The 57460-nt window shown below is 61.0% G+C and carries 50 protein-coding genes and 7 pseudogenes (1 of these 57 cut by a window edge); 21 read left to right on the forward strand and 36 right to left on the reverse strand.

The genetic code is table 11. From position 1 onward, the window contains the following. Nucleotides 1-104 precede the first annotated feature (104 nt). From fleR to BZ163_RS35695, 18 genes and pseudogenes are all read right to left on the reverse strand, one after another. Nucleotides 105-1492 (reverse strand): annotated as a pseudogene (gene fleR, locus BZ163_RS16035) (sigma-54-dependent response regulator transcription factor FleR). A gap of 5 nt (nt 1493-1497) precedes the next feature. Further along, complete coding sequence (locus tag BZ163_RS16040; RefSeq protein WP_128871726.1) at nt 1498-2721, reverse strand: PAS domain-containing sensor histidine kinase; 1224 nt, start codon at nt 2719-2721, stop codon at nt 1498-1500. Between the two features lie 406 nt (nt 2722-3127). Beyond that, the gene (locus BZ163_RS16045; protein WP_128871727.1) at nt 3128-4603 is read right to left on the reverse strand and encodes a sigma-54 dependent transcriptional regulator; all 1476 of its coding nucleotides are present in this window, start codon (nt 4601-4603) and stop codon (nt 3128-3130) included. A gap of 170 nt (nt 4604-4773) precedes the next feature. Beyond that, on the reverse strand, nt 4774-5070 hold the full coding sequence (gene fliT / locus BZ163_RS16050) for a flagellar protein FliT (RefSeq protein ID WP_128871728.1): 297 nt from the start codon (nt 5068-5070) through the stop codon (nt 4774-4776). 15 nt (nt 5071-5085) lie between these two features. Then, nucleotides 5086-5484 (reverse strand): flagellar export chaperone FliS, encoded by a 399-nt coding sequence (gene fliS / locus BZ163_RS16055; protein WP_128871729.1) that lies wholly within the window; start codon nt 5482-5484, stop codon nt 5086-5088. Between the two features lie 96 nt (nt 5485-5580). Beyond that, nucleotides 5581-6942, reverse strand: coding sequence for a flagellar filament capping protein FliD (fliD, locus tag BZ163_RS16060; protein WP_128871730.1), 1362 nt, complete (start codon nt 6940-6942; stop codon nt 5581-5583). A 153-nt stretch (nt 6943-7095) separates the two neighbouring features. Further along, the gene (locus BZ163_RS16065) at nt 7096-9423 is read right to left on the reverse strand and encodes a flagellin (RefSeq protein WP_128871731.1); all 2328 of its coding nucleotides are present in this window, start codon (nt 9421-9423) and stop codon (nt 7096-7098) included. A 241-nt stretch (nt 9424-9664) separates the two neighbouring features. Further along, on the reverse strand, nt 9665-10591 hold the full coding sequence (locus BZ163_RS16070) for a ketoacyl-ACP synthase III (protein WP_128871732.1): 927 nt from the start codon (nt 10589-10591) through the stop codon (nt 9665-9667). Between the two features lie 455 nt (nt 10592-11046). Further along, complete coding sequence (locus tag BZ163_RS16080) at nt 11047-12648, reverse strand: flagellar hook-associated protein 3 (RefSeq protein ID WP_128871733.1); 1602 nt, start codon at nt 12646-12648, stop codon at nt 11047-11049. Nucleotides 12649-12662: 14 nt separating this feature from the next. Next, complete coding sequence (gene flgK / locus BZ163_RS16085) at nt 12663-14687, reverse strand: flagellar hook-associated protein FlgK (RefSeq protein WP_128871734.1); 2025 nt, start codon at nt 14685-14687, stop codon at nt 12663-12665. A gap of 17 nt (nt 14688-14704) precedes the next feature. Further along, nucleotides 14705-16019 (reverse strand): annotated as a pseudogene (flgJ, locus tag BZ163_RS16090) (flagellar assembly peptidoglycan hydrolase FlgJ). 11 nt (nt 16020-16030) lie between these two features. Continuing rightward, on the reverse strand, nt 16031-17104 hold the full coding sequence (locus BZ163_RS16095; RefSeq protein ID WP_128871780.1) for a flagellar basal body P-ring protein FlgI: 1074 nt from the start codon (nt 17102-17104) through the stop codon (nt 16031-16033). A gap of 42 nt (nt 17105-17146) precedes the next feature. Beyond that, nucleotides 17147-17842: pseudogene (gene flgH, locus BZ163_RS16100) on the reverse strand (flagellar basal body L-ring protein FlgH). 52 nt (nt 17843-17894) lie between these two features. Next, the gene (flgG, locus tag BZ163_RS16105) at nt 17895-18680 is read right to left on the reverse strand and encodes a flagellar basal-body rod protein FlgG (protein ID WP_128871735.1); all 786 of its coding nucleotides are present in this window, start codon (nt 18678-18680) and stop codon (nt 17895-17897) included. Between the two features lie 48 nt (nt 18681-18728). Next, nucleotides 18729-19466, reverse strand: coding sequence for a flagellar basal body rod protein FlgF (locus tag BZ163_RS16110; RefSeq protein ID WP_128871736.1), 738 nt, complete (start codon nt 19464-19466; stop codon nt 18729-18731). 329 nt (nt 19467-19795) lie between these two features. Continuing rightward, the gene (locus BZ163_RS35685; RefSeq protein ID WP_256579047.1) at nt 19796-20119 is read right to left on the reverse strand and encodes a TyrR/PhhR family helix-turn-helix DNA-binding protein; all 324 of its coding nucleotides are present in this window, start codon (nt 20117-20119) and stop codon (nt 19796-19798) included. A gap of 156 nt (nt 20120-20275) precedes the next feature. After that, a pseudogene (locus tag BZ163_RS35690) lies at nt 20276-20827 on the reverse strand (sigma 54-interacting transcriptional regulator); the annotation flags it as partial. Beyond that, entirely contained in the window at nt 20809-21351 is a 543-nt protein-coding gene (locus BZ163_RS35695) for an ACT domain-containing protein (protein ID WP_256579045.1), read from the reverse strand. The gene BZ163_RS35695 and the pseudogene BZ163_RS35690, both read right to left, overlap by 19 nt. Before the next feature lie 397 nt (nt 21352-21748). Between BZ163_RS35695 and phhA the strand changes: the two genes are divergently transcribed. The 6 genes and pseudogenes from phhA (at nt 21749) to BZ163_RS16140 (ending at nt 26110) form a co-directional block, all read left to right on the forward strand. Beyond that, nucleotides 21749-22534, forward strand: coding sequence for a phenylalanine 4-monooxygenase (gene phhA / locus BZ163_RS16120; RefSeq protein WP_128871737.1), 786 nt, complete (start codon nt 21749-21751; stop codon nt 22532-22534). Between the two features lie 104 nt (nt 22535-22638). After that, the gene (locus tag BZ163_RS16125) at nt 22639-22995 is read left to right on the forward strand and encodes a 4a-hydroxytetrahydrobiopterin dehydratase (protein ID WP_128871738.1); all 357 of its coding nucleotides are present in this window, start codon (nt 22639-22641) and stop codon (nt 22993-22995) included. Then, a complete protein-coding gene (locus BZ163_RS16130) occupies nt 22995-24188 on the forward strand; it encodes an amino acid aminotransferase (RefSeq protein WP_128871739.1) in 1194 nt (397 codons plus the stop codon). The genes BZ163_RS16125 and BZ163_RS16130 overlap by 1 nt, the downstream gene beginning before the upstream one ends. A gap of 202 nt (nt 24189-24390) precedes the next feature. Next, nucleotides 24391-24522: a hypothetical protein gene (locus BZ163_RS35700; protein ID WP_256579046.1), complete on the forward strand. Its 132-nt coding sequence runs from the start codon at nt 24391-24393 to the stop codon at nt 24520-24522. Between the two features lie 37 nt (nt 24523-24559). Then, nucleotides 24560-24796: a hypothetical protein gene (locus tag BZ163_RS16135; RefSeq protein WP_178084712.1), complete on the forward strand. Its 237-nt coding sequence runs from the start codon at nt 24560-24562 to the stop codon at nt 24794-24796. 100 nt (nt 24797-24896) lie between these two features. After that, nucleotides 24897-26110: pseudogene (locus tag BZ163_RS16140) on the forward strand (MFS transporter). Here the strand turns inward: BZ163_RS16140 and arfB are convergent. The 9 genes from arfB to BZ163_RS16185 form a co-directional block, all read right to left on the reverse strand. Then, nucleotides 26107-26520: an alternative ribosome rescue aminoacyl-tRNA hydrolase ArfB gene (arfB, locus tag BZ163_RS16145; RefSeq protein ID WP_008010994.1), complete on the reverse strand. Its 414-nt coding sequence runs from the start codon at nt 26518-26520 to the stop codon at nt 26107-26109. The pseudogene BZ163_RS16140 and the gene arfB overlap by 4 nt on opposite strands. Before the next feature lie 22 nt (nt 26521-26542). Beyond that, a complete protein-coding gene (locus tag BZ163_RS16150; protein WP_128871740.1) occupies nt 26543-27238 on the reverse strand; it encodes a pentapeptide repeat-containing protein in 696 nt (231 codons plus the stop codon). A 102-nt stretch (nt 27239-27340) separates the two neighbouring features. After that, complete coding sequence (locus BZ163_RS16155) at nt 27341-28759, reverse strand: amino acid permease (RefSeq protein ID WP_128871741.1); 1419 nt, start codon at nt 28757-28759, stop codon at nt 27341-27343. Between the two features lie 864 nt (nt 28760-29623). After that, the gene (rluB, locus tag BZ163_RS16160) at nt 29624-30922 is read right to left on the reverse strand and encodes a 23S rRNA pseudouridine(2605) synthase RluB (RefSeq protein ID WP_128871742.1); all 1299 of its coding nucleotides are present in this window, start codon (nt 30920-30922) and stop codon (nt 29624-29626) included. Nucleotides 30923-31077: 155 nt separating this feature from the next. Then, nucleotides 31078-31269 (reverse strand): DUF1289 domain-containing protein, encoded by a 192-nt coding sequence (locus BZ163_RS16165; RefSeq protein WP_128871743.1) that lies wholly within the window; start codon nt 31267-31269, stop codon nt 31078-31080. A gap of 144 nt (nt 31270-31413) precedes the next feature. Continuing rightward, nucleotides 31414-32412, reverse strand: coding sequence for an SMC-Scp complex subunit ScpB (scpB, locus tag BZ163_RS16170; protein ID WP_128871744.1), 999 nt, complete (start codon nt 32410-32412; stop codon nt 31414-31416). A gap of 11 nt (nt 32413-32423) precedes the next feature. Beyond that, entirely contained in the window at nt 32424-33182 is a 759-nt protein-coding gene (locus BZ163_RS16175) for a ScpA family protein (protein ID WP_178084774.1), read from the reverse strand. Between the two features lie 60 nt (nt 33183-33242). After that, entirely contained in the window at nt 33243-33872 is a 630-nt protein-coding gene (locus tag BZ163_RS16180; protein WP_128871746.1) for an L-threonylcarbamoyladenylate synthase, read from the reverse strand. Nucleotides 33873-33885: 13 nt separating this feature from the next. Continuing rightward, nucleotides 33886-34749, reverse strand: a complete 864-nt coding sequence (locus tag BZ163_RS16185) for a PHP domain-containing protein (protein WP_128871747.1) — start codon at nt 34747-34749, stop codon at nt 33886-33888. A gap of 87 nt (nt 34750-34836) precedes the next feature. On the opposite strand from BZ163_RS16185, the gene BZ163_RS16190 reads away from it, so the two are divergent. The 5 genes and pseudogenes from BZ163_RS16190 (at nt 34837) to BZ163_RS16215 (ending at nt 39029) form a co-directional block, all read left to right on the forward strand. Then, complete coding sequence (locus BZ163_RS16190; protein ID WP_128871748.1) at nt 34837-35433, forward strand: septation protein A; 597 nt, start codon at nt 34837-34839, stop codon at nt 35431-35433. Nucleotide 35434: 1 nt separating this feature from the next. Further along, complete coding sequence (locus BZ163_RS16195) at nt 35435-35734, forward strand: YciI family protein (RefSeq protein WP_128871749.1); 300 nt, start codon at nt 35435-35437, stop codon at nt 35732-35734. A gap of 299 nt (nt 35735-36033) precedes the next feature. Then, nucleotides 36034-36712: pseudogene (locus BZ163_RS16200) on the forward strand (response regulator transcription factor). A 347-nt stretch (nt 36713-37059) separates the two neighbouring features. Then, on the forward strand, nt 37060-37506 hold the full coding sequence (locus tag BZ163_RS16210) for a Spy/CpxP family protein refolding chaperone (protein ID WP_128871751.1): 447 nt from the start codon (nt 37060-37062) through the stop codon (nt 37504-37506). 182 nt (nt 37507-37688) lie between these two features. Then, a complete protein-coding gene (locus BZ163_RS16215) occupies nt 37689-39029 on the forward strand; it encodes a cell wall metabolism sensor histidine kinase WalK (RefSeq protein ID WP_128871752.1) in 1341 nt (446 codons plus the stop codon). Nucleotides 39030-39136: 107 nt separating this feature from the next. On the opposite strand, the gene BZ163_RS16220 is transcribed toward BZ163_RS16215, so the two are convergent. Continuing rightward, nucleotides 39137-39703: an NAD(P)H nitroreductase gene (locus BZ163_RS16220; protein WP_128871753.1), complete on the reverse strand. Its 567-nt coding sequence runs from the start codon at nt 39701-39703 to the stop codon at nt 39137-39139. A 122-nt stretch (nt 39704-39825) separates the two neighbouring features. On the opposite strand from BZ163_RS16220, the gene BZ163_RS16225 reads away from it, so the two are divergent. Then, nucleotides 39826-41280 carry a TrkH family potassium uptake protein gene (locus tag BZ163_RS16225; RefSeq protein ID WP_128871754.1) on the forward strand — a complete coding sequence of 485 codons (1455 nt, stop codon included), beginning with the start codon at nt 39826-39828 and terminating at the stop codon, nt 41278-41280. Here the strand turns inward: BZ163_RS16225 and BZ163_RS16230 are convergent. Beyond that, nucleotides 41237-42298 carry an AraC family transcriptional regulator gene (locus BZ163_RS16230; RefSeq protein WP_218190523.1) on the reverse strand — a complete coding sequence of 354 codons (1062 nt, stop codon included), beginning with the start codon at nt 42296-42298 and terminating at the stop codon, nt 41237-41239. The genes BZ163_RS16225 and BZ163_RS16230 overlap by 44 nt on opposite strands. Nucleotides 42299-42458: 160 nt before the next feature. Here BZ163_RS16230 and BZ163_RS16235 point away from each other — a divergent pair, with 160 nt between their 5' ends. Then, a complete protein-coding gene (locus BZ163_RS16235; RefSeq protein ID WP_128871755.1) occupies nt 42459-42770 on the forward strand; it encodes a DUF962 domain-containing protein in 312 nt (103 codons plus the stop codon). 27 nt (nt 42771-42797) lie between these two features. Next, nucleotides 42798-43388, forward strand: coding sequence for an HD domain-containing protein (locus BZ163_RS16240; protein ID WP_128871756.1), 591 nt, complete (start codon nt 42798-42800; stop codon nt 43386-43388). A 14-nt stretch (nt 43389-43402) separates the two neighbouring features. On the opposite strand, the gene BZ163_RS16245 is transcribed toward BZ163_RS16240, so the two are convergent. Further along, nucleotides 43403-44218, reverse strand: coding sequence for a UDP-2,3-diacylglucosamine diphosphatase (locus BZ163_RS16245; protein WP_128871757.1), 816 nt, complete (start codon nt 44216-44218; stop codon nt 43403-43405). Nucleotides 44219-44354: 136 nt separating this feature from the next. Between BZ163_RS16245 and BZ163_RS16250 the strand changes: the two genes are divergently transcribed. After that, entirely contained in the window at nt 44355-45119 is a 765-nt protein-coding gene (locus tag BZ163_RS16250; protein WP_128871758.1) for an AraC family transcriptional regulator, read from the forward strand. Nucleotides 45120-45239: 120 nt separating this feature from the next. Further along, a complete protein-coding gene (locus BZ163_RS16255) occupies nt 45240-46133 on the forward strand; it encodes a DMT family transporter (RefSeq protein ID WP_128871759.1) in 894 nt (297 codons plus the stop codon). Here the strand turns inward: BZ163_RS16255 and BZ163_RS16260 are convergent. The 4 genes from BZ163_RS16260 to recQ all read right to left on the reverse strand — a co-directional run bounded on the left by BZ163_RS16260 (nt 46127) and on the right by recQ (nt 51078). Next, entirely contained in the window at nt 46127-46414 is a 288-nt protein-coding gene (locus BZ163_RS16260) for a SelT/SelW/SelH family protein (protein WP_128871760.1), read from the reverse strand. The genes BZ163_RS16255 and BZ163_RS16260 overlap by 7 nt on opposite strands. Before the next feature lie 74 nt (nt 46415-46488). Further along, complete coding sequence (locus tag BZ163_RS16265; protein WP_128871761.1) at nt 46489-48270, reverse strand: FimV/HubP family polar landmark protein; 1782 nt, start codon at nt 48268-48270, stop codon at nt 46489-46491. Between the two features lie 128 nt (nt 48271-48398). Continuing rightward, complete coding sequence (locus tag BZ163_RS16270) at nt 48399-48833, reverse strand: MarR family transcriptional regulator (RefSeq protein ID WP_128871762.1); 435 nt, start codon at nt 48831-48833, stop codon at nt 48399-48401. Nucleotides 48834-48951: 118 nt separating this feature from the next. Further along, nucleotides 48952-51078 (reverse strand): DNA helicase RecQ, encoded by a 2127-nt coding sequence (recQ, locus tag BZ163_RS16275; protein WP_128871763.1) that lies wholly within the window; start codon nt 51076-51078, stop codon nt 48952-48954. Between the two features lie 419 nt (nt 51079-51497). Here recQ and BZ163_RS16280 point away from each other — a divergent pair, with 419 nt between their 5' ends. The 3 genes and pseudogenes from BZ163_RS16280 to lapD all read left to right on the forward strand — a co-directional run bounded on the left by BZ163_RS16280 (nt 51498) and on the right by lapD (nt 54537). Then, the gene (locus BZ163_RS16280; protein WP_030130067.1) at nt 51498-52085 is read left to right on the forward strand and encodes a YecA family protein; all 588 of its coding nucleotides are present in this window, start codon (nt 51498-51500) and stop codon (nt 52083-52085) included. Nucleotides 52086-52095: 10 nt separating this feature from the next. Then, the gene (locus tag BZ163_RS16285) at nt 52096-52491 is read left to right on the forward strand and encodes a YbaN family protein (protein WP_128871764.1); all 396 of its coding nucleotides are present in this window, start codon (nt 52096-52098) and stop codon (nt 52489-52491) included. Between the two features lie 106 nt (nt 52492-52597). After that, nucleotides 52598-54537: pseudogene (gene lapD / locus BZ163_RS16290) on the forward strand (cyclic di-GMP receptor LapD). An 84-nt stretch (nt 54538-54621) separates the two neighbouring features. Here lapD and BZ163_RS16295 read toward each other — a convergent pair. Both BZ163_RS16295 and BZ163_RS16300 read right to left on the reverse strand, forming a co-directional pair. After that, nucleotides 54622-55218, reverse strand: coding sequence for a tRNA-uridine aminocarboxypropyltransferase (locus BZ163_RS16295; RefSeq protein WP_128871765.1), 597 nt, complete (start codon nt 55216-55218; stop codon nt 54622-54624). Nucleotides 55219-55222: 4 nt separating this feature from the next. Then, a complete protein-coding gene (locus BZ163_RS16300; protein WP_064679167.1) occupies nt 55223-56116 on the reverse strand; it encodes a LysR family transcriptional regulator in 894 nt (297 codons plus the stop codon). A gap of 342 nt (nt 56117-56458) precedes the next feature. Here BZ163_RS16300 and speB point away from each other — a divergent pair, with 342 nt between their 5' ends. Together speB and BZ163_RS16310 are read left to right on the forward strand one after the other, a co-directional pair. Continuing rightward, nucleotides 56459-57409, forward strand: coding sequence for an agmatinase (speB, locus tag BZ163_RS16305; protein WP_128871766.1), 951 nt, complete (start codon nt 56459-56461; stop codon nt 57407-57409). 2 nt (nt 57410-57411) lie between these two features. Next, nucleotides 57412-57460, forward strand: the 5' end (the start) of a protein-coding gene (locus BZ163_RS16310; protein WP_128871783.1) for a nuclear transport factor 2 family protein. It continues 365 nt past the right edge of the window; only the first 49 of its 414 coding nucleotides appear in the window; its start codon is at nt 57412-57414; its stop codon lies off the right edge, out of view.

The raw sequence follows: 57460 nt of genomic DNA on the forward strand, positions 1-57460 counted from the left end.
CCAGCGAAGACGGTCTATCCGGCCAATACATGTATCGCCTGACACACCGCCTTCGCTGGCAAGCCAGCTCCTACAGGGGTCGTGTTGCGGCGGGATGGGGTGGATCAGGTGGCGAACAGGCAGGCTTCGACGTCCATCCCGGCATCACGCATCTGCGCCAGCTTGTAACGCAAGGTGCGCGGACTGATGCCCAGGCGTTCGGCGGCTTCCTTGCGTCGGCCACGCTCGGCACGCAAGGTATCGATGATCATCTGGAACTCACGACGCCGCAGATCATCGCCCAAGGCCCCGGTAGAATCCGCTTCGACCTCCACCGCGCGCACCGTAGCCGGCGCCAGGGCCGGCAACGGCGCACAGGCCACCGGCCCCGTCAGGCAAAAATCCTGAGGCTGAATCAACCCGCCCTGCTGCAGAATCAGCGCGCGCTGAATCGCATTATCCAGCTCACGCACATTGCCGGGCCATGGATACCCGATCAGACACGCCTGCGCCTCGGGCGATAAACGTGCCGCGGCATGGGGTTCATCTTGTGCACGTGCTTGGCCAGCAAACGCTCGGCCAGCGGCAGGATATCCGCGGTGCGCTCGCGCAACGGACGCCAGGCCAGCGGAAACACCGACAGCCGATAATACAGGTCCTCACGAAACCGCCCCGCCGCCACTTCAGCGGCCAGGTCACGGTTGGTGGTGGCGACCACGCGAATATCCAGAATGATCGGCTTGCGCGCCCCCACCCGCTCCACCTCCCGCTCTTGCAACACCCGCAACAGCTTGGCCTGCAGGCCCAGGGGCATTTCGGAAATTTCGTCAAGCAGGATGGTCCCGCCGTCCGCCTGCTCGAACTTGCCGGCCTGCGCCGCGATGGCACCGGTGAACGAACCCTTCTCGTGACCGAACAGCGTGGCCTCAAGCATGTTGTCGGGAATGGCTGCGCAATTGATCGCAATAAACGGCTGACTGGCGCGCCGGGAGTGCTGGTGGATGTAGCGCGCCAGCACTTCCTTGCCGGTCCCGGACTCCCCGGAGATCAGCACCGTGGAGTCACTGCGCGCGACCCGCGCGGCCAATTCCAGCAACTGTGCACTGGCCGGCTCGAACGCGATCGGCCCCTCGCCTTCGCTCGCGCCGAGACTGCCAAGCGCATGCCGCGCCACCAGATCGAGCAAGGTTTTGGGTTCGAACGGCTTGACCAGGTAATCCGCCGCGCCCTGACGCATCGCATCGACCGCCCGCTCCACCGCGCCGTGGGCCGTCATCAGCAACACCGGCAATTGCGGCTGGCGCGCCCGCAGCAAGCCGAGCAGTTGATGGCCATCCATGCCCGGCATGTTGACGTCGCTGAGCACCAGATTGAACGCCTCGACGCTGACGGCAGCCAGCGCCTCCTCCGCCGAACCCACCGCGGTGTAAGCGTGACCGCCGAGCAACAGCGTATCCGCCAAGGCTTCGCGCAAGGCGCGGTCGTCCTCGACCAGCAACACCTTGATCGCCATGTTGTTCATTGCCCCCCCTGAACGCGGGGCTTGTCCGCCGAAAAAAGCGGCAGGCTCACCAGCGCGCAGGTGCCACGACCCAGCCGCGAGCGCAGCTGCAATTCGCCCTGATGGGCCCGCGCCACCGCCTTGACCACGGTCAGGCCGAGGCCGGTGCCGGTGGCCTTGGTGGTGAAAAACGGCTCGCCCAGACGGGCCAGCACCTGGCTGTCGATGCCACTGCCGCTGTCACTGACCGCGACGCGCAAGCTGTTGTCGCGGCGATACAGATGGACCTTCAAACGCACGTCACCGGCACTGGCCTGAATCGCGTTTTCGATCAGGTTGAGGATGGCGCCGACCAGGGTGTCGCGATTGCACAGCAGCTCGCCCGAATGGCTGTCGCACTGCCAGCGGATCGGCAACCCCTGCACCTGGGTCAGCGCCGCCGCCTGCAGCGACTGCAAGAGCATTTTCGGGGTGATGCGATCGGTCAGCGGCAGCTCGCCGCGGGCGAACACCAGCATGTCGCGCACCTGATGCTCCAGCTCGTGCAAACGCTCCTTGAGGCGCCCGGCAAACCGTTGCTGGGTCTCGACCGGCAGCGTTTGCTCCGTCAAATGACTGGCATAGAGCAAGGCCGCGGACAACGGCGTGCGAATCTGATGGGCCAGCGAGGCGACCATGCGCCCCAGGGACGACAGCCGTTCGTGGCGCGCCAGTTGATCCTGCAGGTGCCGGGTTTCAGTCAGGTCGTTGAGCAACACCAACTGCCCCGGTTCGGCATCCAGCGAGCGCGTGGCGATCGACAGGCGCCGGCCATCCTTCAGGGAGATTTCATGGCCATCGTCCTCCCGGGGCGCGAAGCAGCGGGCAATGACCTGCCGCCACAGCTCGCCTTCGAGGGGCAACCCCAGCAACTCACAGGCCGCGGGATTGGCTTCGCGCACGATGCCCTGGGCATCGATGACGATGACGCCGCCGGGCAACAGATCGAGGAGGTTTTGCAGGCGGTTGGCCAGGCGTTCTTTTTCCGCCAGTTCCTGCATGCGCTGGGCGCTGACCACTTCCAGCTCACCCTTGAGCTCGGTGACCCGGGCTTCGAGCATGCTGTAGGAGTCAGTCAATTGACTCGACATCTGGTTGAACAGCGCAAACGACTGCTCAAGGCCCAGCCGGCTGGCCTGCTCTACGGACGACGGGGCCCCCGAAGCGTCAGGGACAGGAGACAACTGGGCGGCTTGGGGCATCGTGTGCTCACTCGCTTGGGCTGACCGTCAGTTAAACGGAAGGTTGCGAGAGCTATAGCAATACCCGTGCCTGAAAACAGTTAAGGAAACTGTAGGAGCTGGCTTGTCCGATCGCCGCACCGCTGCGAAGGCGGCGTGTCAGGCGATACATAAACCGGCTGCTGCATCGCGCACGTGTAGGAGCTGGCTTGCCAGCGAAAGCGGTCTATCAGCCAATACATGTGTTGACGCCTTCGCTGGCAAGCCAGTCCTACAGTTGATTTTCAGCGAACATAAAATCGCTAAACAACACCAATCCCCTGTAGGAGCCGGCTTGCCGGCGAAGGCGTCATCACCGCCGCCACAAGACTATCGGCCGCCTTCGCTGGCAAGCCAGCTCCTACAGGGGGGGGGGGTAGAACAGGCGTCAATCCTCCGCCTGTTCATCACCCTCACGCCGGCTCATGCCGTACTTGCGCATCTTCTCCACCAGGGTGGTGCGACGAATACGCAGGCGTTCCGCGGCGCGCGCGACGATGCCATTGGCATCATCCAGCGCCTGCTGAATCAGCCCCTGCTCCAGACCACCCAGGTAGTCCTTCAGGTCCAGGCCTTCCGGCGGCAGCAGTGCGTTGGCGCTGAAGTCCGGGGTATGGCCGTTGATGGCCACCCGCTCTTCGAGATCACTGCGCAGGCTGTCGACCAGTTGCTCGTCTTCATCATCGACATAGCGGAATTTCTTCGGCAACTCGACCACGCCGATCACCCCGTAGGGATGCATGATCGCCATGCGCTCCACCAGGTTGGCCAGCTCACGGACGTTGCCCGGCCAGCCGTGACGGCACAGCGACATGATCGCCGCGGAGTTGAAACGGATCGAACCGCGCTTCTCGTGCTCCATGCGCGAGATCAGCTCGTTCATCAGCAGCGGGATGTCTTCGACACGCTCGCGCAACGGCGCCATTTCAATCGGGAACACGTTCAGGCGGTAATACAGGTCTTCACGGAACGAGCCGATCTCGATCATGCTTTCGAGATTCTTGTGGGTCGCCGCAATGATGCGCACATCGACGCTCTGGGTCTTGTTGCTGCCCACGCGCTCGAAGGTGCGCTCCTGCAACACGCGCAACAGCTTGACCTGCATCGGCAGCGGCATGTCGCCGATTTCATCGAGGAACAGGGTGCCGCCGTTGGCCAGCTCAAAGCGCCCGGCCCGGCTGGTGATCGCCCCGGTAAAGGCGCCCTTCTCATGCCCGAACAGTTCGCTTTCCAGCAACTCTGCCGGAATCGCCCCGCAATTGACCGGCACGAACGGCGCGTCACGCCGCTTGGAGTGGTAGTGCAGATTGCGCGCGACCACTTCCTTGCCGGTGCCGGACTCACCGAGAATCAACACGCTGGCATCGGTGTCGGCGACTTGCTGCATCATCTGCCGCACGTGCTGAATCGCCCGGCTGGTGCCGACCAGACTGCGGAAAAGATTGGGTTCACGATGCCGACCGCGCTCGCGCGCCTGGTCATACATCTCGCGATAGACCTGGGCACGGTGCAACGAGTCGAGCAATTTGCTGTAGCTGGGGGGCATTTCCAGGGTCGACAGCACGCGGCGACGCATGTCTTCCGGCAAGTCTGCGGAAGAATTATCGCCCATCAACAACACCGGAAGGAACTCATCCCAGGTCGAGAGTGTCTTTAACAGGGCCAGAAGTGCGCCAGGCGCACTGACCGTGCCAATGAGGACACAGATTACTTCACGACTTGACGACAACGAGCCGACCGCCTGCTGCCAGTCATGGCTGCCGCAGGGTAAATTTTCTTCGCCAAGAAAATTCAAAATCACCGCCAGATCCCGGCGGCGAACGCTATCGTCATCGATCAGCAGAATTTTGGTTTCACGCCACATGCAATAGCTACTTCCCTAGTCAACCCGGTGCCCGAAATCAGTGGGCAAGCCAGACGCACGCAGACAGAAAAGCCTGTACACGCCTGAAATCTGGAAACAGCCACTAGTTAAGTCAAAAAACCGTGAACAGTCAAATTTATGGCGCAGTACAATTTGGACTAGTCGGTTTTTCAACCGAACAGATGGTAAACCTTTGCCGCGTTCTTCGCTTGGGTCATCTGGGACATTTCGTCGACTATCGATTGGCGCTCGCCCATCGTCACCGTCAATAAATCCTTGTAGACGGCCAGCAGGCTTTCCAGATTGGTCCGCACCGCCGCCTCGTCGATGGGCGCTTCGGTGAGCACCTCGTCGACGCATGCACGACACGCCATATCCAGTTCACCAATCGCATCCCAATTACGCTCGGCCAGCGCATCGATCAGGGCTTCGCGGGTTTGTTCAATCCGTTGCAGTGCTTGACTCATGGCGTCATCCTCGAACTAGCCGACTTGTTGATCCGCAATTGCATCCCAGCCGCTTTTGACCGTGATCAGCAGGCGGGCCACTTCGTCGATGATCTCTGGGTCGTTTTGCGCATTGGCCAGGGTCAAACGCACAGTCATGTACTCGTACAGGCTGTCCAGCTGCTGCAAGGCAGCCTTGTCTTCAGTCTTTTCTTCATCCAGGCCCTGACGCAGGCCGGTGATGATGTCGATAGCCTTGGTAATCAACAGTGCCTTCTGCGCGAGATCACCACGACTGATCGCACCTTTGGCCTGCGCCATGCGATCCAGACCGCCTTCCATCAGCAATTGAATCAGGCGATGGGGGCTGGCTTCAGAGATCTGAGCGTGAGAATTAACCTTCTGATACTGACGAAGGGCGCGCATCGGGTTCATGTTTCTACCTCATTACAGATGACAGGCAAAATGACTGGGACATGCTCTCTATGTCGACGGTGGCACGAAAAACTTTAGCCACGAGATCGAGCCAAATCAGTCATCTTTAGGGTTATTCAAAGAGTTGAGCGTGGTCATGATGCTGGAGCTGCTGGCATTCATCTGCGCGATCAAGGTGTCCATCGCCGTGTATTTGGCGCTCAGGGTGCTTTTCAAGGATTCCATACGGCGATCCAGGTCGCCTTGCTGAGTGGTCAGGTCGGTCAGTTTGGCGTTCAAGTCCGAGGCACGCGATGCCAGCAGGCCCGAGGTGCCAACGTAGGCAGCCGTGGCTTTGGTCATGCGCGCCACCAGACCCGTGTCACCGGTAAACACCTTGGAAATCTCAAGCGCACCGTTAGGTGTCGCCACCGCGGCGTCCCATTTTTTGTCATCCAGGGTCAGCAACCCGGTCTTCTGATCGGTGCTGATGCCCATTTGCGACAAGTTGCCGATGCTCGACCCTGTGGTGTTTTGCAGCAGTTCGTTGCGAATACCGTTGACCAACTGGCGCATGGAAGCATCGCCGGTCAGCGCGCCCGAGGTGGTCGTCGCCGCATCACCCGTCGCCGTGACTTTGGTCTGGGTGTTGATCGAGGTCAGCAGCGCGTTGTACGCCGTCACAAACGACTGCACCGAGGTTTTCAGGGTGCCGGTGTTGGAGGCCACGGTGATGGTCGAGGGCTTGGTGTCGATCAGCTCAAGGCTCACGCCACTGATGGCCGACGTGACTTTGTTGCTCGACGATTCCATGGCGATGCCATCGATGGTGTATTCGGCGTTAACCGGCGGTTTACCGGCGCTATACCCGGTCGACAACTCAGAGTTACCGCTGATGGTAATGTCGGTGCCCTTGCCCGTGGTCTGCGAGCTGATCACCAGGCGTGAACCATTGGCGTCGGTCAGGACGTTGGCACTGATGCCTTTGGTTTGCAGCTGCGTGTTGATCGCGTCACGGGTCTGCTGCATGGTCGCACCCGCCGGGATAGAAACGTTGTAGTCGTTATCGGACTGCGAGATGGTCAGGGTCGTGGACTGCGTACCCGCGTTAACCACCGCCGAAGCACCGCCCTCAAACACCTTGCTGGTCACTTTTGAAGCGGTCGCCAATTGAGTGACATCCAGCGCATAGGTACCGCTGGAGGCCTTGTCATCAATCGTGACCTTGGAAATTTTCTCGTCAGACGACGAAGCGGCCAAACCGTTGAAGCTGGACACGCTATTGAGCTTGGCAATCGCCGTACGATAGCTTTCGAGCGCGGCTTTCACCGTACCCACCGCCGACAACTGAGTCGTGGTACTGGTTTGCAGCTTGGTGATCTGGCTTTGCTTGGGTGCTTTTTCAGCATTCACCAAGGCAGTCACAATCCCGACGGTATCGAAACCTGAACCGACACCCGTAATGGTTGAACTGGCCATCTGTATTCTCCTTAGCCGGTGGCTGCTGCTTTATTGGCGAGCAAGGCCGATGCGGCAGACAGCATCACAATCCGTGCCACCTTCAAACGCTGAAAGCTGAAAAAACAAAAGGGCACGTAAACGCGCCCTTCTGTTCTTAACCAAGCGCTGAAATTACTGAAGCAGTTTCATTACAGCGGATGGCAGTTGGTTAGCCTGGGACAGGATCGCAGTGGATGCCTGTTGCAGGGTTTGCTGCTTGGTCAGCTCTGCGGCTTCGGAAGCGAAGTCAGTATCCTGAACGCGACCCAGTGCAGCGGTGGAGTTCTCGGTGATGCTTTGCAGGTTGGCCACGGTGCTGGTCAAACGGTTTTGTACGGCACCCAGAGCGGAGCGTTGGGTGTCGATCTGCTGGATCGCGTCAGCCAGAGCCTGAACGGTACGCTGGGAGTCAGCGGCAGTCAGAATGCTCAGGTCGGAAACGGTGGTTTCTACGGTGGTTGCAGCAGTTTTGCCAGTACTGCCAGTTGCCGGGGTCAGACCCAAAGCCTCTAAACCTGTACCCGCGCTACCGTCCTTGATGGTGATGTCCTTGTTAGAGAACAGTTTCAAAGTGCCGTCAGTATTTTTGCTGGCTGTCACACCGGTGCTGGCGCTGTTGATCGACGATACGATGGAATCGGCGGTGTCACCCTTCTTGAACTTGACTTCAACGCCGTTCAATTCGATCGAAGTATCAGCAGTCAGCTTGGCCTGAGAAGTACCTGCCGACAGGCCCAACTTAGCCAGCGAGCCGCCGTCAATATTGGCCAACTTTACGTCGTTACCGTCTTTTGAAGTCAGCGCGATACGCCCTTCAGCATTAATGGAAGCAGACCCGATTCCTTCAATCGCTTTCATTTTCACCAATACTTGATCAACACTCTCTGCTGCAGTCCAGGCAACAGCCTTACCATTAATGGAGATAGAACCGTCCCCTCCCATTAAAGAGGAGCCATTTTTTGGAGTACCTACAGCCGGAAGGTTAGCAAGACCTGCTTTTGCAGCATCAGCACCACCAACAACAATAGCTGCTGAAGAAGTAAGCGTCATGACGCCAGTAGTGTCGTTAAATGCGGCTGTTACACTCGAGTCTGCAGCAGTGATCGCCGCCGCAAGCGCGGTACCTTTCATACCCGCTGTCACAGCAACTTTATTGCCGTTAATGGTGATTTCGTCTGCCGCAGTCAGGGTAGAGGCGGTACCACCGGTGGTTAGCGTAGAAACAGCAGTGCCTGTAGCAGTGGCGGTAGTGGCAAAGCCCGTTTTAGCAGCGTCAGCCCCCCCTACGGTGATAGCTGCTGCCGAAGTCAGCGTCATGACGCCAGTGGTATCGTTAAATGCGGCTGTTACACTCGAGTCTGCAGCAGTGATCGCCGCAGCAAGCGCGGTACCTTTCATACCCGATGTCACAGCAACTTTATTACCGTTAATGGTAATTTCGTCTGCTGCAGTCAGGGTAGAGGCAGTACCACCGGTCGTTAGCGTAGAAACAGCAGTGCCTGTACCAGTAGCTGTCGTCGTCGTCGTAGCAGTGGAGGTGGTAGCGGTAAGGCCCGCTTTAGCTACGTCAGCACCACTTACAACGATATCTGCCGCCGAAGTCAGCGTCATGACTCCGGTAGTATCATCAAAGTTTGCCGTAACAGTCGAGTCTGCTGTTTCAATCGCGGCAGCAAGAGCAGTGCCGGTCATATCGGCCGTCAGGGTTACGGCAAAACCGTTTATTTTAATGTCATCAGCTACTAGTATCCCGGAAGGTCCACCGGCAGTCGTTAGAGCAGAAACAGCTGAACCAGTGGCTGTAGCGCTAGGAGCAGATGTGACAGGTTGTGTGGTGTTTGTCGGTTGTGTGGTAGTGGTTGTCGCAGAATTTGTCAGCACAGACCCCACAGAAGTGGCCGACAGGTTTTTCATCGCCGCCCCACCCACAGAGGCTTCAGTGAAAGAACCCTTCAAACCCGTAGCGCTGATATCGTTCATGCCAAACGAGATAGTCTGGTTGGCATCGGAACCAATCTGGAACGCCTGGTTCTGGAACGAGCCGTCCAGCAGGTTGCGACCACCGAAGGTGGTGGTTTGGGCGATACGGGTCAGTTCACCGGTTTTCGCCGTAAATTCTGCCTGCAGTGCGGAACGGTCAGCGTCGCTTTTATCGCTGTTCGCGGACTGCAGGGCCAGTTCACGCAGACGTTGCAGAATGTTGGTCGACTCTTGCATCGCGCCTTCAGCGGTCTGTGCAATTGAAGTACCGTTGTTGGCGTTGGCGATCGCCACGCTCATGCCTTTAACCTGGGAGGTCAGACGGTTGGCGATCTGCATGCCAGCAGCATCGTCTTTGGCGCTGTTGATTTTCAGGCCGGAAGACAGACGGGTCATCGAGGTGCTCAGATTATCGCCGGCTTTGTTCAGGTTCTTTTGGACGGTCAGGGAGGTGAGGTTGGTATTTACTGACATGGACATTGCGAAATCCTCATTGGATGAATACTGCGGCTTCCGGCCCTGGCAACCGCCGGGTGTGGCCTAGAGAACCTTCGTAATGGTTATCGTCGTGAATGCAATTTGCTTGAGGGCTTTTTTCGAATTATTTACTAGCACCGTGCCACTTGTTTAGATTCAAGGGCTTACATCACCCTGCCCCAAACGCAAAAAACGCCCATGACCTTTCGGTCATGAGCGTTTCGTTGCAGCCGTTATACGCGGATCAAGGGCGGTGGATAATCGCCGAGCCCCAGGACAGGCCCACGCCAAATCCACTGATCGCCACACGCTTCCAGCTGGAATCAAACATGTGCTTTTCCAGCAGCAGCGGAATGCTCGAAGACACGGTGTTGCCAGTCTCGACCATGTCCTTGATGAACTTCTCCGGCTCGTTTTCAAAACGCCGCGCCACGGCGTCGACAATCGCCGCGCTGCCCTGGTGAATGCAGAACGCATCAACGTCCTGGGAGGTCAGCCCCGACTCATTGAGCAACTCATGCAAATGCGCCGGCACCTTGAGCAGGGCAAAGTTGAACACCTGCCGCCCGTTCATATAGAACACCCCGTCGGTTACCTTCAGGTGCGGCGCGCCGGAGCCGTCGGTGCCGAACTTGGCCTTGCCCAGCTGCCAGGTCGCGTCGTCACCCATCCAGGTGGCGGTGGCGGCGTCGCCGAACAGCATGGTGGTGTTGCGGTCTTCCGGGTCGACGATTTTCGAATACGGGTCGGCGGTGATCAGCAGGCCGTTCTTCAGGCCTGTGGCTTCCATGAAGCCCTTGATGGCGTAGATGCCGTAGACGTAGCCGGAGCAGCCCAGGGAGATATCGAAGGCCGCGACGTTGGTCGACAGGCCCAGCTTGTCCTGGACGATGGCGGAGGTGTGGGGCAGGCCTTCTTCGTCGCCGTTCTGGGTGACGACGATGAGCACGTCGATGGCTTGACGATCGAGTTGCGGATTATTCGCAAACAAGGCATTGGCCGCCTCGACGCAGAGGTCGGAGGTTTCCTGCCCGGCGTCCTTGCGCGGCAGGAAGGCCGAACCGATTTTCCCGAGGATGAACTCTTCATCCTTCTCGAATTTCGCGCCCTGAGCATAATTATCCAGCCCACTCGCTGGCACGTAGCTGGCAATGCTTTTTATGCCAATCATTGTGGCTTCCCAATACTAAATAGCTGGAGATCACCGCTCGCAGACCGAGAGGTACTGAAAATACTGGATTTCACCGAGTGAAAAAATACGGTGCAGACGCCTCAGGCAGCCTGAAAACACGTCCGACAAGGGTCAGCCCCCTGCCCATCCTTTCTGACACAATACAGTGAAGATGCTCATTATGACTCGCAGGTCACGCATTTTGCGTGCCTTGTGCCAAACATCCAGGCACAAACAAGCGATCAGCCGCCAACCGGGCGATAAAAAACCAGCGACGAAGGGAATAAGGGCCAGCGAGATAACGCCGTTGTAGGAGCGAGCTTGCTCGCGATGGTCGTTAACGATAACGCGTTTATTCCGGATAAACGCGTCGCCTTTGAGACCATCGCGAGCAAGCTTGCTCCTACAGAAGCGGGAAGCGGCCCCGCAAGAGCGGGCCGGCCATCGAGCAAGGATCAAAGCTTGTTGAACAGGCTCAGCTGGGCGATTTTCACGAACGCCAGTTGCGATGCCTGCAACAGTGATTGCTGGAAGGCCAGTTCGATGGACGCCGTGGCGACATCCGTATCACCGATAGCCGCCTGGGTGCTGGTGTTGCTCAAGCCCTGGCTGACGTTCTCGGCGCTCTGGATGTCGATGGCGTTCAAGCGCGCACCTATCGACCCTCGAACGTTATCGACCCGCTCACTGGCATTGGACAGATTGCCGATCGACGCATTTATCGTGTCTTTCAGCTTGATCTGTGCCTGAACGTTGCCATCGGAGGGTGTTTCCAGCGCCTGGCGCAACTGGCTCAAGGTGTCCAATGCACTTTGCGTCTGGTGGTTGCTGGCCCCCACCACAAACTGATCCTGCGCTTGCGGGTCCCCGGTGAAATCAAACTTCACCCCCGCGAACGTGATCGAGCCGGCAGTCAGGCCACCCTCGCCGATCGGCTTGCTGTCTGCCCCCATTGGCTGGGCATAGACTTTGTAGTTGGTGGCATCGGTGAACTTGATGACCACACCGCTGTTGGGAAATCCTTTGACGTAGTCGTCGCGTGCTTGTGCTTCGTCCAGAACGCCGGACTTGGTGATCTGAGCGGTCGAATCGTTGCTCGGTGTCCGTGATGCGTTGAAGCTGTCAGGCTTGCTGCCCAGGGAGAACGTGTAATCCTTGACCTCTTCGTCAGGGGTCATTGGCAGGTTGGTCGCAGGATCCACAGGCGCCTTGAGGCGCAAGGTGATGTCGAACTCCACACCCCGCAGGCTGATGGTCGAGCCACCTTCTTTTTTCGCATCGAATATGCCGTTCCCCGAGACTTCGGACGTCACATCCTTACCTGTCTTGTCCGCGATGGTGTAATGCGTGCTGTCCACAAACTTCAGTTCGTAGGGCTCTCCAGCAGCAAAACTATTGGTATAAGCCGCGTTCGATTTCATCAAGCCGGCGGACACCGAAACGGTACCGTCATTAGGCTTGGACGGATCAGCAATCGCCTGGGTGCGCCCCGAGTTGGTCGCCGACTCGAGGATGTTTTTACCGGTATCGCTGGTGGCAATGGACAGCGTGTCCGACACCTGCAGGTTCAACTGGGTGTCATCACCCTGATAGGCGTAAGTGCCGTCGTTGTTGCGCACATAAGGCGGCGTCGAGGACTTCGAGCCGGAGAACATGTAGTTGCCGGACGCGTCCTTGCTGTTGAGCAAGCCCAACACCTGCGCTTCAATCTCGCCGATCTCGCCGGCAATGGTTTTTCGATCGGCATCGCTGTAGCCACCGTTACCCGCCTGGAGCGCCAATTCGCGCGCTCGCTGCAGCGCGGTGTTGACGCTATCCAGCACGCTTTCCTGGGAGGCCAGCGAACTCTTGATGCTGCCCATGTTGCTGCTGTACTGCCCCAACATCGCCTTCTGCTGTTGCAACATCAGCAACTGCGACGCGCCCACAGGGTCATCGCCGGCACTTTGAATGCGCACGCCCGAGGTGATCTGCTCCTGGGTCTTGACGATCGAAGAGAAGTTATTCTGGTACTTGGCCGCACTCGTCTCAAAGTACTGGGCTGTAGAAATTCGCATCGTCGAATACTCCCTTAAAGACTGTTGATCAGCGTGCTGAAGATTTCTTGCGCGGCCTTGATAATCTGCGACGACGCGGTGTAGTACTGCTGGAACTTGACCAGGTCGGCGGCCTCATCGTCGAGGTTGACCTGGGACACCGAGGCCACCTCGGACTTGGCGCGCGCCAGAATCGCCCCGCTCGCCGTGCTGTCGCCGAGGGCCTGGCTGGCCTTGGCGCCGACCTGTCCCACCAGTTGGCTGTAAGCGGTGCCCATGCTCATGCCGGCGTTGCCATCACTGACACCGACCGTGGCCTTGGTCTGCAAGCCCAACAGTTCGTTGGCGTTGCGGTTGTCTTGCTTGCCATCCACGTTGAACGCGACTTCGTACTTGTCATTCTTTGAAGGCGTGCCACTGACCGTGGCGTTGAAGGAAAACGATTTGCCGGGGATCGCTGTGCCGGACGCGTCGAGCATCGGCACCTTGATGGTCAGATCGTTGCCTTGGCCGGGAACGATCGTGCCCTTATCAATGCTCTTCCCAGTCGAGTCGAATACTTCGTAATCCTGGCTACCGCCCACCGCGTCCTTGAAGGTCAGCGTCACCGGCATCGAGTTCTTGATGCCTGCTTGCAAGCCGGCCAGGTCGGCACCGCCATAGATGTCCAACGGGATGGACAGCGCGGGCGGTGTCAGCGCACCGGAACCACTGTTGCCGCTGCCGCTGGTCGCGACGAGAGGGCCGGCAAACGCCAGCTTGTTCGAGTCGGTCATCTGGGTGGTGATGGCACTCGCGCCGGCACGCGTCGGCATGACTTTGAACGTATCTCCGGCCTTCAGAGCGCCGCCGTTGAGATCGAGCTTGAAGCCATCGATTTCTGCCGCTGGCGACAGGTCAAAAGCCCCCATCTCCTTGCCATCGGAACGCTTGACCGTGTACTTGTCCGCGGCCGTGAACGTGACCTGATAGTCAAACTTGGACAAAGCACTGGAGTCGGTGATGGTGACGTTGAGGTTGCCGGAACCTTTACTGTTAGTCGAAGCCCCCACACTGCGCTGACTGATGGCGGTAGCACTGTTGATGTTGGAGAACAGCGAAGCACCGAACTCGCCATTGGCATCCAGCCCCTGGCCCAGCTGACGGTTGATCTTGTCGGCAACCACCAGTGCCGTGCGGCCCAGGTCGTTGATCGCCGGCGCCAGCACGTCTTCGCGATAGCGTAGCAACCCACCGATCTTGCCGCCGCTGATGACCGACGTCACGTCACTGACCGACGACGGCGAGTTGACCTGGATATTCAGCTGGCTCTTGTCGATCCCGCTTCTGACGGTCGACAGTGTGTTCGCCGTGTTGCCCATCACCAGCGACTGCCCCGTCCCCAGGGAAACGTTGTAACTGCCGTTGTACTCCTGGACGGTGACCCCGACCAATTCATTGAGCGTGCGCACCGCTTCATTGCGGGCGTCGAGCAAGTTGCTGGGGCCGCTGCCGGTCGAGTTGGCAGCCTGGGAAATTTGCTGGTTCAACCCGGCAATCGACGACGTCAGCTGATTGACCTTGTCGGTTATCGTGGTCAACTGACTGTTGATGCCTTCGTTCTGCTGCTGCATCTGCGACGCCAGGGCGTTGAAGCGGTTGCTCAACGTTTGCGCATTGGTCAACAGCAACTGCCGCCCGGCGGTGTCGCTCGGCGCCCCGGCAGACGTCTGCACCGAGGCAAAGAAACTGCTCAATACCGCACTGATCCCGGTGGTCTTGTCGGAGAACAGCTTGTCCAGCGGGCTTACCTGCTCGAGGTAGGCGTTGGCATCGTTACTCAGCGAGGTCGAGGTTTGCAGCTGGCTGTCGAGGTAGGCGTTATAGACCCGACGCACATCGGCCAGGGTCGTACCGCTGCCGATAAACACCCCGCCATTGAGGTGCGAAGTATTACTGCTCTGAATGGTTTGTTGGCGTGAATAGCCGGCGGTGTTGGCGTTGGCAATGTTGTTGCCGACGGTCGCCAACGACACCTGGCTGGCGTTCAGCCCCGACATCCCGATATTGAGCAAACTCATGATTCAGACCCTTATGCCTATAAAGGCGTGGTGGAAACGCCCGCCGCAGCGTAGTTCTGGTAACTGGTCATCTGCCTGGCTATCTGCGAAATCTTGCTGGCGTAGTCCGGGTCGGTGGCGTAACCGGCCTTCTGCAACTCGCGCACAAATTGTTCCGGGTTATCGGCGGATTTCACCACGTCTTGATAACGATTGTTCGATTGCAGCAAGGTCACCAGGTCATGGAAGCTGTCCTTGTAGGAGGCGTAGGAACGGAACTGCGCCGTTTCCTTGACCATTGCGCCATTTCTGAATTCGCTGGTGATCGCCCGCGCCGAGTCGCCCTGCCAGCTGCTGCCGGCCTTGATGCCGAACAGGTTGTGGCTGCTGCTGCCGTCCTGGGCGCGCATGACCGATTTGCCCCAACCGGTTTCCAGGGCGGCCTGGGCCACCAGGTAACGCGGATCGACGCCGATGCGGTCGGCGGCTTCCTTGGCCATGGGCAGCATGGTGTTGACGAATTCGTCGGCGGAGCTGAAGGCTTTTTTCGCCGGGGCCAGGGGGATTTGCGCCATGGCACGGCCATGGACCTGCAGGCGCCCGCTGGCGGCGGTATCGGTTTGTGCGGTCAGCCAGTCGCCGTTGTACAGGGGGCCGGCGCCGGTTGGAGTGCTTGGCGGCAGCTGGACCTGGTTCAGCGCCGTGGTGGCGGACGGCGCCGTGGTCGCTGTCTTGGTCGATGCCGACGGCACCAGCCCGGCGAGCAAGCGGTCGGCCAGTTTTGGTGGCAGGGCCAGGCGTCGCTGGTTGATCAGGGCCATGTCGTTGTGATGCGCGCCCTCGCCCGCGCTCGCGGTTGACTGTACCGAGCGCGACGCCCACAACGGTCGCTCGCCATTGAGCGCGACAAGGGGCCGTGGGTGGCGGTCGTGCCGGCGGCGATCGGTGTTTCCACCGCGGCTTTCGCGGCTGCCTGCTTGGCGGCGGACGCTGCAGCGGCCTCGCCCGGCGCCAGCGGTTTGTTCTTTGCCATCTGGCGCATCAACACGTCCGCCAGGCCGATGCCGCCGCCTTCGCGGGACATGGAGACGGCGACTGCTTTGGTCGTACATTTCCTGGTACTGCTTTGGCCGCCGGCGTGTTGAGCGGGTTGTCCTGGCCCAACGCGTCGGTGGCCGAGCGCATGGATTTGAGCATTTCGCCGAGGAACAGCGACTCGAATTCCTGCGCGACCTTGCGCAGGTTGCCGTCGCTGTTCTTGTCGCCGACCTTGAGCTGGTTGAGGCGATTGAGGTCCGAATAGGACCCCGAGTCGCTGCTGCTGACCCCCACTCCGCCCTTGCGCATGTCCATGGTCGTCATCCTCAGATCACGATCAAGTCGGCTTGCAAGGCGCCGGCCTGTTTCAGCGCTTCGAGGATGGCCATCAAGTCACCCGGCGCGGCGCCGACCTGGTTCACCGCCCGGACGATTTCGTCGAGGGTGGTGCCCGGGCCGAACTTGAACATCGGCTTGGCTTCCTGCTGGGCGTTGACCCGCGAGCGCGGCACGACCGCCGTCTGCCCGTTGGACAGCGGGCCGGGCTGGCTGACGATCGGGTCTTCGGTGATGGTCACAGTCAGGCTGCCGTGGGTCACGGCGGCCGGGGACACCTTGACGTTCTGGCCGATCACGATGGTGCCGGTGCGCGAGTTGATGATGACTTTCGCCACCGCCTGGCCCGGGTCGACTTCGAGGTTTTCGAGTATCGACAGGTAGTCGACGCGCTGACTGGGATCGAGCGGCGCGCTGACCCGAATCGAGCCGCCGTCGATGGCCTGGGCGACGCCGGGGCCGAGCAGGTCGTTGATCTTGTCGACGATGCGCTTGGCGGTGGTGAAGTCCGAACGGTTGAGGTTCAGGGTCAGGCTGTTGCCCTGGTTGAACCCGCTCGGCACCGAACGCTCGACCGAGGCCCCACCGGGGATGCGCCCGGCCGAGGGCACGTTGACGGTGATCTTGGAGCCATCGCGACCTTCGGCATCGAAGCCGCCGACCACCAGGTTGCCCTGGGCGATGGCGTAGACGTTGCCGTCGATCCCCTTGAGCGGAGTCAGCAGCAAGGTGCCGCCGCGCAGGCTCTTGGAGTTGCCGATGGAGGACACGGTAATGTCGATCTGCTGACCCGGCTTGGCGAACGCCGGCAGGTCGGCACTGATCGACACGGCCGCGACGTTTTTCAATTGCACGTTGCCCGAACCCGGCGGCACCTTGATGCCGAACTGCGAGAGCATGTTGTTGAAGGTCTGCAGGGTGAACGGGGTCTGGGTCGTCTGGTCGCCGGTGCCGTTAAGCCCGACCACCAGGCCGTAGCCGATCAATTGGTTGGAGCGCACCCCGGAAATGCTCGCGATGTCCTTCAGGCGCTCGGCCTGGACGCTGGACGCTGCACACACCATCAAGGCCGCAACGATGAGACTTCTCAAATTCAACGTGGCCACCTAGAAAGGGAACAGCGGGCTGAGGAAGAAACGGTCGAACCAGCCTGGCTGACTCGCGTCGGCAAAGGCACCGGTGCCCGAATAGGTGATGCGTGCGTCGGCGACCCGGGTCGAGGACACGGTGTTGTCGGTGGCGATGTCATCGGCGCGCACCAGGCCGGCAATCCGCACCAGCTCGTCGCCGGTGTTGAGGGTCAGCCACTTCTAACCGCGCACGGCGATGATGCCGTTGGGCAAGACGTCGGCGACGGTCACCGTGATCGAACCGGTCAGGCTGTTGCTCTGGCCGGACTTGCTGTCGCCCTTGGTCGCGCGGTCGCCGGCGTAACCGACGTCCAGGCTCAGGTTACCGCTGCCCACCGGATCGTTGGTGCTCAGGCCGCCACCGAAAAACGAGCTCAGGCCGATGTCGGTCTTGCTGTTCTTGGCGGTTTGCGAATTGGCGTTCTTGCTGGCCTGGGTGCGCTCGTTCAGGGTGATGGTGATGATGTCACCGACCCGGAACGCCTTGCGGTCGCTGTACAGGTTCTGTTCGAAACCGGCCTGGTAGATCGAGCCGTTGTTGGCCGCCGCCGGCAGCGGCGTGCGTGGCAACACCGGGGCGTAGTAAGGGTCATTGGGCTTGGGCGGTGGGGCGACACAACCCGCGAGCGCGGTGATCCCACTCAGTGCCAGGACAGATACAAAGCGATTCATGACCCTACCTCACGGTGTTGCTGGCGACCACGTGGCCGCCCCATGGACTTGATTACAGATTCTGCGTGACGAACGAGAGCATCTGGTCGGCGGTGGAAATCACCTTGGAGTTCATCTCGTAGGCACGTTGAGTGGTGATCATGTTGACCATCTCTTCAACGGTGCTGACGTTGGAGGTTTCCAGGGTGTTCTGCAGCGTGGTGCCGAAACCGGCCAGGCCCGGGGTGCCGACTTGCGGCGCGCCGCTGGCGGCGGTTTCCAGGAACAGGTTGTTGCCCACGGCCTGCAGGCCGGCCGGGTTGATGAAGTCGGCGGTTTGCAGGTTGCCGATCACCTGGGCGGCCGGGTTGCCGGCCACGGTGATGGACACGGTGCCGTCGCGACCGACCGTGAAGGTCTGGGCGTCGTTCGGGATGACGATGGCCGGTTCCAGGGCGAAGCCGCTGGCGTTGACGATCTGGCCGTTGGAGTCGAGGTGGAAGGTACCGTCACGGGTGTAGGACGTGGTGCCGTCCGGCTGCAGGATCTGGAAGAACCCGCGGCCGTCGATGGCCATGTCCAACGGTTGCTCGGTGGTCTGCAGGCTGCCGGCGGTGAAGTTTTTCTGGGTGCCGACGATGCGCACACCGGTGCCCACTTGCAGACCCGACGGCAGTTCGCTGTCCTGGGTCGACTGGGCGCCTGGCTGGCGCTTGATCTGGTAGAGCAAGTCCTGGAACTCGGCGCGGTCACGTTTGAAACCCGTGGTCGAGACGTTGGCCAGGTTGTTGGAAATGGTCGTCAGGTTGGTGTCCTGGGCGGACAGGCCTGTTTTGGCAACCCATAGAGCCGGAAGCATTCAATTCTCCTCGTGCGCCTGTTTTACGGCGCGACGTTCTGATGATTATTAGATCTGCAAGACCCGAGCCATGGCCTGGTCGTCTTCTTTGGCGGTGTTCATCATCTTGACGTGCAGTTCGAACTGCTTGGCCAGGGCCAGCACCGAGGTCATCTCTTCCACGGCATTGACGTTGCTCGACTCGAGGAAGCCGGACACCAGCTTGACGTTGGCATCGGCTTGCGCCGGCTGGCCGTCCTTGGTGTGGATCGAACCGTCCAGGCCCTTGGTCATGTTCTTGAAGTCCGGGTTGACCAGTTTGATCCGGTCGACTTGCGCCATCACCCGCGGGCCCTCGCCCATCGCCCGAATGCTGATGCTGCCGTCCTCGCCCACTTCGATCTGCTGCTCGGGCGGCACGGCAATCGGCCCGCCATTGCCCAGCACCGGCATGCCGTTGCCGGCCCGCAGCACGCCGAGGGCGTCGACGTTCAGGCTGCCGGTGCGCACGTAGCTTTCGCCGCCGTTGGGGTTTTGCACCGCAATCCAGCCGTTGCCTTGCACGGCGACATCGAGGTCGCGGCCGGTTTCTACCAGCGCGCCAGGGGAAAAGTCGGTGGCCGGACGTTCGGTCAGGGCAAACGCCCGCGCCGCAAAGCCGTCACCGAACACCGGCATCGAACGCGCCTGCTCCAGGTCTTTCTGGAAGCCGTTGGTGGAGATGTTCGCCAGGTTGTTCGCATGAGCCTTCTGCGCCAGTGCATTCTGGCTGGCGCCGGTCATTGCCACATAAAGGTACTTGTCCACACTCTTTCCTCTGCCTGCCGGACGTTTGCCGCCCAGTGCTGTACTGCTGAGCGATAAGCAATTTGCAGACCAACTTTTTTCTGGCGGTGCAGGGGCCGGCAAACAAAGGGGTTGAGGGGTTTCAGGCGGGAATGGGGGGTTGAGTCAAAGTCGAAAAACCGGCGGTGTCATGCCGTCAGGCGGCAAGGATTGGTCTCGGGTAATGGCCGCCACCGCCTTCGCGAGCAAGCCCGCTCCCACATTTGACCGGGTTCCTCCAGGAAAAACGCGATCAAATGTGGGAGCGGGCTTGCTCGCGAAGAGGCCGGAACAAACACCGCAAGTGCCCGCTATGACTCCGTCTTGCCCACCTCATACTCACGCAACTTGTTGGCAATGGTGGTATGCGAAACCCCCAACCGCTTCCCCAGTTGCCGACTGCTCGGATGCTCGGAATACAGCCGCTCCAGCACCGCCTTTTCGAAGCGCCCGACAATCTCGTCCAGCCCGCCCTCCAGCGAGAAATCGCCAAGGGGCTGACGCACCCCATAATCCGGCAGTCGAATGTGCTCGGCCTTGACCGTCCCGCCCTCGCACAACGAAACCGCCTGGAACAACACGTTCTCCAGTTGCCGGACATTGCCCGGCCAATGGTAGTGGCTGAGCCGCTCCATCGCCGCCGGCGCCAGTTTCGGCAGCGGGCAACCGATCTGCCGGCTGGCCTGATCGAGGAAGTGCTCCACCAGCGGCGTCAACCCGTCCAGGCACTCGCGCAACGGCGGGATGTGCAACGACAGCACGTTCAGGCGGTGATACAGATCCTGGCGAAACTCCCCCCGTGCGCACAGCTCGGACAGGTCGACCTGGGTCGCGCAGATCACGCGCACATCCAGGTAAACCTCTTCATCACTGCCGACGCGACGGAAGCAACCGTCCTGCAGGAAGCGCAGCAATTTCACCTGCACGCGGGCTCATTTCGCCGACGCCATCGAGAAACAGCGTACCGCCGCCGTCAGCTCCAGCAGCCCGAGCTTGCCTTCGGCCCGCGCCCCTTCGAAGGCCCCGGGGCCGTAGCCGAACAACTCGGTCTCGGCCATGGACTCCGGCAGGCCGGCGCAGTTGAGCGCCATCAGCGGTGACTGGCCACGGGGGCTCGCCAGGTGGCAGGCGCGCGCCAGCAACTCCTTGCCGGTGCCGGTTTCGCCTTCGATCAAGAGCGGCGCATCCAGCGGCGCCATGCGCCGGGCTTCGCGCACCACGGCGGCCATCACTTTCGAGCTCTGGAAAATGCTGTCGAACCCGCGCAGTTCCTGCTTGCGCACGTTATAAATGCGCTCGCCCACCCGATCCGCGCGATGCAGGGTCAGCACCGCGCCGGCCATGGCTCGCTGTCGTCATGCTCCGACTGCAACGGCGCAATGTCGGCGAGAAACACGTCGCCCTTGACCTTGACCCGCAGCCCGTTGATCCGCGACTTGTTGGCGCGCACCAGTTCCGGCAAGTCGAAATCCTCGGCGTAGCGCGACAACGGGATCCCCGGCACCTCATCGACGCGCACCCCGAGCAACTGCGCCGCCGCGCGGTTGGCCGCGACGATCGAGCCGCCCATGTCGATCGACAGCACCGGAAACTCCAGCGCGCCGAGCAACGCATTGAGCTCCATGTGCCGACGCTCGCTGGGCATCAGCCCGACACGCTTGACCCCGAAGACCCCGGCAATCGATTCGAATTTCGGCCGCAGCGCCTGGAACTGAATGTTGATCAGGTTCGGGCAATGCAGGTAGATGGCATTGCCATGCTCACCGCCGACCTCGCCGCGAGCGACGTTGATCCCGTACTCCACCAGCAGGTTGAGAATGTCGCGCAGAATGCCGATGCGGTTCTGGCAGTGGACTTTGATACGCATATAAAGGCCCGAAAATTCGGTGAATGAGTTGATGCCCGTGCATACCTGTAGGAGCTGGCTTGCAGCGAAGGCGGTGTGTCAGCCAATACATGTATCGAATGACACACCGCTTTCGCTGGCAAGCCAGCTCCTACAGGTGTGCCAATGCCTTTGAGCGTGTTTTTCTGCTGAGGCGCTCAGATAGTCGTCAAGATTATGTGACACCTGGAAGCCATTTCAAGCCCGCAGATCTCAATACTTGCGCGACACCCGGCAAACCGTAACGAATACTTTACGAAAACCGTGGTTTTTTCCTGCGCCCGCTGCAAACCACCTGCTGCAACGCCGAACGCCTTGGGGTATTTCTAAGTCCATAGCAGGACATAACAAGAACGAAATCCCCTAGCAGGAGAGCAGCATGAAGCAGACGCACTACGTGGCTCGCGAGCCCGATGCGCAAGGTTTTATCGACTACCCCGCCGAAGAACACGCGGTGTGGAACACGCTGATCACTCGCCAACTGAAAGTGATCGAAGGGCGTGCGTGCCAGGAATACCTGGACGGTATCGAAAAACTCGGTCTGCCCCACGACCGCATTCCGCAACTGGGCGAGATCAACAAGGTGCTCGGTGAAACCACCGGCTGGCAAGTCGCCCGGGTGCCTGCACTGATCCCCTTCCAGACCTTTTTTGAATTGCTCGCCAACAAGCAGTTTCCGGTGGCGACCTTTATTCGTACCCGCGAAGAGCTGGATTACCTGCAAGAGCCGGACATTTTCCACGAGATCTTCGGTCACTGCCCGCTGCTGACTAACCCCTGGTTCGCCGAATTCACCCACACCTACGGCAAACTCGGCCTGCAGGCGACCAAGGAAGAGCGCGTGTACCTGGCGCGCCTGTACTGGATGACCATCGAGTTTGGCCTGGTCGATACGCCGCAAGGCCTGCGCATCTACGGCGGCGGCATCCTGTCCTCGCCTAAAGAAACGGTGTACTGCCTGTCGAACGAACCTGAACACCACACGTTCGACCCGCTGGAATGCATGCGCACGCCGTATCGCATCGACATCCTGCAACCGCTGTACTTTGTCCTGCCGAACCTCAAGCGCCTGTTCGATGTGGCCCATGAAGACATCATGAGCATGGTCAAGCAAGGCATGCAGCTGGGCTTGCACACCCCCAAATTTCCGCCAAAAGCTGCGTGATCCGCAGCTTTTAGAATCAAGTGAGCCTGTCAGGAACCGACGCTTTGGTTTAGCGTGGGAGCACTGACGGCCGATTTCCAATAATTCGATTTCAGGAATTCATCATGTCCACATTGAACCAAGCCCACTGCGAAGCCTGCCAAGCCGGCGCCCCTCAGGTCAGCGACGAAGAACTGCCGGTGCTGCTCAAGCAGATCCCTGACTGGAACATCGAAGTTCGCGACGGCGTGATGCAGCTGGAAAAAGTGTTCCTGTTCAAGAATTTCAAGCACGCCCTGGCGTTCACCAACGCCGTCGGTGAAATCTCCGAGGCCGAAGGTCACCACCCGGGCCTGCTGACCGAGTGGGGCAAAGTCACCGTGACCTGGTGGAGCCATTCCATCAAGGGCCTGCACCGCAACGATTTCATCATGGCCGCGCGCACCGACGACGTGGCCAAGGACGCCGAGGGCCGCAAATAATGCATTTCGACGCCATAGGCCGAGTCCCCGGCGACCCGATCCTCGGCCTGATGGAGGCCTATGCGCAGGACCCGAACCCGCGCAAATTCGACCTCGGCGTGGGCGTCTACAAAGATGCCCAGGGCCTGACCTCGATCCCTCAGGCGGTGAAGCTCGCCGAGGCGCAGCTGGTGGATCGTCAGGCCACCAAGACCTACATCGGCGGCCACGGCGAACCGGCGTTCGGCAAAGTCATCAATGAGCTGGTACTGGGTGCCGACTCTGCGCTGATCGCCGAACAACGGGCCGGCGTGACGCAGACGCCGGGCGGCACCGGCGCATTGCGCCTGAGCGCCGACTTCATCGCGCAGTGCCTGCCGGGCCGTGGCGTGTGGCTGAGCAACCCGACCTGGCCGATTCATGAAACCATCTTCGCCGCGGCGGGGGTCAAGGTCAGTCACTACCCTTACGTGGGCAGCGACAACCGTCTCGACGTCGACGCTATGCTGGCGGCACTCGAAGCAGCGCCAAAGGGTGATGTCGTGCTGCTGCACGCCTGCTGCCACAATCCGACCGGGTTCGACCTGTCCCATGACGACTGGCGCCGGTTATTGAAGGTCGTGCGCAGCCGCGACCTGCTGCCCCTGATTGATTTTGCCTACCAGGGCTTCGGCGATGGCCTGGAACAGGATGCCTGGTCGACCCGGCTGTTCGCCGCCGAGTTGCCGGAAGTGCTGATCACCAGTTCCTGCTCGAAGAACTTCGGCTTGTACCGCGACCGTACCGGCGCGTTGATTGTCTGCGCCAAGACCGCCGACAAGCTGGTGGACATCCGCAGCCAACTGGCGAACATCGCCCGCAACCTGTGGTCGACGCCGCCGGATCACGGCGCCGCTGTCGTGGCGACCATCCTCGGCGATCCGCAGCTGAAAAGTCTCTGGGCCGATGAAGTGGAGACGATGCGCCTGCGTATCGCCCAGCTGCGCAGCGGCCTGGTGGAAGCCCTGGAGCCGCACGGATTGCGCGAGCGCTTTGCGCATATTGGCGTGCAGCGCGGAATGTTTTCCTACACCGGGTTGACGCCGGAGCAGGTAAAAAAACTGCGTGATCAGCACAGCGTGTACATGGTCGGCACTGGCCGGGCGAACGTGGCGGGGATAGATGCGACGCGCCTGGATCTGCTGGCCGAGGCGATTGCCGACGTCTGCAAATAACCATCTGCCCCCCGCGTAGGAGCTGGCTTGCCAGCTCCTACAGGGGATCGCGTAATCGCAACAGGTTTGTCTATACAACCCCATCCGTCGAAACAAATGGATTTAAAACTCTATTTGTCATTTCGACTCCTGTATCCTTCCCAGGCTTTTTAAAAGCGCGGATCTACCCAGATCTATCAACAGACTTTGCGAGGAGCGCGAAATGCACGAGATCCCTAATCTCCCCTTCCCAAGCCTGCACGAAACTGAGCAGACGACCACGCAACAAGCCGGTGCCCAACAGGCCGAGCCGAAAGAAGCATCTGAACGCCGCCAGGCCGACAGCGAAGACTGAAACACCTGCAATGCCAGACCGTGTGGAAAGCGCTAACATGCGCTTTCCACACCGCCTGAACCTCGAGCGCCACCCCATGACCGACGAATCCACCCCTTCTTTTGAAGAGCAGCAGGCCAACGTCCTGATCGGCACCGCCGAGAAGATGATCGAGATCTGGCACCGCCTGTCCCCCGAGAAACAAGCCGCCTTGCTCGCCCGTTTCGGCAGCGAAGAAAACGCCTTGGCCGCCCTGGTCACGACGCAACTGGTTGCTCCGCAGCACCCTGAATGACCCTCTGCGGCAAATAGTTTTACTTTTCCACGACCCGCGGCCGCTCGCGCCGCTATCATAAGCAGCCTATCTATCCTGCTGCCCCGTGGACCTTTACCTCATGTCTGAAAACCAGCGCCCCCTGGCGGTCACGCTGCAAGTCGTCTCCATCGTCCTGTTTACCTTCATCGGCTACCTCAATATCGGCATTCCCCTGGCCGTATTGCCGGGCTACGTCCACAGCGACCTGGGTTTCGGTGCGGTGATCGCCGGCCTGGTGATCAGCGTGCAATACCTGGCCACCCTGCTCAGCCGGCCCTATGCCGGGAAAATCATCGATAACAAGGGCAGCAAACTCGCGGTGATGTACGGCCTCGCCGGTTGCGGCTTGAGCGGTGTGTTCATGCTGATTTCCGCCTGGACCCAGAGCCTGCCGACCTTGAGCCTGATCAGCCTGTTGATCGGCCGGCTGGTGCTCGCAGCGCGGAAAGCCTGGTCGGTTCGGGCTCGATCGGCTGGGGCATCGGCCGGGTCGGCGCAGCGAACACCGCCAAGGTCATCTCCTGGAACGGCATCGCCAGCTATGGCGCGCTGGCGGTCGGTGCGCCGCTGGGGGTGCTGCTGGTCAGTCGATGGGGCTTGTGGAGCATGGGCGTGAGTATCGTGCTGCTGGCCATCCTCGGCCTGGCGTTGGCCTGGCCGAAAACCGCGGCGCCGATCGTGGTCGGCGAACGCCTGCCGTTCATGCATGTGCTGGGGCGGGTGCTGCCCCATGGCTGTGGACTGGCGCTGGGCTCCATCGGTTTCGGCACTATCGCAACCTTCATCACCCTGTATTACGCCACGCAACACTGGGATAACGCGGTGCTGTGCCTGAGCCTGTTCGGCGCCAGCTTCATCGGCGCCCGATTGCTGTTCGGCAACCTGATCAACCGCCTCGGCGGCTTTCGCGTGGCGATCGCCTGCCTGTCGGTGGAAACCCTGGGCTTGCTGTTGCTGTGGCTGGCGCCGGATGCGCATTGGGCGCTGGCTGGCGCAGCGCTGAGCGGTTTCGGCTTCTCGCTGGTGTTCCCGGCACTGGGGGTGGAAGCGGTCAACCTGGTGCCGGCCTCCAGCCGTGGCGCGGCGGTCGGGGCTTATTCGTTGTTCATCGATTTGTCACTGGGGATTACTGGCCCGTTGGCCGGTGCGATCGCGGCAGGTTTCGGCTTTGCCTCGATCTTCCTGTTCGCCGCCCTCGCCGCCCTGAGCGGTCTGGCCCTGAGCGTCTACCTGTATCGGCAGGCGCCAAAACACCTGAGTGAGAAGTACCGCGAAGAACGGCGCGCGCGTTAGAAGTCGACCTTGCCACGCCCGGCCTTGATGCTGCCGCGCTTGGTCTTGGATTCGAGCCGGCGCTTTTTCGAACCGAGGGTCGGCTTGGTCGGACGGCGTTTCTTTTCGACCTTGGTGGCGCTGAGGATCAACTCGGTCAGGCGCTCCAGCGCGTCGGCGCGATTGGCTTCCTGGGTGCGGTATTGCTGGGCCTTGATGATCAACACGCCTTCACTGGTGATCCGGCTGTCCCGCAGCGCCAGCAGCCGCTCCTTGTAGAACTCGGGCAAGGACGAGGCCGGAATGTCGAAGCGCAGGTGCACCGCGCTGGAGACCTTGTTGACGTTCTGCCCACCCGCCCCCTGGGCACGAATGGCCGTCAATTCGATCTCGGCATCCGGCAGATGCACGTTGTTGGAAATCACCAGCATGGAAAATCGTTACCTCAGATTGCTATGCGACAGTTAAACCCAGCTCCGACAGCAGCATCGAGGCTTGTGCGCGAGAAATCACCGCCCCCTTGAACAGTTTGGCATCATTGAGTCGAAAGCCGCTCAAATCGGCGCCGCGCAAATCCGCACCGGCGAATGTCGCGCCATTGATACGGGCATGGGCCAGGCTGCAGTCGACAAACTCGGCCTTGCGAAAGTCCGCGTCACTCAGGTCCGCTTCAGAAAAATCCAGGTTGTTCAGCGTGCTTCTGGCAAAGGACATCCCCGGTAAAAAAGCACTGTTGAGTCGCGTTTCATTGAACGAAAGACCCAGGCTCGAGCAGTGACTGAAGTTGGCGCCGGTCAGCTTGCAGCCGTTGAACACGACTTGCGCCAATTTGGCTCGCTGCCACCGCGTGTTGTTCAGATCACAATTACTGAACGATGCTTCCAGCAGGTGCGCGGCTTCGAAAATCCCGTGCGCCCCCCGGCACCCCTTCCACTGCGTGCCTTCCAGGCGAGCCCCGAGGAACTGAGTGCGCAGCAGGCTGCAGCGCTGGAACTCGCAGTGATCCAGCACCAGCCGCGACAAGTCGGCGTCGGTGAAGTCCACGCCAATGAAGCGCAGCGGCAAGCCGTGATGATCAATCGCGGCCTGAACGTCCTCACGGCCCAACAGGCCGCCTTCTATTTCGTAATGCGTTGGTCCTTCGCTCATGCTTGCCTCCTTTTATCTGGCGCGGGCAGTCTATCGTCACCTCGCGTAGGACCGCAGACAAAAAAACCGGCAGAAGCCGGCTTTTTTGTTGTCATCCTTTTCCTACTTGACCGCGGAGCCGGCCACTGCTGCGCCGTGGTCACGACGCTTGTTCTTGATGCCGTAGCAGATCCACATGAATGCCACCCACACCGGAATCGCGTACACCGAGATCTGGATCCCCGGGATCAACAGCATCACGCCGAGGATGAACACCACGAACGCCAGGCACACGTAGTTGCCGTACGGGTACCACAGGGCCTTGAACAGCGGCGTCTGTCTGGTTTTGTCCATGTGCTGGCGGAACTTGAAGTGCGAGAAGCTGATCATTGCCCAGTTGATCACCAGGGTCGCAACCACCAGTGACATCAACAGCTCAAGGGCGCTGTGCGGAATCAGGTAGTTCAGCAGCACGGCGATCAGCGTCACTGCGGCCGACGCCAGGATCGAGCGCACAGGCACACCGCGCTTGTCGATCTTCGCCAGGGCTTTCGGCGCATCGCCCTGCTCGGCCATGCCCAGCAGCATGCGGCTGTTGCAGTAGGTGCCGCTGTTGTACACCGACAATGCCGCGGTCAGGACCACGAAATTGAGGATGTGCGCGGCGGTGTTGCTGCCGAGCATCGAGAACACTTGTACGAACGGGCTGCCGCTGTAGGAGTCGCCGGATGCGTTCAGGGTCTCCAGCAGGCTGTCCCATGGCGTCAGCGACAGCAGAATGACCAGCGCACCGATGTAGAAAATCAGGATCCGGTAGATCACCTGGTTGATGGCTTTGGGGATCACGGTTTTCGGCTGATCGGCTTCTGCTGCGGTGAAACCGAGCATTTCCAGGCCGCCGAAGGAGAACATGATAATCGCCATGGCCATGACCAGACCGCTGATACCGTTCGGGAAGAAGCCGCCGTGGGACCACAGGTTGCTCACCGACGCTTGCGGGCCGCCGTTGCCGCTGACCAGCAGGTAGCTGCCGAGGGCAATCATGCCGACGATGGCCACGACCTTGATGATCGCAAACCAGAACTCGGCCTCGCCGAAGACTTTGACGTTGGCCAGGTTGATCAGGTTGATCAGCACGAAGAACCCGGCGGCCGAGACCCAGGTCGGGATATCCGGCGCCCAGTAGTGGATGTATTTGCCGACCGCGGTCAGCTCCGACATGCCCACCAGGATGTACAGGATCCAGCAGTTCCAGCCCGACAGGAAACCGGCGAAACCGCCCCAGTACTTGTGCGCGAAGTGGCTGAAGGAACCGGCCACCGGCTCTTCGACAATCATTTCGCCGAGCTGGCGCATGATCATGAACGCAATGAAGCCGCAGATGGCGTAGCCGAGGATCATCGACGGGCCAGCGGATTTCAGTACCCCGGCCGAACCGAGGAACAGTCCGGTACCGATCGCGCCACCGAGGGCGATCAGTTGAATATGGCGATTTTTCAGGCCGCGCTTCAGCTCGCCTGAATGCGAGTTTTGTCCACTCATGAAAAGGGTCTCACGCAAGGTTTGATGATGTTCGTTAGACGTTGCTGCTCGGTTACGGCTTCAAGCAGCGCCGATCAAACCCCAGCGCAGGCACCGGGAGTCCAGCGTTTTTACAACGGTCATGCGTCACCTGTTTGTTTTTATCTGTGACGAAATCGGACCCGACACGCTCGTGACGTGGCGGAGTTAACAAGGCGGGTAACCTTGAGGTTTGCGCAGATGCGCAGGAGGTCACAGTTAAAACGCGGCGCATTGTACACCTGTAACCCCCTGCTGCCAGACACCGTTGGATCAACGAGCCGTTTGCCGGGATTGCCTGTGTCCGCCCCGAATGGCTCGGGCGGCTGCAAAAATTGAGTCAGACCTTTGCAGGTCCGGGACGGTGGCGGCAGGAAAATCGCCCCACTGGGAGAGATGGAGATGAGTCACGGCGTACATTGCGCCTCCTTCTTGTTATGCACCTGCACGACAGGCATGGGGCGCATCTGATCCTTGATGAGGCTTTGAAACAAGCGGGCCAGAGGGCAGGAAAGCATTCGAACAGCCAGCGAGTGGAAGTATTTTCTTACAGCGTTTGGTGGGTGACGATTCCACGGGAGAAATCATTGGATTCCGTCAAATTTTCGTTACAGGGCGTAACAACGGTTTTCCACTCCGAGTCCGATGGAGTTGCTACTGGCGCCTTCGCGAGCAAGCCCGCTCCCACAAGGTTTCGGGGCGATCACATGATCTGTGAACACCCCGGCAACCTTGTGGGAGCGGGCTTGCTCGCGAAGACGGCCCGAACATTCACCACATCACTAAAGCCAGACCAAAAAAAAACGCCAACCCGAAGGCTGGCGTTTTTTATCAAGCGCTTACTGCTTACTCAGGCTTGCGACGACCAAAGCCCGGACGCTGGCCGGAGCCGGCTGGCGCGCCGCGGCGTTTGCCCGATGGTGCGTCCTTGTCGACCAGGACGATGCCTGGGCGTTTCTTCGGCGCTGGCTTGGCCGGGCGCTTGGTGTCGGACGGACGGTCCGCCACTGGCGTACCGCGAGCCGAATCACCACGAGGTTGACCACGACCTGCCGGGGCGCCGCGATCACTGCGACCACCGCTTGGCGCACCGCGGCCTTCACCGCGTTCGGTGCGACCGTTGGCCGGACGCGGCGTGCGTGGACCGCGCTCGCCGTCTGCACGGGGTGCGGCTGGCTTGCGGGCCGGACGCTCGCCTTCGATCTGCGGCTCACGGGAGTCCCGCGGCGTAGCAGCGGTCTGGTTACCGATGGCTGGACGCAACGAACGCACGCGCTCGGTCTTGCCCATCGGACGCGACGATTTACGCTGCATGCGATCGAGCTTGTCTTTGCTCTTGGCGTTCATCTGCGGCATGGCCACCGGCGTCAGGCCTACTTCAGCACTCAGAATGTCGACTTCGTACTGGCTCATTTCGCGCCAGCGACCCATCGGCAGGTCGGAGTTGAGAAACACCGGACCGAAACGCACGCGCTTCAGACGGCTGACCACCAGGCCCTGGGATTCCCACAGGCGACGGACTTCGCGGTTGCGACCTTCCATCACCACGCAGTGGTACCAGTGGTTGAAACCTTCGCCACCCGGGGCTTGCTTGATGTCGGTGAACTTGGCCGGGCCGTCTTCGAGAACGACGCCCGCCTTAAGGCGCTCGATCATTTCGTCATCGACTTCGCCACGCACACGGACTGCGTATTCACGGTCCATTTCGTAGGACGGGTGCATCAGGCGGTTGGCCAGTTCACCGTCGGTGGTGAACATCAGCAGACCGGTGGTGTTGATGTCCAGGCGGCCGATGTTGATCCAGCGACCTTCTTTCGGTTTTGGCATCTTGTCGAACACGGTCGGACGGCCTTCCGGGTCGAGGCGGGTGCAGATTTCACCGTCGGGCTTGTTGTACATGATCACGCGGCGTACCGACTCGGCGGCTTCTTCGCGCTTGATCACCTTGCCATCGATGGTGATGGCGTCGTGCATGTCGACACGCAGGCCGAGGGTGGCGTCTTTGCCATTGACCTTGATGCGGCCGTGGCTGATCCAGGCTTCTACGTCACGGCGCGAGCCGACGCCGATGCGGGCGAGGACTTTCTGCAGCTTTTCGCCTGCTGGGCCGATTTCCTGGTCGTCTTTCTGGTCTTTGATACTCATCTGGGCACCTCCCGGTGTGGTCTGTTCAGGCAGCTCTGAAGTGAGTGCCTGAAGCGTTGAAAGCTGGGTACTCGGGCGAAGGGATCGCCGGAGGGTCGCGAATCATACGCTCATGCGAGCGCTCGCGCATCAGAGACTAGTCGATGCAGGCCTGGTTATTTGTTTTTCCGCCGACCGGTGGCGCCCAGCTTGATCAACCGCAGCGCCGCTTCAGCCAGCACCGTGCGCTTGTCGACCTTGTCGAGTTTCTTCCAGGCCTTGATCTCGCGCTTGCTGCGGCCGCAGCCGATGCAGATGTCGTCGGTGAATTTGCAGAGGCTGATGCAGGGGTCTTTGGTTGAGCTCATCGAATACTCCAGTCAACACAAACCCGTGTAGGAGCCGGCTTCTGGCGATGGCGTCCTGACAGCCAGCACATGTGTTGAATGTGTCACCGCCATCGCCAGCAAGCCGGCTCCTACAGGGAATCTCAGTGCCCACAGAATGTGTGGTCAGTCGTCGAATTCGCGGCGTTCGGCTTCGATCGCTTCGGCGAGGGCCCGGGCTTCGGCTTCTTCGTCGCTCAATTCCGGTTCGGGTTTGTGCTGATCCAGCGCAGCGACAGCGGCCAGGAGTTTTTCCCGAGCTTCGGCGACGCCAAGCACGTCATCTTCCCGCTCTTCGTCCTGCTCCTGCTCCTCTTCCTGCACTTCTTCAACTATGGCTTCAGCCTCGAACTGAAGTTCAGTTTCGATCTCAGGCGGGTCCGAAACCTCTTCAGTTTCAGTCGCAGCCCCGTCGCGCAGCAGGTCGTCGAAATCGGTCTTGAGCCCCTCCTCCATCGTGTCCAGCTCCTGCAGCAACGTATGGAAACTGGTTTCCTCCTTCGGCTCTTCCGGCTCGGCAGTGGCATCCGCCAGCGCTTGCAGCCCGGCTGGCACCGGTGCGTCGTCGAAATCCAGTACCGGATCAGGTTCAAGCTCGCGCAGCTCGGCCAGGGGCGGCAGATCGTCGAGGTTTTTCAGGTTGAAGTGATCGAGAAAGACTTTGGTGGTGGCGAACATCGCCGGTTTGCCGGGCACTTCGCGATAGCCGACGATGCGGATCCACTCGCGTTCCAGCAGGGTCTTGACGATGTGAGTGTTGACCGCCACGCCCCGTACGTCTTCGATCTCGCCCCGGGTAATCGGTTGGCGATAGGCGATCAGGGCCATGGTTTCGAGCATGGCGCGGGAATAGCGTTGCGGCCGCTCTTCCCACAGGCGTCCGACCCATGGCGAGAACTTTTCACGGATCTGCAGGCGATACCCGGAGGCGACTTCCTTCAGCTCGAAGGCGCGGCCGTCGCAGGACTTGGCCAGAATCGTCAGGGCTTTCTTGAAGACCGGCGGCTCGGGCCGTTCACCCTCTTCGAACAGTTCGAACAAGCGTTCAAGCGATTGCGGTTTTCCCGAGGCCAACAGAAAGGCTTCAAGCAATGGCGCCAGCTCGCGGGGTTCACTCAGGTTCATGATTCAACTCGTTATTCGGCTCGGGCCCGGACGTGGATCGCCGCGAACGGTTCATTCTGCACCAGCTCGACCAGGGATTCCTTGACCAGTTCGAGGATCGCCATAAAGGTCACCACCACCCCCAGGCGTCCTTCTTCCGCGGTGAACAGTTCGACAAACGGCACGAAACCGCCGCCCTTGAGCCGTTCCAGCACATCGCTCATGCGTTCGCGGGTGGACAATGCCTCGCGGCTGACCTGGTGGCTTTCGAACATGTCGCCCCGGCGCAGGACCTCGGCCATGGACATCAGCAACTCTTCCAGACTCACGTCCGGCAACAGTTTGCGCGCCCTGGCCTCGGGGGCGTCAAGCTTGGGCACCACCACGTCACGACCGACGCGGCTCAAGCCATCGATGCCTTCGGCGGCCGCCTTGAAGCGTTCGTACTGCTGCAAGCGCCGGATCAGTTCGGCGCGCGGGTCGTCTTCTTCGTCTGCGATGGTTTCGGCACGGGGCAGCAACATCCGCGACTTGATCTCGGCCAGCATCGCGGCCATCACCAGGTATTCCGCGGCCAGCTCCAGGCGCACCGACTGCATCAGTTCGACATAACCCATGTACTGACGGGTGATTTCCGCCACCGGGATGTCGAGGATGTTGATGTTCTGTTTGCGGATCAGGTACAGCAACAGGTCGAGTGGGCCTTCGAAGGCCTCGAGAAAAACCTCGAGCGCGTCCGGCGGGATATACAGGTCCAGCGGCATTTCCATGACCGCCTGGCCATAGACCATGGCGAAGGGCAGCTCTTGCTGGGCTCCGGCCTGACTGTCGACGGGTTCTACTGCGGACATCTAGGCCTCGGCCATGAATGGCGTGGGGTCGCCACAACCGACGCGGATCACTTCGGGCTCGCCGTCAGCGAGGTTGATCACCGTGGACGCCTTGATCCCGCCGAAACCGCCGTCGATGATCAGGTCGACCTGATGCTCGAGCAACTGGCGCATTTCGTAGGGATCGCTCATCGGGTCGGTGTCACCGGGCATGATCAGGGTCACGCTCATCAACGGTTCACCGAGTTCTTCCAGCAGGGCCAGGGCAATCGGGTGGGCCGGCACGCGCAGGCCGATGGTGCGTTTTTTCGGATGCAACAGCAGGCGCGGGACTTCGCGGGTGGCATTGAGGATGAAGGTGTAGGGGCCCGGCAGATGCGCCTTGAGCAGGCGGAAGGTGCCGGTGTCGATCTTGGCGAACAACCCCAGTTGCGACAGGTCGCTGCAAATCAGCGCGAAGTTGTGCTTTTCATCCAGTTGCCGCAAGCGGCGCACGCGCTCCACGGCGTTCTTGTCACCGATCTGGCAACCAATGGCGTAGGACGAGTCCGTGGGATAAATCACCACCCCGCCGCCGCGGATGATCTCGACAGCCTGTTTGATCAGGCGCGCTTGCGGGTTTTCCGGATGAATCTGGAAAAATTGACTCACATTTTCTACCTGTTCAGACGGCGGCAATAATTGGGTCATGTTTGAATCGACACCACAATGGCGGCAGATCCTCCGGAATCGGGCGATATTCACCGATCTCGGACCAGCCTCCAGGGCCATGAAAATCACTGCCGGCGCTGACCAGCAGACCGAACTCGCGGGCAAGAATCGCCAGGCTGCCCACTTGCTCCGCAGGCTGATGGCCATTGACCACTTCGATCGCATGGCCCCCTGCTTGAATATAGTCGGCAATCAGCCGGCGACGTTTGCTGCGAGTGAAATCGTAATGCCAGGGATGCGCCAGGCTGACCCAGGCTTTCGCCGCGCGCAGGGTTTCGACGGTGTCTTCCAGGGTCGGCCAGTGTTGCTTGACGTCCCCCAGCTTGCCGGCGCCCAGCCATTTGCGGAACGCCTCGGCGCGATCCTTGACGTAACCCTCGCGCACCATCCAGTCGGCGAAGTGCGGACGGGCCGGCGCGTTGCCGCTGTCGCCCAGTTCCTGCTGAATGGCCCGGGCACCTTCCAGCGCTCCCGGCATGCCTTTCAACGCCAACTTGCGGCTTATTTCTTCGGACCGCAGCCAGCGGCCATCGTGCAATCTGGCAATCGCCTCGACCAGCGGTGGTGCATTCACATCAAATCCGTAGCCCAGCACATGGATGGTCGCGCCCCCCCAGGTGCAGGACAATTCGACGCCATTGACCAGTTGCATGCCCAGCGTGGACGCCGTGCTGCGGGCCTCATCAAGGCCTTCGAGGGTGTCGTGATCGGTCAAGGCCAGGACTCGCACGCCTTTCTCGAACGCACGCGCAACCAGTATTGCAGGCGCCAGGGCGCCATCGGAGGCTGTGCTGTGGCAGTGCAAGTCAACATTCACGGGGATGTATTACCTCAAATCAGCTGGCGCTATCGCGCGCCCATATGTTTGTTATTATGCCGCCACATCCTGCTTCTGGCTGCCACTGTGAAACAATTCATCGATTTCATCCCGCTCCTGCTGTTCTTCGTTGTGTTCAAGATCGATCCACGGGTCGTCGACATCGCCGGTCATCAACTGACCGTCGGCGGTATCTACAGCGCCACCGCGATGCTGATCGTCAGCTCCCTGGTGGTCTACGGCGCGCTCTATTTCAAGCAGCGCAAGCTGGAGAAGAGCCAGTGGCTGACCCTTATCGCCTGCCTGGTCTTCGGCAGCCTGACCCTGGCGTTCCACAGCGAGACCTTCCTGAAATGGAAAGCCCCGGTGGTCAACTGGCTGTTTGCCCTGGCGTTCATCGGCAGCCACTTCGTCGGCGAGCAATTGTTGATCAAGCGCATCATGGGCCACGCGCTGACCCTGCCGGACCCGGTCTGGACCCGACTGAACATCGCCTGGATCGGGTTTTTCCTGTTTTGTGGCGCCGCCAACCTGTTTGTCGCGTTCACCTTCCAGAGCTACTGGGTCGACTTCAAGGTCTTCGGCAGCCTGGGCATGACCTTGCTGTTCCTGGTCGCACAGGGCATCTACCTGTCCCGCCATTTGCACGACGCCGATACCACAACGCCAAAAACCGAGGACTGACATGCTTTACGCAATCATTGCCACAGACGTCGCCAACTCCCTGGAAGCCCGCCTGGCCGCACGGCCTGCCCACCTTGAGCGCCTGCAAGTGCTCAAAGGCGAAGGCCGCATCGTACTGGCCGGCCCGCACCCGGCCGTCGACAGCAATGATCCGGGGGCCGCGGGTTTCACCGGCAGCCTGATCGTCGCCGAATTCGACTCCCTGGGCGCCGCCCAGGCCTGGGCCGACGCCGATCCGTATATCGCCGCCGGCGTCTACGCCAACGTTTCGGTCAAGCCGTTCAAGCAAGTCCTCCCGTAATATCCCCCGTGCGATGAACCTTCCCGGTTCATCGCGCGCTCAACGCTCATTCTTCTCCTTCACCGGCCGATAACCTGTCCAGTAACCGTATTGGCACCAGGCGTCGCGATACGCAAAGGTTCGTTGTGTCTGAAAAGGTCCGTTGTGTCTGATGATAGTGAGTCAGCCGTCCAACAGTCCGCTGCCACATCCAGACCGACCGGCAACAATGGTTCGTCCTCGGTGCGGTTGGCCCTGCTCTGCGGTATCTTCGCCAGTGGTACAAGCAGAACGTCGGCAATGGCTAAATTGAGTGATTCATGAGCGAGTTGTTATTAATTGATGATGATCAGGAGCTGTGTGAGCTCCTGAGCAGTTGGCTGAGCCAGGAAGGCTTCCACGTCCGCGCCTGCCACGATGGCCGCAGCGCCCGTCGCGCGCTGGCGGAAACCTCGCCGGCGGCCGTGGTGCTGGACGTGATGCTGCCGGACGGCAGCGGCCTGGAGTTGCTCAAGCAACTGCGCAGCGATCACCCGGACTTGCCGGTGCTGATGCTCTCGGCCCGCGGCGAGCCGCTGGATCGTATCCTCGGCCTGGAACTCGGTGCCGACGATTACCTGGCCAAACCCTGCGATCCACGGGAACTGACAGCGCGCTTGCGCGCGGTATTGCCGCCGCAGTCATCCGACGGCGGTGTCCAGCCAGCTCGAACTGGGCGACCTGTGTTTCAGCCCGGTGCGCGGCGTGGTCAGCATCGATCAACAGGAATTCACCCTCACCGTTTCCGAAAGCCGCCTGCTCGAAGCGCTGCTCAAGCAACCCGGTGAACCGCTGGACAAACAGGATCTGGCGCAGATCGCCCTCGGCCGCAAACTGACCCTGTACGACCGCAGCCTGGACATGCACATCAGCAATCTGCGCAAAAAGATCGGCCCGCACCCCGATGGCCGGCCGCGCATCGTTGCCCTGCGCAGCCGTGGCTATTACTACAGCCTCTGAACCCTACGTCCCCCTGTAGGAGCGAGCTTGCTCGCGATGGACCTGAGAACACCATGGGGTATCAGGTTTCCAGCGTTATCGTTGACGATCATCGCGAGCAAGCTCGCTCCTACAGCGCGACCGCGGTGTATCTGACACATCGCGTCGTCTGCTTCGCCAGCAAGCCGGCTCCTACACACCGCGGCGTCTGGTTCGCCAGCATGCCGGCGTCTGTTGGAGGGGCTTTTGTCAGGACGGTACAAAATCGTCTTTACCCAAGCTTTACGCTCCGCTGACCGCCGCTGACCTTGATCCGCGTAATCTGCACTCATCCGGAACGTACCGGGAACGAGACAAGGAGATTCACCATGCGCAAGACTCTTATCGCTCTGATGTTCGCTGCCGCCCTGCCGACCGTTGCCATGGCCATGCCTGAAGGCGCCGGCCCGATGGGCCCGATGGACGGCTCGCGCCACGGCGGCCAGATGCACGGCATGCACGGCAAAGGCCCGTACGGCCAGCTGGACCTGAGTCGCGAACAGCGCGAGCAGATCCGCAAGATCATGGGCGAGCAGATGCACGAGCGTAAGCAAGTGGTCGACAAGTACCTGGAAAAACTGTCGCCAGCCGACCAGAAAGCCATGAAAGACGAAATGGCCGCCAACCACAAGAAAGCCGAAGCCGACGTGCGTGCCCTGCTGAAACCGGATCAACAGAAGCAGTTCGACGAGATCCAGAAGAAAAAGGCCGAGCGCCGCGCGGAATGGGCCGAGTTCAAGGCCTGGAAAGCGCAACAACCGCAAAAAGCGCAATAATAATGCGTCAAGCCCCGGACCCAACGGCTGAACACCGTTGGTCCGGCGCAACCCGGTTTAAATTGTAGGAGCTGGCTTGCCAGCGAAGGCGGCGTATCAGTCGACACAAATGTTGAATGACACACCGCTTTCGCTGGCAAGCCAGCTCCTACATTAGCTTTGTGTTTGTCTGAGGATTATCTGTGCGCTCATTGTTCTGGCGTATCCTGGCCAGCTTCTGGCTGGCCATCGCTCTGGTGGCAGGGCTGTCCATTCTGCTCGGGCACATGCTCAACCAGGACGCGTGGATTCTCAGCCGCCACCCGGGTCTCAACACCCTGGCCGAACAGTGGACGCAAACCTATGAAGCCCAGGGAGAAGATGCAGCCCAGGATCTTCTGCAACAGCGCAAGCGCCAGTATCACATCGACGTCCAGGTGCTCAACGAGAGCGGCGATCCGGTGGTGCGCGGCACTTTCCCCCGCCGCGCGGCAGCCTTTGAAGCGCGGCAGCAAAACGACGATCGCCGCCTGCCGTGGCGCCGCCTGACCGATGAGTACACCAGCGCAAAAACCGGTGACACCTACCTGCTGATCTATCGAATCCCCCATCCGGAACTGGACGCCTGGCACCGCGAAAGCCTGCTCTGGCCGTTGAGTGCATTAGGCATTGCGTTGGTGGTGCTGACCCTGTTCAGTCTGCTGGTGACCTTTTCGATCACCCGCCCGCTGAGCCGCTTGCGCGGCGCGGTGCATGACCTTGGGCAAACCACCTATCAACAGAACAGCCTGGTGAAACTGGCCAACCGGCGCGATGAATTCGGCGTGCTCGCCAACGATTTCAACCGGATGGGCGCGCGCCTGCAAAGTCTGATCGGCAGCCAGCGGCAACTGTTGCGCGATGTATCCCATGAATTGCGCTCGCCCCTCGCCCGACTGCGCATTGCACTGGCACTGGCCGAACGGGCCAACCCCGAGGAACGGGAAAAACTCTGGCCACGCCTGACCCGTGAATGCGACCGGCTGGAAGCGCTGATCAGCGAAATCCTGGTGCTGGCGCGGGTCGATGCCGACAACGCCAGCGCCGAAGAGGTGGACCTGAATGCCTTGCTCAACACCCTGCAAAAAGATGCACAGTTAGGTTCGCCGGAGCAGAACGTGCGCCTGGAGGCCGAGCCGCAACTGAACCTCAAAGGCTGGCCGACCATGATCGAGCGCGCGGTGGACAACCTGCTGCGCAACGCCCAGCGCTTCAACCCCGCAGGACAATCGATAGAAATGCTGGCATCACGCCAGGGTGAGCGCATTGTCGTCAGCGTGCGCGACCATGGGCCCGGTGTGGAGGCCGAGCATTTGAGCCAGTTGGGTGAGCCGTTCTATCGGGCACCGGGACAGACTGCGGCGGGGCATGGCCTGGGATTGGCGATTGCCCGTCGTGCGGCGGAGCGCCATGGCGGGAGCCTGGTGCTGGCCAATCATCCGCAGGGTGGGTTTATCGCCAGCCTCGAATTGCCGTTGGTGCCGGGGGCTGTGATCCAACCCTGAAACCCTGTGGGAGCGGGCTTGCTCGCGAAGGCGTGTGTCAGGCAATCATGCGTTAATTGACACACCGCATTCGCGAGCAAGCCCGCTCCCACAGTTGATTGGTGGGGTCAGACCTTTCCGGGCCAGGCGCTGACGAATTCGGCCAGATCAACCTTCTCCGCCACCCGCGGTTCCTTCTGCGGCGTGCCCAGGTAAAGAAACGCGATCACCTCTTCCCCTTCCGCCAGCCCCAACCCTTTGGCCACATGCGGCGAATACGCCAGCTCACCGGTGCGCCATACCGCACCAATTCCTTGCGCATAGGCCGCCAGCAAAATCCCGTGCGCCGCGCAACCCGCCGCCAGCAGCTGTTCGGACTTCGGATATTTGACGTGGTCCTGCAAACGGGCGATCACCACCACCACCAGCGGCGCACGCAGCGGCCCGTTGCGCGCCTTGTCCAGCGCCGCCTCGGACACTTCGCTGTCCTGCAGCCGCGCCGCTTCGGCCAGCAACTCGCCCATCTGCTCGCGCGCCGCGCCTTCGACTGTCAGAAAGCGCCAAGGCTGCAAGTGGCCATGGTCCGGTGCACGCATCGCAGCGGCAAACAGCACTTCGCGCTGCTCCGGGGTGGGTGCCGGTTCAAGCAGTCGTGGAACGGAAACACGGTTGAGCAACGCGTCGAGAGCCTGCATCGGCCACCTCCTGAAAAAATTGTCCGGCTATTCTAGCTGCAAGTGCGCAAACCCTGCCGGTTTACATGCCCTGCGTCGCAGGTAGAATGGCGCCCTTCCCTATTTCAGCCCGAGCGGACTTCATGGCGTTGCCGACCTTACGGACCATTGGTTTCATCATCGGCATCTTCCTGATCACGCTGGCCATCGCCATGGTCGTGCCCATGGCCACGCTGGTGATCTTCGAGCGCACCGGCGATCTGCCGTCGTTTCTCTGGGCGAGCATGATCACCTTTGTCGCAGGCCTGGCCCTGGTCATTCCCGGGCGTCCCGAACACGTGCACCTGCGCCCGCGGGACATGTACCTGCTGACCGTCAGCAGCTGGCTGGTGGTGTGCATTTTCGCCGCGCTGCCGTTTCTGCTGACTCAACATATCAGCTACACCGACTCGTTCTTCGAAAGCATGTCCGGGATTACCGCCACCGGAGCGACGGTGCTCAACCGCCTGGATGACATGTCCCCCGGCATCCTGATGTGGCGCTCGTTGCTGCACTGGATCGGCGGCATCGGGTTTATCGGCATGGCGGTCGCGATTCTGCCACTGCTGCGCATCGGTGGCATGCGCCTGTTCCAGACCGAGTCGTCGGACCGTTCCGAAAAGGTCATGCCCCGCTCGCACATGGTGGCGCGCCTGATCGTCGCGGCCTACGTCGGCATTACCATTTTCGGCAGCCTGGCGTTCTGGTGGGCCGGGATGACCCCGTTCGATGCGATCAACCACGCCATGTCGGCGATCTCCACCGGCGGTTTCTCCACCTCCGACCAGTCCCTGGCGAAATGGACGCAACCGGCGGTGCACTGGGTCGCCATCGTCATCATGATTCTTGGCAGCCTGCCGTTCACCCTGTACGTGGCGACCTTGCGCGGTAACCGCAAGGCCCTGATCAAGGATCAGCAGGTGCAAGGCTTGCTCGGCATGCTGCTGGTGACCTGGCTGGTACTCGGCACCTGGTACTGGTGGACCACCCAGCTGCATTGGCTCGAGGCATTGCGGCACGTGGCGCTGAACGTGACCTCGGTGGTGACGACGACAGGCTTCGCGCTTGGGGACTACAGCTTGTGGGGAAATTTCTCGCTGATGTTGTTCTTCTACCTGGGCTTTGTCGGCGGCTGCTCGGGATCGACCGCTGGCGGGATCAAGATTTTCCGTTTCCAGGTCGCCTATATCCTGCTCAAGGCCAACCTTAACCAATTGATTCACCCGCGTGCGGTGATCAAGCAGAAGTACAACGGTCACCGTCTCGACGAAGAGATCGTGCGCTCGATCCTGACCTTTTCGTTCTTCTTCGCCATCACCATCTGCGTGATCGCCCTGCTGCTGTCGCTGCTCGGCGTGGACTGGATGACCGCCCTTACCGGCGCGGCCAGTACCGTGTCCGGTGTCGGTCCGGGACTGGGCGAGACCATCGGCCCGGCAGGTAACTTCGCGTCCCTGCCGGACGCCGCCAAATGGATTCTCTCGTTCGGCATGCTGCTCGGCCGACTGGAGATCATTACGGTATTTGTCCTGTGTATACCGGCGTTCTGGCGTCACTGACCGGGTTCGGCGTTTCCATCAACCGCACCCGGTACTCGCCGGGGGTGGCATCGAACCAGCGTCGAAAAGCGCGGAAGAAGTTGCTCGGATCGGCGAACCCCAACAGGTAGGCAATCTCCAGCAGGGTCATGCCCGGTTGCGCCAGATACTGCTCCGCCAGTTCGCGCCGGGTGTCGTCCAACAGCGCCTGGAAACTCGTGCCCTCTTCCTGCAGGCGTCGCTGCAAGGTCCGTTGCGACAGGTGCAGGGTCTGCGCCACGGTATCGCGCTTGGGTTCGCCCTGGGGCAGCAACCGGCACAACACCTGCCGCGCCTTGTGGGTCACCCGGCTTTCGGAGAACCGCGCCAGGTATTCGCCGGCAAACCGGTCATGCAGCAGCGCCATCGCCTCGTTGGCCGTCGGCAGCGGCGCTTCCATGTCGGCGCGCTCGAAGATCAACGCGTCATACGGCGCGTTGAATGCCATCGGGGCGTGGAAGGCTTGTTTATAGGGTTCGAGATTGATCGGCTCATCGCCCTGCAACAACACCTTGCGCGGCTGCAGGATGCGCCCGGTCAACCAGCCACACAGCGCCAGGGCACAGGCCAGTGAAGCTTCGGCGCTCTGCCGGGTAGGCGGCAGATGGTCGCCATGCACCGTCAGAATCAGCGCATAGCCTTCATCCAGCAACCGGAAACTCAGGTCGGCACTTTCAGCGATGATCCGCTGATAACGCACCAGCCGCTGAAAACCTTCGGCCAGGGTCTGGCTGGACATCAGGGCATAGCCCGCCACGTGGAAGGAGGCCGGCCGCACCACCTTGCCCATGTTCAGGCCAATCGCCGGGTTGCCGGACAGCTCGACCGCACGCTGCCACAGGCGTGTCATGGAATCTTGCGGGAAGCGCGCGTCCGGATCATCCAGCGCTGAATAGTCGAGTCCCAGTTGCCTGAACAGAACCCGGCAATCCAGGCCATCCATTTCCAGTGCCTTGACAATCCCCATTGCCCAGCTTGCAGATGTCGTTCGTTCGCTCATGGCGTGTTCTTAAATGATGAGCCGCACGCAGCGGCCGATTTCCGAAGGATACTAAAGTGGCGCCCATAGTCACTGGCTGATGCCATTGTTCACTCTAGACTTAAATAAGCTACCCGCAGAACAACTTGCAGTCAGAACAATAACCACCGAGATCGCGGTCGTGGAAAACATCAGACGTTTCAACAGTTTCGCTGAGTTTTACCCGTATTACCTCAGCGAACACAGCAACAGTACCTGCCGACGACTGCACTTTATCGGCACGACGCTGGTGATCTTCATCCTGGCCCTGACCCTCGGCAAAGGTGCCTGGCTGATGTTGCTGACCTTGCCGCTGGCGGGTTACAGCTTCGCCTGGATCGGGCATTTCTTCTTCGAAAAAAACCGTCCCGCGACCTTCCAGCACCCGCTGTACAGCCTGCTCGGCGATTTCGTGATGTACCGGGACATGATCCTGGGTCGCGTGCCGTTCTAGGGGCAATCCGTCAACCGAGGACAGTCGATGAATGCCAACGCCCGTTTCACCCACATGAAGGACGGCACGCAGGAAGACTGGGCGATCATCGCCGCCGACTTCAGTGCCTACGCCCGACAACTGCCGACGCGGATTGTGGCGCACCTGAAATTGCTCGAGGGTGACTTCGGCGGCTTCCCGGTGGATCGCCTGACCCACTCCCTGCAAACCGCCACCCGCGCCTGGCGCGATGGTCGCGACGAAGAATACGTGGTCTGCGCCCTGCTTCACGACATCGGGGATACCCTGGGTTCCTATAACCATCCAGACATCGCCGCGGCGATCCTCAAGCCGTTCGTCAGCGCCGAGAATCTGTGGATGGTGGAAAAACACGGGATCTTCCAGGGGTATTACTTCTTCCATTACCTGGGCATGGACCGGCATTTGCGCGAGCAATTCAGCGGCCATCCGCAGTATCAGGCGACGATCGAATTCTGCGCCAGATATGATGCGGCGGGGTTTGATCCGGCGTATGACACGCTGCCGTTGAGCTTCTTCGAGCCAATGATGGAGCGGGTGTTTGCGCAGCCGAGGAATTCGATTTACAAGGCGGCGATGGCGGAGCATGCGCCAGCCTGATGGATCTGGAGTGTTCAGGCCGGCTCCGCGACTTTCACTGCTCTCAACTCCGCTTCCCGCGCCTGGGCATCCGCCAACCGATACAACTCGATCGAGCCGTCCCAATGCTCGATCAACGCCGTGCACGACTCCACCCAATCCCCGCAATTGAGGTAATCCACCTCGCCCACCTTGCGGATCTCGGCATGGTGGATGTGCCCGCACACCACCCCATGCAGTCCGCGTTTGACGCATTCGTGGGCAATGGCTTCTTCAAAATCGCCGATGAAGCTGACCGCTGTCTTCACTTTGTGCTTGAGATACGCCGACAACGACCAGTAGCCATAGCCATAACGGGCACGCCAATGATTGAGCCAGCGGTTGAGGGTCAGGGTCACTTCGTAGGCGGAGTCGCCAAGAAAGGCCAGCCAGCGGTGGTAACGGGTGATCACATCGAACTGGTCGCCATGGATCACCAGCAAATGACGGCCATCGGCGGTGACGTGCACGGCTTCGTCCACCAACTGGATGTTGCCCAGGATCAGCTTCGAGTAACGGCGCAGGAACTCGTCATGGTTGCCGGTAACGTAAATCACCTCGGTGCCGCGCTTGCTCATGGTCAGCAAACGACGGATCACATTGGTGTGCGCCTGGGGCCAGTACATGCCGCCGCGCAGTTTCCAGCCGTCGATGATGTCGCCGACCAGGTAGACCTTGTCCGCATGGTAGCCCTTGAGAAACTGCGACAGGTGCTCGGCCTGGCAATCCCGGGTGCCCAGATGCACATCGGAAATCCACAAGGTCCGCACACGTTGCTTGCGACTGGGTTTGGCGAACTCGGCGCTGGTCATGGGCAACCCTCTGGCGTTTGTTTGGGCAAGCTTGCGCCGGCCGGATTAATGGCCCATGACAGAGGCAAGTCAGTCCCGTGACAGCGCTCGCGTACGCCCTCGGTGTAGAATGGCGACCTTATTCGGGAGACCTGCGATGAGACCGATCCTCACGCTACGCCAGTACAGCGACGAGCTGATCGTCCACAGCCACGACCACGCGCAACTGGTGTTCGGACTGTCTGGCGCGCTGGATTTCGAGGTCGACGGACGCGGCAGCCAGGTGGTCCAGCAGAGTTTCGTGGTGGTGCCGTCCGGTTTTCACCATGCCTGCGGCAGCGCCAATGGCAGCCGTTGCCTGGTGCTGGATGTGCCAGGCGATGAGTGGGTCTTGCAGTCACTGGGTGATCACGCGCAAGCCAGCCGGCGCTTGCTCGACAACGCCGGGCGCCTGCCGCTGGATGCCGGGCAAAGCCAACTGGTGAACTGGCTGGCGGCCAGCCAGGTCAGTGATCCTCTGATCGCGCAACAGGGTGCGGTGCTGTTGCTGGCCAGCCTCAACCATGCCAAACCGCAGGTGGTGGGCGGTCGGCGCCTGCCCTATGCGGCGCTCAATGCGCATATTGATCAGCATGCAGCCTACCCGCTGCAAGTCGCCGACCTGGCGCGTATCGCCGGACTGTCCAGCGCCCGGGTGCATGCGCGCTTCGTTGCCGAATGCGGTCAGACCCCGATGGACTATATCCGTAGCCGGCGCTTGCATATGGCCGTGGGCATGCTGCGGGATTCGGCGCTGCCCATTGGTGAGATCGCCAGTCGGGTCGGCTACAGCTCGCAGAGCGCCTTCGCGGCCGCGGTGCTGCGCGAATTTGGCGCCTCGCCCGGCACATTGCGGCGCGAGGCTGGCGACAAACAACGATAGTTTGTCGACAGACACAGATGGCCTCACACGATTCGTGTAGGAGCTGCCGCAGCCTGCGGCAGCTCCTACCCGGGACCGTGCTCACGTTGGTGAGATTCGATACGTTTATCAAGGATTGCAATGACTCCCCGTACCGCCCTTGGCGCCCTGCATATCGGCGCACTGATGTTTGGCCTGACCGGTGTGTTCGGCAAACTCGCCGCCGCCTCCCCCGCCGTCATCGTTTTCGGGCGTGCCGCCTTTGCCGTGCTGGCGTTGGCGTTTTTTGCGCGGTTCGCCAGCGCTACGCGCTGGCGCAAGCTCGAGGCCGTGGACTGGCGCCGGTTGTTGCTCAGCGGCTTGCTGCTGGCCGGGCACTGGGTCAGTTTTTTCATTGCGGTGAAGGTCGCCGGCGTGGCGATCGCGACCCTGGGCTTTGCCAGTTTCCCGGCGTTTACCGTGATCCTCGAAGGGCTGATCTTCCGCGAGCGGATTCGCGCCAACGAAATCCTGCTGGTGGTGCTGGTGAGCGTCGGGCTGGTGCTGGTCACGCCGGACTTCGATCTGGCCAGTGGCGCCACCACCGGCCTGCTGTGGGCGGTGGCTTCCGGCTTGCTGTTCGCCCTGCTGTCGTTGACCAACCGAGCCAGCTCCGGGCGCATCCCGCCGGTGCAGGCGGCGCTGTGTCAGAACGTGGTGGTCGCGCTGTGCCTGCTGCCGGTGGCGGCACCGCAATTGAGCGAGGTGCGCGCCCTCGACTGGCTGTGGATTGGCCTGCTCGGAGTGTTCTGCACCGGCGTCGCTCATAGCCTGTTCGTCGCCAGCCTGGCAGTGATCAAGGCGCGAACCGCCGCGGTGGTGTTCGCCCTGGAGCCGGTTTACGGAATCACCATGGCCTGGTTGCTGTTCGATGAAAACCCGACGCTGCGCATGCTGTTCGGCGGTGCGCTGATCATCGTAGCGATTGTGGTGTCCAGCCGGCTCTCGGGCGGTTCAAGCAACAAGACCGTTGCGGCACAAGCCCCGTCTCACTGAGTGCGGTCGTTGTGCCCCAGGTCGCGGTCCGGATCGATCCGGTCGCGGACCCGCTGCTTGAGCACCTTGGCCTCGGGAAAACCGCCGTCGGCCTTGCGTTCCCAGATTTGCACCTCGTCACAAAAAATGTGAAAGACCCCGCCGGTGCCGGGCACCAGGGACACTTTGCCCAGGTCGTCGCCAAAGGTACTGAGCAGTTCCTGGGCCAGCCAGGCCGCACGCAACAGCCATTGGCATTGCGTGCAATACGTGATGACGATTTCCGGTTTATGCGCGGTCATGATGGGCAGGATTCCTGGGCCAGAGGGCGTCGCTATCATAACCGGGTTTATCGTTTGCCCCGATCTTTTGACCTTCAGCGGATGCCGGCCAATAGACTCCGGGCGGTCTGTCTGAGTGGCTCGTCGCCGTCCTTGAGCAGCTCGTTGAGCAGTTCGATGGCGCTGTCCAGGTCGCCGTCATCGATGCAGGTCTGGGCCTGCTCCAGTTTGCCTGCATTGCTCGATTCGGACGGCTCAGGATCCTCGGCACTCAACGGTTCAAGTTCCAGGGACAAGCCGGTATCTGCGAATCCGTCGAGAAAGTCGTCATCCAGCGGCTGCGCATCAGGTTCGGCCACCCACTCGAACGCGGGTTCGTCCAGCGTCGGTTCGTCAGGCATTTCGAACACATCGGGCAAGACGTGCAGATTCGAGGTGAATTCAGGCTCGTGGGGGCGTGACGCCTCATTCGGCGATGCGGCGGCGGGCGGTGAAGTGTCGAAGGGGCTGATCAAGTCCCAGTTCGAATCCATCGAAAGGTCATCCAGGTTCAACTGGAACTCATCGCTGGCGGCGGCCTGGGGCTGCGCAACCAAGGGCGGTGCGATGGCCAAGGCGGCCACAGTGCCCAGTTTCGGATAACGCTCACGCATTTCCTGAAGCTGGTGCGGGTCGAATCCGGTATCACGCAGGCTGTTTTCCTGCGCTTCATAGGCGGACACGTCACCCTGCCGGCCCAGCACTTCCAACAGCTGCACGGCCAGATCGGTGCGGTTCGGCTCCTTGACCAACGCCTCCCTCAACACACCGGCCGCTTCGGAAAAACGGCCATAGGCCAGATAGATGCCGACCCCTTCGAGCACATCGCCCGCCGACGACTCTTCGCCCTGGCCGGATGCCGGAGCAGGCGGCTGCGCTTGCCGATCCAGCACCGGCTCCTGCCGTGACGGCAAAACGGCTAACGGCTCAGGGACTGCCTGAACCTGCTGTCGCCGACGGCGAATGAACCATCCGAGCAACGCCAGGGCCACCAGCAACAGCACCCCGTAGATCAGTGGCCAGTGAGTCGTCTCGATTTTTTCAACGGCAACCGGCGCTGGCGCCGCGACGTCTGGCGCAACAGGCGCAACAGGCGCCACCGCAGCCTGGGTGACTTGCGCCAATTGAGTCTGCAACTCGGTGACCTGTTTTTTCTGGCCGGCAATGTGCTCGTTCTGAGCCTGCAATTTTGCATTCAGCTCATCGATCGTGGTTTGCAACGCCTGGTTCTTCAGGACGCTGACGGCCAGTTGCTCGGCAACAGGATCAGTGACCGGCGCGGCAGCCGGTTGCGCGACAGACGGGGTGAGCGGCTTTTTGCTCTTCACCGCAGGTGCCACTGCCACGGCCGGCTCGACACTCGGGAATCCGGACGATTGAGTGCTGGCAACCGGTTCGTCAGCCACCGGAACAATCCCCGGTGCGCCCGGCGGGTCGATCAATACCGTGTACTCGCGCAGCACGCGTCCGTTGGGCTGATTGAGCTGCACCAGGAAATTGAGGAAGGGCTCATTGACCGGCTTGTTGGAGCTCACCCGGATCAGCCGGCGGTCGCCGCGCAGGATCGGCGTGAACTTCAGGTCGTTGAGGAAGAACGCCCGATCAACGCCGGCGCGGCTGAATTCTTCTGCCGTCGCCAGGCTGACCGACAACTCGCCCTCCGCAAGGCCCGCGGCGTCCATCAGGGCGATGTCGGCACGCAGCGGTTGATTCAGTGCCGAATGCAGGGTGATTTCACCCAAGCCCAGCGCGGGGGCCAATGCCGAGTAGGCAACAGCACCACCGACCAGAAGCAGCCTGGCGCAACCCCGCAATACCACGTGCAAACTCTCGAGCATGAGCATCCCTTGGATAACCGGAACCAACTTGTACGCGTTCGCACATCCGGTACGAACACGATATTGCCGACTAGTTCTTTATAGTCTGCCCAACGGGGTATCTCAAAGGACCGGCACGCGGCTATGCCTCAAGATTTTTCCAGGTTGGCCAGTATGTGACCGTGAACCCGCATGCAGATTTTCAGATCCGCTTCATCAACGCCTTCGAACAGTTCGTGACGCAACTGGGTGGCAATGGTTTCAATCTGGTCGATCAGGGGGTGGGCCGGGGCACAGAGGACGATCTTCTTGGCCCGGCGGTCTTCCAGTACCGATTGACGTTGCACCAGTCCCTGGCCTTCCAGGCTGTCGAGCAACCGGGCCAGGGTCGGCCCTTCTACGCCGACGCTTTGCGCCAGTTCGCGTTGGGTGGGTGCATCGTCGAAACGCGCCAGGTGCAGCAGCACCAGCCAGCGAGCCTGGGACAGTCCCAGGCCGGCCAGGCGGCGGTCCAGTTCGGCACGCCAGCCACGTGACATCTGGGCCAGTTGCATGCCAAAGCGGTGTTGATCGGTGAACGGCATAAAACACTCATGATTAGGCTGAAATAGAGAAATACTAATTATTAGTCAGCTAAGCATGACCCTTGGCTATAGGCAAGGGTTGCCATTCAGTGAATCGTTACATCTGTATACCAAGCCATCAGATTTCGAATTCCGACTGCAGAGCGGCCCGGACGCAGTACAAAACACCTTCCGGCACTCGTCCGGCGAACAGCGCGGCAATCTCCGACACGGGTGGCAATTCACCCTCGCCGTCAAGGAAGGCGTCCTGGATTTCGCCCATCAAGTCTTCGGGCAGATCCAGCGCCTGCTCCAGCGACAACTGCTGCTTGCCAATCGCTTCGGCGAGCATGGTGTAGACGTTCTTTTCCGAGCATTGCAGTTGACCGGCGATCTGCAGCGGGGTCATGCCGGCCCGCGCCAGGGTGATCAGCTCGTGGCGTACGTCGGCCACCACGGGTGGCGCCTCGACCTGGCCGCCAAGCACTTCGAGGAAGGCCTGGCCATAACGCTCCAGCTTGCGTGCACCGACGCCGCTGACCGTGGCCATCTCCGCCAGCGAGGTCGGCTGGCTGCGCAGCATTTCCAGCAGCGTCGAGTCGGGGAAGATGACGTAGGGCGGCACACCATGCTCTTCGGCGAGTTTGCGACGCAGGGCCCGCAAGGCTTCCCACTGTTCGCGTTCTTCGCCGCGAACCAGCTGGCTCGCCTGGCTCTTGCTGCTTTTGGCAGTGGTTTGCGGCTTGAGGTCGCGGCGCAGTTCCAGGGTCACTTCGCCCTTGAGCAATGGCCGGCAGCTGTCACTCAGGCGCAGGCCGCCGTAACCTTCGAGGTCGATGTCGGCCAGGCCGCGGGCAACCAGCTGGCGGAACAGGGAGCGCCATTCTCCTTCGGCCATCGCCTTGCCGACACCGTAGACCGACAGGTGCTGATGACCGATGCTGCGGATTTTCTCGTTGTCCTTGCCCAGCAGCACGTCCACCAGATGCCCGACGCCATAGCGTTGGCCGGTGCGGTAGATCGCCGAGAGCGCCTGGCGGGCCGGTTCGGTAGCGTCCCAGGTCTGTACGCCGTCGACGCAGTTGTCGCAATGGCCGCAGGGTTCAGGCATGTCTTCGTCGAAATAAGCCAGCAGCGTCTGGCGGCGGCAGCGGGTTTCTTCGCAGAGCGAGAGCATCGCGTCGAGCTTGTGCTGCTCCAGACGCTTGTGGCGTTCGTCGCCCTCGGAGTTCTGCAACATCTGCTTGAGCATCACCACGTCTTGCAGGCCGTACGCCATCCAGGCATCCGCCGGCAGCCCGTCACGGCCGCCGCGACCGGTTTCCTGGTAATACGCTTCAAGGGATTTGGGCAAATCGAGGTGAGCGACGAAGCGCACGTTGGGTTTATCGATGCCCATGCCGAATGCCACGGTGGCGACCATGATCAGGCCTTCCTCGTTGAGGAAGCGTTTCTGGTGGTGGGCCCGGGTATCGTTGGGCAGACCGGCGTGATAGGGCAGTGCCGGGAACCCTTGCTCGCTGAGGAACACCGCGACTTCGTCGACCTTCTTGCGCGACAGGCAATAGACGATGCCGGCATCGCTGCGCCGTTCGGCCAGGAACGCCAGCAATTGCTTGCGCGGCTGCTCCTTGGGCACGATGCGGTAGAAAATGTTCGGGCGATCGAAACTCGAGAGGAAACGCTCGGCGTCCTGCAAGTGCAGGCGCTCGACGATTTCTTCCCGGGTACGCTTGTCGGCGGTCGCGGTCAGGGCGATGCGCGGGACATGGGGGAACAGCTCCGCCAGCTGGCCCAGTTGCAGGTATTCGCGGCGGAAGTCGTGGCCCCACTGGGACACGCAATGCGCTTCATCGATGGCGAACAGGGCGATTTCAAGGCTTTGCAGGAACGCGAGCATGCGCGGCTGGACCAGGCGCTCGGGCGCGAGATAAAGCATCTTCACTTCACCGCGCTTGATCCGGGCAGCCAGATCCCGTTGCTGCTCGGCGCTCAGTGTGGAATTCAGTGCAGCCGCGGCGACACCCAGCTCTTCGAGGGTCGCGACCTGATCGTCCATCAACGCGATCAGCGGCGAAACCACCACCGCCAAACCTTCGCGCAGCAGCGCCGGCACCTGGAAGCACAGGGATTTGCCGCCGCCGGTAGGCATCAGCACCAGGGCGTCGCCGCCGCTGGCCACGCGCTCAATGATTGCACCCTGGCGGCCACGGAAACTGTCGTAGCCGAAGATGTCCTTGAGGACGCGTTGAGCCTGTTCGAGCATAAAAACTCCAGAAATCACCAAAAACATCCCTGCAAGACTGGTTCAGAACCACGCAGGCTGCACTGACGAATAGTAAGTGCGCATTGCATGACGCTTCACATCTCAGCCGTGGCGCCAGCAGGGCATCACAAAACGCGCGAGTATACCCGACGCCTGTCCGCCACAGGGTGCCGCTGAGAAGACACACGCAAGCCAATACCGAACCTCCTGTAGGAGCTGGCTTGCCAGCGAAGGCGGCCTCAAGCCTTGCATCGCCCATGAAGACGCCTTCGCCGGCAAGCCAGCTCCTACATAGGGTTCGGCGTTTTCCACCCTGCAGGAGCAGTGTGCCGGGGAGCAAATATCCCGCGCGGCTGGCCTGACTGCTCAAGAAGGCCTAGAATTCCCGCATCTGTTTAATTCCCCAAGGTAGCCCTTTAATGTCCTTCGCTGAGCAACTAACCCGTTTGCAAGTCTTCCTCGACGCCGACGAACTGCATGACGAGGCGCTGGACTACGTGGCCGCCCACGGCTACCTCACTGCGCTGTCGATCTGTTCCGAAAGCGTTCCCGACCGTGAATGGATCGACGCGCTCTTCGCTGAAGAGCCGCATTACGCCGACGACACCGAGCGTGAAGCGATCGAATCCACCCTGCTGGCCCTCAAGGCGCACATCGCCCGCCAACTGGCGTCCGACGAAGAGTTCGAGCTGCCTTGCGACCTGGACCTGGGCGAAGAGCCGGATGATTCCGACCTGCGCGGCTGGTGCATCGGTTTCATGGAAGGCGTGTTCCTGCGCGAAGCGGCCTGGTTCGAAACCGCCGAAGACGAAGTCAGCGAAATGCTGCTGCCGATCATGGTCGGTTCGGGTCTGTTCGACGAACAGCCTGAGTTCGAAGACATCGCCAAAGACGCCAACCTGATGGACGACATGATCGTGCAGATCCCGGAAGCCCTGACCGCGCTGTACCTGCTGTGCCAGGCGCCCGACGAAAAACCGGCGATCCTCAAGCCACGTCACCACTAAGGTCTTGCCTATGGACAATCCCATAGGCAACCGCTCCCTGATGTTGCGTTACGTACTGCTGGCCATCGGCTGGCTGAGCGTAACGCTGGGGGTGATCGGGATTTTCCTGCCGGTGTTGCCCACCACGCCCTTCCTGCTGCTGGCGGCGGCCTGTTTTGCCCGCAGTTCCCCGCGCTTTTACCAGTGGCTGGTGGAGCACCCGTGGCTTGGGCCGTGGATTCGCGACTACCTCGATGGCAATGGCATCCCGCTCAAGGGCAAGGTGTATGCCATCGGCCTGATGTGGGCGAGCATCCTGCTTTCCTGTTACCTGGTGCCACTGCCATGGGCACGCGCGTTCATGCTGACCAGTGCAGTGCTGGTGACGGTTTATATCCTCAGGCAGAAAACCCTGCACAAATCTTAAGCCGACGATTTGCCCTCCCTCGCCAAAACACCGCCTAGACTTCACGCATCTGCACCCGAGTAGTCAGACATGCCCACCGCCAGTCGACACAGCAAGGAGCGTGTCCATGTCACTGCGCAAACAATTGTTTCTCGCCATTTGCCTGTTCCTGCTGGTGGCGATCAGCGGCAGTTTTTTTGTCAGCCTGGAAAGCTCCCGCGAGCAGATGCTCGGCCAGTTGCGCTCCCACGCCCAGGACACCGCCACGGCGTTGGGGTTATCGCTGACCGCGCAAATCCACGACCCGGCAATGATCCAGTCGATGGTCGGTTCGATTTTCGACAGCGGCTATTTCAGCAGCATCCGGATCATCGACATCGAGAATGAGCAGGTGCTGGTCGAGCGCAGCGCAGCGGCATTGGCCGAGGACGTTCCCGGCTGGTTTGTCAGTCTGGTCAAGCTGCATCCACAGGGCGCCGATGCGCTGATCATGCGCGGCTGGGAACAGGTCGCGCGCGTCGAAGTGTTGAGCAATCCACAGTTCGCCCTGGCCAGGCTCTGGGACAGCACACTGGGCAGCCTGATCTGGTTGTTGTTGTGCGGATTGCTCAGCGCCGTATTCGGTGACTGGTTGTTGCGGCGGCAATTTCGTCCGCTCGAGGCCATGGTCAGACAGGCCGAAGCCATCTGCAAACGCGAGTACCTCAGCCTGCCGAGACTGCGCGTACGCCTGAACTGAAACGCGTGGTGCTGGCCATGAACCAGATGGTCGAGAAACTCAAGGCGCTGTTCACCGAGGAGGCCGCGCGCAGTGAAAAATTGCGGGCGCAATCCTATCAGGACAGCCTGACCGGCCTGGCCAACCGGCGTTTGCTGGATGAACAGCTGGCCGACCATTTGCTGGTCGGCGAGCAGAGCAGTGACGGCCATTTGCTGATGCTGCGAATCAATGATCTGGTCGGCCTCAACCAGCGCCTCGGTGGCCAGCGCACCGACGCCTTGATCAGCACCGTCGGTGACTTGCTGATGCGTCTGACTCAGGTACCGGAGCGTCGTACCTGGCTGGCGGCGCGTAATCGCGGTGGCGAATTCAGCCTGCTGACACCCGGTCTGGGCAGCCAGGATGCCGCACTCCTGGCCGCCGAAATCAGCGCCACCCTGGAAAACCTGCGCCTGACCGGCGCCAGCGACTGCATGCCGGTGGCGCATTTGGGCATGGTCGCCTTCCGGCCCGGCGAGTCGGCCAGGGATGTGCTGCTGCGGCTGGATCAGGCGCTGACTGAAGCCCAGGGCCACCCCGAGCGGCCATGGAGGCTGCTGAGCCACAGCGTCAGCGCGCCAAATCAGCCCCAACACGACTGGCAAACCTGGATCGACGATGCCCTGACCGAAGGCAAGATGCGCCTGTATTTTCAACCGGTGGTGCAATGCGCCGACACCAGCCAGGTGCTGCATCACAAAGTCCTCGCGCGCCTGCTCGATCCCCGGGGCGAAGCGGTTGCCGCCGGGCATTTCCTGCCATGGATCGAACGCCTCGGCTGGTCGGCGCGGTTCGACCTGATCATGCTCGAAGCCACCCTCGACTACCTCCTGGTCAACCGCTGGCCCCTGGCGTTGAGCCTGTCCGGCAGCACCCTGCGCGACCAGGCGCAACTGCACAAGATCCTTGAAATGCTTGAATCACTGCCTGAACTGGCCGCGCTGCTGACCCTGGAAATCGACGAACGCCAACTGCCTCCTCCAGAGCAATTGCAGCGTCTGAGCCATAGTTTGCTCAACACTGGCTACCGCATCGGTTTGCAGCATTTTGGTGGCAGCTTCAGCCAGATCGGCAACCTGACGCAACTGGGGCTGGCTTACCTGAAGATCGACGGGGCCTATATTCGGGGCATCGATAAGCAGCCAGACAAGCGGCTGTTCATCGAGGCGATTTTCCGGGCGACGAACAGCATCGATTTGCCGTTGATTGCGGAAATGGTCGAGAGCAAAGCGGAGCTGGAAGTGATCAGGGAGTTGGGGGTGTTTGGTGTGATGGGGCGGTTGATCGGGCCGCCGGAGCCGATGTGATTTTTCAGCGGGTGGACCGCGTTATCATTCTTCGCGGGCTTGCTCCGGGCGGCGATCCGACGATGAGGGCCGCACAAGCGATGATCATCTCGGCCCATGATTACGCTGAAAGACCTCCTCCCCCATCGCCGCAATCTGCCCCTCGATCAACGCTTCGAACGGCTTTAACAACGGTTCAAAACTGACAGGCGCTTCCAGCGTCTGCAACGCCTGGACAATCGCTTCCACCGTCGACAACGCCCCCGCCCCCGGCGCCTTGCGCAGCCGATAGCGAGATACGCCCCCCGCAACCAGGGTCACTCTGGGCAACGCCGCCAGCAACGGATTGAGGTGCAGCATCTTGCGCGCCTTGCGCCAGGTGCCGTCCGGCACCACCAGCAGCAACGGTTCCCCGGTTTCGGTGTAGGCCTGCAACGGCTGCGCATCGTCGGCAGGAAACAACAGCCGCGCCCGATAGCCCGGTTGATTCAACAACGCGGGCAACTCCTCGAACACCTCGCCCACGATCAGCTCGGCATTGTTCAAGCCCAACGCCGCCAACCGCGCGGTGTTCAGCGCATGGTTCACTTCGCTCGGATGCTGAAGCAGCAATACCCGCGTGCGGCTATCGAGACTCGGAATCAGCGGGCACAGGCAATGACTCTGTGGGCGCAGGCAGCGCGGGCATTGGATTCTGGACATCGTCTCAAGCCTGATTCAGTTGCGCTTTAAGCAAGTCGCGAAAGGTCTGGATCAGCGGCTCGCGACTGCGGCCACGGCGCACGATCATCGAAAATGGCGCCTGATAACCGAACGTCGCCGGCAGCAGCACCCGCAAGTCGCCCTTGTCGGCCCAGGCCTGGGCGTAGTGTTCCGGCAGGTAACCGATATAGGCGCCGGAGAGCACCAGAATCAGCTGCGCCTCCATACTTTCCACCGTTGCCGCGCTGTGTTTGAAGCCATGGCGCGCCAGTTCCGCCTGGCTCCAGTAACCCCGGCCGACCATGCGCTGCTGGGTGATGACCTGCTCGGGGATACGCCGTTCGGTGAACAGCGGATGCCGACTGCTGCAATACAACCAGTGCTGCTCACGGTACAGCGGCATGTAGACCAGCCCGCTCATGCGCGTGGAGAACGCGCCGATGGCCAGGTCGAGGCGATTGTCCTGCACGCCGAGCTGCAGTTCGTAGGGGCTCATGACCGACAAGTGCAAATGCACCGCCGGGTGCTCCTGGGTGTAGGCGCCGATGGCTTCGGCAAAGGGCAAGGCCTTGTCGCTGACGGTGGAGTCGATCACCCCCAGGTTCAGCGTACCGCGCAGTTCGCCCTTGAGGGCGGCGGCGTACTGCTCGAAACCTTCGAGTTCGCCGAGCAGTCGCAAGGTTTCCTGATGGAACAATTCACCCTTGCTGGTCAGGCTGAAGCCGCCGCGACCGCGATGGCACAGCACCAGGCCGAGGGCCGCCTCGAGCTGGCTCATGTAAGTGCTTATGGCCGAGGTCGAGAGGTTGAGCTCCTGCTGGGCGTTGGCGAATCCCTGATGACGGACCACGCTGACGAAGATGCGCAACAGTTTCAGGTCGGGTAAAGCGTTGGCCATGGGGGCTCCGTGCAGGTTCAGTTGAGTCTGGGTTGTCTGCATGGCAGTTGCTGCACAACCGATCGCCAGCAAGCCGGCTCCTACAGGGGGCAAGCAACATTCACGACTAGCGCCGACCTGTAGGAGCCGGCTTGCTGGCGAACGGCCCACCCGGGCAATACATCTCTCAAGCCGAGAGTCTATCGCCCTTCAAACCGATAGTTTAGAAAAATCTGAACTAAGTATTTGCCCGTAGCGATTCTTCCCGGCCACTACATTTCGCAGAATCGGCCCACAGCGGTGCCCGTCTCTCCCCGAACGGCGCAACCGACATAATAAAACAACGACGATGAGGCCCTACCCGTGGACAAGATTCTTCACCAACCACTGGGCGGCAACGAAATGCCGCGCTTCGGCGGCATCGCCACCATGATGCGACTCCCCCATGTACCTACCGCTGCCGGCCTCGACGCCGCCTTCGTTGGCGTGCCGCTGGACATCGGCACCTCCCTGCGTCCCGGCACCCGCTTCGGGCCACGTGAAATCCGCGCTGAATCGGTAATGATCCGCCCGTACAACATGGCCACCGGCGCCGCCCCGTTCGACTCGCTGTCGGTTGCCGACATCGGCGACGTGGCGATCAACACGTTCAACCTGCTGGACGCCGTGCGGATCATCGAAGAATCCTACGACGCCATCCTCGAACACAACGTGATCCCGCTGACCCTGGGCGGCGACCACACCATCACCCTGCCGATCCTGCGTGCCATCCACAAGAAGCACGGCAAAGTCGGCCTGGTGCACATCGACGCTCACGCCGATGTGAACGACCACATGTTTGGCGAGAAAGTCGCCCACGGCACCACCTTCCGTCGCGCCGCCGAAGAAGGCCTGATCGACTGCGATCGCGTGGTGCAAATCGGCTTGCGCGCTCAGGGTTACACCTCCGAAGACTTCAACTGGAGCCGTAAACAAGGCTTCCGTGTGGTTCAGGCTGAAGAGTGCTGGCACAAATCCCTGGCCCCGCTGATGGCTGAAGTCCGCGAGAAAGTCGGCGGCGGTCCGGTGTACCTGACTTTTGACATCGACGGCATCGACCCAGCCTGGGCACCAGGCACCGGCACCCCGGAAATCGGTGGTCTGACGACCATTCAGGCGATTGAGATCATTCGCGGCTGCCAAGGCCTCGACCTGATCGGTTGCGATCTGGTAGAAGTCTCGCCCGCCTACGACACCACCGGCAACACCTCGCTGCTGGCCGCCAACCTGCTGTACGAAATGCTTTGCGTACTGCCTGGCGTGGCCCACCGCTGAGGATCGGTCATCACGAACGTGATCAGGTTTTGAAAGCCGCCGCCGATCTGG

It is taken from the genome of Pseudomonas sp. VI4.1 (assembly GCF_002029345.1).
Taxonomy (GTDB): Bacteria; Pseudomonadota; Gammaproteobacteria; order Pseudomonadales; family Pseudomonadaceae; genus Aquipseudomonas.

Coding starts and splice junctions, on each gene's coding strand:
- BZ163_RS16040 (WP_128871726.1), bottom strand. CDS start 2,721: ATGCCCCAAGCCGCCCAGTTGTCTCCTGTCCCTGACGCTTCGGGGGCC.
- BZ163_RS16045 (WP_128871727.1), bottom strand. CDS start 4,603: ATGTGGCGTGAAACCAAAATTCTGCTGATCGATGACGATAGCGTTCGC.
- fliT (WP_128871728.1), bottom strand. CDS start 5,070: ATGAGTCAAGCACTGCAACGGATTGAACAAACCCGCGAAGCCCTGATC.
- fliS (WP_128871729.1), bottom strand. CDS start 5,484: ATGAACCCGATGCGCGCCCTTCGTCAGTATCAGAAGGTTAATTCTCAC.
- fliD (WP_128871730.1), bottom strand. CDS start 6,942: ATGGCCAGTTCAACCATTACGGGTGTCGGTTCAGGTTTCGATACCGTC.
- BZ163_RS16065 (WP_128871731.1), bottom strand. CDS start 9,423: ATGTCCATGTCAGTAAATACCAACCTCACCTCCCTGACCGTCCAAAAG.
- BZ163_RS16070 (WP_128871732.1), bottom strand. CDS start 10,591: ATGATTGGCATAAAAAGCATTGCCAGCTACGTGCCAGCGAGTGGGCTG.
- BZ163_RS16080 (WP_128871733.1), bottom strand. CDS start 12,648: ATGCGAATTTCTACAGCCCAGTACTTTGAGACGAGTGCGGCCAAGTAC.
- flgK (WP_128871734.1), bottom strand. CDS start 14,687: ATGAGTTTGCTCAATATCGGGATGTCGGGGCTGAACGCCAGCCAGGTG.
- BZ163_RS16095 (WP_128871780.1), bottom strand. CDS start 17,104: ATGGTGTGTGCAGCGTCCAGCGTCCAGGCCGAGCGCCTGAAGGACATC.
- flgG (WP_128871735.1), bottom strand. CDS start 18,680: ATGCTTCCGGCTCTATGGGTTGCCAAAACAGGCCTGTCCGCCCAGGAC.
- BZ163_RS35685 (WP_256579047.1), bottom strand. CDS start 20,119: ATGGAGCGGCTCAGCCACTACCATTGGCCGGGCAATGTCCGGCAACTG.
- BZ163_RS35695 (WP_256579045.1), bottom strand. CDS start 21,351: ATGCGTATCAAAGTCCACTGCCAGAACCGCATCGGCATTCTGCGCGAC.
- phhA (WP_128871737.1), top strand. CDS start 21,749: ATGAAGCAGACGCACTACGTGGCTCGCGAGCCCGATGCGCAAGGTTTT.
- BZ163_RS16125 (WP_128871738.1), top strand. CDS start 22,639: ATGTCCACATTGAACCAAGCCCACTGCGAAGCCTGCCAAGCCGGCGCC.
- BZ163_RS16130 (WP_128871739.1), top strand. CDS start 22,995: ATGCATTTCGACGCCATAGGCCGAGTCCCCGGCGACCCGATCCTCGGC.
- BZ163_RS35700 (WP_256579046.1), top strand. CDS start 24,391: ATGCACGAGATCCCTAATCTCCCCTTCCCAAGCCTGCACGAAACTGAG.
- BZ163_RS16135 (WP_178084712.1), top strand. CDS start 24,560: ATGCGCTTTCCACACCGCCTGAACCTCGAGCGCCACCCCATGACCGAC.
- arfB (WP_008010994.1), bottom strand. CDS start 26,520: ATGCTGGTGATTTCCAACAACGTGCATCTGCCGGATGCCGAGATCGAA.
- BZ163_RS16150 (WP_128871740.1), bottom strand. CDS start 27,238: ATGAGCGAAGGACCAACGCATTACGAAATAGAAGGCGGCCTGTTGGGC.
- BZ163_RS16155 (WP_128871741.1), bottom strand. CDS start 28,759: ATGAGTGGACAAAACTCGCATTCAGGCGAGCTGAAGCGCGGCCTGAAA.
- rluB (WP_128871742.1), bottom strand. CDS start 30,922: ATGAGTATCAAAGACCAGAAAGACGACCAGGAAATCGGCCCAGCAGGC.
- BZ163_RS16165 (WP_128871743.1), bottom strand. CDS start 31,269: ATGAGCTCAACCAAAGACCCCTGCATCAGCCTCTGCAAATTCACCGAC.
- scpB (WP_128871744.1), bottom strand. CDS start 32,412: ATGAACCTGAGTGAACCCCGCGAGCTGGCGCCATTGCTTGAAGCCTTT.
- BZ163_RS16175 (WP_178084774.1), bottom strand. CDS start 33,182: ATGGTCTATGGCCAGGCGGTCATGGAAATGCCGCTGGACCTGTATATC.
- BZ163_RS16195 (WP_128871749.1), top strand. CDS start 35,435: ATGCTTTACGCAATCATTGCCACAGACGTCGCCAACTCCCTGGAAGCC.
- BZ163_RS16210 (WP_128871751.1), top strand. CDS start 37,060: ATGCGCAAGACTCTTATCGCTCTGATGTTCGCTGCCGCCCTGCCGACC.
- BZ163_RS16220 (WP_128871753.1), bottom strand. CDS start 39,703: ATGCAGGCTCTCGACGCGTTGCTCAACCGTGTTTCCGTTCCACGACTG.
- BZ163_RS16225 (WP_128871754.1), top strand. CDS start 39,826: ATGGCGTTGCCGACCTTACGGACCATTGGTTTCATCATCGGCATCTTC.
- BZ163_RS16230 (WP_218190523.1), bottom strand. CDS start 42,298: ATGAGCGAACGAACGACATCTGCAAGCTGGGCAATGGGGATTGTCAAG.
- BZ163_RS16240 (WP_128871756.1), top strand. CDS start 42,798: ATGAATGCCAACGCCCGTTTCACCCACATGAAGGACGGCACGCAGGAA.
- BZ163_RS16245 (WP_128871757.1), bottom strand. CDS start 44,218: ATGACCAGCGCCGAGTTCGCCAAACCCAGTCGCAAGCAACGTGTGCGG.
- BZ163_RS16250 (WP_128871758.1), top strand. CDS start 44,355: ATGAGACCGATCCTCACGCTACGCCAGTACAGCGACGAGCTGATCGTC.
- BZ163_RS16255 (WP_128871759.1), top strand. CDS start 45,240: ATGACTCCCCGTACCGCCCTTGGCGCCCTGCATATCGGCGCACTGATG.
- BZ163_RS16260 (WP_128871760.1), bottom strand. CDS start 46,414: ATGACCGCGCATAAACCGGAAATCGTCATCACGTATTGCACGCAATGC.
- BZ163_RS16265 (WP_128871761.1), bottom strand. CDS start 48,270: ATGCTCGAGAGTTTGCACGTGGTATTGCGGGGTTGCGCCAGGCTGCTT.
- BZ163_RS16270 (WP_128871762.1), bottom strand. CDS start 48,833: ATGCCGTTCACCGATCAACACCGCTTTGGCATGCAACTGGCCCAGATG.
- recQ (WP_128871763.1), bottom strand. CDS start 51,078: ATGCTCGAACAGGCTCAACGCGTCCTCAAGGACATCTTCGGCTACGAC.
- BZ163_RS16280 (WP_030130067.1), top strand. CDS start 51,498: ATGTCCTTCGCTGAGCAACTAACCCGTTTGCAAGTCTTCCTCGACGCC.
- BZ163_RS16285 (WP_128871764.1), top strand. CDS start 52,096: ATGGACAATCCCATAGGCAACCGCTCCCTGATGTTGCGTTACGTACTG.
- BZ163_RS16295 (WP_128871765.1), bottom strand. CDS start 55,218: ATGTCCAGAATCCAATGCCCGCGCTGCCTGCGCCCACAGAGTCATTGC.
- BZ163_RS16300 (WP_064679167.1), bottom strand. CDS start 56,116: ATGGCCAACGCTTTACCCGACCTGAAACTGTTGCGCATCTTCGTCAGC.